This is a genomic window from Wujia sp., from assembly GCF_056872695.1.
Genome location: NZ_DBMFCD010000014.1, coordinates 1 through 57,671, shown reverse-complemented (window position 1 = coordinate 57,671; position 57,671 = coordinate 1). Strand labels below are relative to the sequence as shown.

Here is a 57,671-nt window from a genome sequence, read left to right as displayed (position 1 = left end):
CAATGCACTGATGCCGATCAAGGGAACACCACTCGAAGATCGTGAGTCTCTGACCGAGGATGATATCCTGCGTACGATCGCATTCTTCCGATATATCAATCCGGAGGCAAATATCCGTCTGGCAGCCGGACGTGCACTTCTGACAAACGATGGTGAGACCGCGTTCCAGTCTGGTGCATCTGCAACGATCACAGGTGATATGCTGACAACCGTTGCCTGCGCAACAATCGCGAGCGATAAGGAAATGCTGGCAAAGCTTGGAAGAAATGCAACCCCGGGTTATGTGAAAGAAAAATAGTTTGCATGATTGTTCTATATGCATAGTATATTCACAAACGGTTGATACTTGAAAAATCTTATCAAATAGAGAACTTGACAAATACCCCCTACCGGTATACATTATATACCTGTAGGGGGTATTTGATTTATGGAAGAAAATAAAGAAGAAAAGAATTGTCCTTGCTGTTCGGGGAAACATAAAGAACGACAGGAAAAAGAAAAAAAGGATCTGATGAACCGGTTGAAGCGTATCGAAGGACAGGTGCGCGGCATCGAGAATATGCTGGAGAAGGATGCATATTGTACGGATGTATTGATACAGGTGTCTGCGGTCACATCGGCACTCAACAGCTTCAATAAGGTACTGCTTGCCAACCACGTAAAAACCTGTGTGGCCGACAACATCCGCCAAGGAAATGATGAAGTCATCGACGAGTTAGTAACATTACTACAAAAGTTAATGAAGTAACTGTAAGAACGAATAAAGAAAACTCATAGGAAAGGAGAATTACATGGAACAATATAAAGTGAAGGGTATGAGCTGCGCCGCCTGCAGCGCGCGTGTCGAGAAAGCAGTTTCTGCGATGGATGGCGTGACAAATTGTACCGTGAGCCTGCTTACCAATTCGATGAGCGTGGAAGGAACGGCAGATGCAGCGACAATCATCCGGGCGGTCGAAAAAGCCGGCTATAAAGCATCGAAGATGAAAGCCGGAAAGCAGTCCGGCAGCACGGAGGAAGATGCCGATGCACTCAAAGACACGGAGACACCGTTGATGCGGAAACGTCTGATTGCATCGGTGGTTCTGCTGATCCCGCTCATGTATGTGTCGATGGGACATATGATGTGGAACTGGCCGCTGCCGCCGTTCTTCGAGAGCAATCACATAGCGATGGGACTTGTACAGCTTTTGTTCACGATTGCGATTATGGTCGTAAACCAGAAGTTCTTCGTAAATGGATTCAAGGGACTTATACACCGGGCACCAAACATGGACACGCTCGTAGCACTTGGTTCTGCTGCATCGTTTATCTACAGTGTGTATGCACTGTTTGCAATGACCGATGCGGTTGTCAAAGGGCAGGAGACACAAGTCATGCATTACATGCATGAGTTTTACTTTGAATCTGCGGCGATGATTCTCACACTCATAACCGTGGGTAAGATGCTTGAGGCAAAATCAAAGGGCAGGACGACCGATGCATTAAAGGGCTTGATGAAGCTTGCACCGAAGACTGCAGTTTTAGTAAAAGATGGTGTGGAGCAGACGGTACCGATCGAACAGCTTCATATCGGAGATTTATTTGCTGTCCGTCCGGGCGAGAATATTCCGGTGGATGGATTCGTCAAGGAAGGAAACAGTGCAGTCAATGAATCCGCGCTGACCGGTGAGAGTATTCCGGTAGACAAGAATCCGGGCGATCCGGTATCCGCAGCAACACTCAATCAGTCAGGGTATCTGCTCTGTGAGGCAACCCGTGTCGGTGAGGATACGACGCTGTCGCAGATTATCCATATGGTCAGTGATGCAGCGGCAACGAAAGCGCCGATTGCGAAGGTGGCCGATAAGGTATCCGGCGTATTTGTACCGGTTGTGATCGGTATTGCCATCGTGACATTTGTGATCTGGATGCTTGTAGGAAGACCGGTAGGATATTCGCTTGCAAGAGCGATTTCCGTTCTGGTTATCAGCTGTCCGTGTGCACTTGGACTTGCAACTCCGGTTGCCATCATGGTTGGAAATGGTGTGGGTGCAAAGCATGGAATCCTGTTTAAGACAGCCGTTTCGCTGGAGGAGACAGGCAAGGTACAGATCGTTGCACTCGATAAGACCGGTACGATCACGAAGGGCGAACCGCGTGTAACGGATATCTTTCCGGTAGGCTGTGAGGAAGCGTATCTGATGCATGCCGCATATGCGCTGGAACAAAAAAGTGAGCATCCGCTTGCGAAGGCGATTATCGCATGGGGCGATGCGAACAACCAGACGGAGGCAGGTGTCAGGGAGTTTCAGGCAGTTTCCGGAAATGGTCTGATGGGCGTCCGCGATGGAAAGCATCTGCAGGGTGGAAACTGGAACTATATTTCCGGGCAGATCAGGATAGCAAAAGAGGAAGAAACTGAACTTCGGAAGCAGGCAGAGGTCTATGCATCCGAAGGAAAGACACCATTATTCTTCGCGGAGGATGGCAAGATCCTTGGAATGGTGGCAGTTGCCGATGTGATGAAGGAGGACAGCCCGGAAGCAATCGCGGAGCTTAAAAATATGGGGATCCATGTTGTCATGCTGACCGGTGATAACGAGCAGACGGCTCAGGCAATCGGCAAGCAGGCAGGTGTCGATGAAGTGATCGCAGGTGTGCTTCCGGATGGTAAGGAGGCTGTGATCGCCAATCTGCAGAAGAAAGGAAAGGTTGCGATGGTCGGTGATGGCGTGAACGATGCTCCGGCACTCACACGTGCAGATATGGGTATCGCAATCGGAGCAGGAACCGATATTGCTATTGATGCGGCGGATGTCGTGCTGATGAGGAGCCGGTTGTCCGATGTACCTGCTGCAATCCGGCTTAGCCGGGCGACCTTGCGGAATATCCACGAGAACCTCTTCTGGGCATTTATTTACAATATTATAGGAATCCCGCTTGCGGCAGGTGCGTGGGTTCATTTATTTGGCTGGACATTGAATCCGATGTTCGGTGCAGCAGCGATGAGTCTGTCAAGCTTTTGTGTTGTGACCAATGCACTTCGCCTGAATCTGTTCAAATTCGGAAAGAAGCAGCGGGAGACAGCATAGGAGAGGTTGACATTCTATATAAATTCATGTAGTTTAAGGAGGAAAACAAAATGGAACAGATTATTGCAAAAATCGATGGTATGATGTGTGGTATGTGCGAGTCGCATATGAACGACATGGTAAGAAATAATTTCAAGGTGAAGAAAGTCACTTCTTCCCATGCGAAGAAGGAGACTGTGATCGTAGCGGAAGAAGGCTTTGATGATGCAAAATTTACAGAAGAAGTTGAGAAGCTTGGCTACAAGGTGCTTGGCATCGAACATCAGCCTTATGAGAAGAAAGGGTTATTTCGCAGAAAATAGCAATTAGCAGATGAACGTGGGAAAGAAACTAAGAAAGTTCATATTTTTAAATGTATTTGCGATGATGGGCATGTCGTGCTACATCCTCGCAGATACATTTTTTATCTCCGTGGCAAATGGAACCCTCGGTATTGCGGCATTGAATCTGACACTGCCGGTTTATGGGTTGTTATTTGCCATTGGTTCGTTAATCGGGATTGGTTCCGCAACGCGGTATTCGCTTTGTAAGATGACCGATAATGAGACATCGAAGCTGTATTTCTCGAATGCTTTGATGTTTGCGGTTCTGATCGGAATCGGATTTACACTGCTTGGAAACTTCTTCCCGGCAGAGATTTTGAAGCTGATGGGAGCGGATGCGGATATCCTGTCGATCGGAACGGAATATCTGCAGATTGCGATGCTTTTTTCCCCGTTTTTTATTGCAAACTATACATTTACCGCATTTGTAAGAAATGATAATGCACCGAATATCGCGATGGCGGCAACGCTGCTTAGCAGTTTGTTCAATATTGTATTTGATTATGTATTTATGTTCCCGATGCATATGGGAATGCGTGGCGCGGCACTTGCAACCGGCGTGTCACCAATAATCAGCATCGGTATCTGCATGATCCATTATTTATCAAAGAAAAACACAATCGTGTTCAAGTGGCATCTGCCGAGCTTTCGGCTGCTTGCTTCCGCGGCAAGCCTTGGTGTAGTGGCGTTTGTAGGCGAGATCGCGAACAGTATCACAACGCTTGTGTTTAATTTTATTCTGCTTGCATTATCCGGAAATAACGCAGTTGCCGCATATGGAGTGATCGCGAACATCGCACTCGTCGGAACGGCGATTTTTAACGGGGTATCGCAGGGCTTACAGCCACTTGCGAGTACGTCGTACGGACATGGTGACAAAGAGGATGTCAAGAAGATTCTGCGGCAGTCACTCATGATCGCGGTCATCCTGTCAATCGTGCTTGTGTCTGCGGTATGGGTGTTCGCACAGGGACTGGTTGGCATCTTCAACAGTGCGCAGTCGGCGGAGTTGGCGAAGCTTGCCGTACCGGGACTCCGGATTTATTTCTTAGGGTTCTTAGTGGCGGCGGTCAATATTGTGCTGGCGGGATTTTTCAGCGCGACCGGACAGGCACTTGCATCTTCCTTGATCGCAGTATCGCGCGGTATCATCGTGATCAGTCTGATGGCATTTGTGTTGTCGAAGCTTTTGGGTGTAACCGGTGTCTGGATGGCATTCCCGATCACAGAGGTCGTGACATTTGGAATCGCGATAGTGATTCAGGGATTGAGTAAAAGAAAAGAATAGGAGTGGCGTATGACTTTACAGCAGCTACGATATGCAGTGACAATTGCAGATATGAAGTCGATGAACAAGGCGGCGAGCGAGCTTTTTGTATCGCAGCCGGCATTATCGAATACAATTCATGATTTAGAGGAAGAATTACAGATAGAGATCTTTCTGCGGACGAACCGCGGTATCGTTGTGACAACCGAGGGCGAAGAGTTCTTAAGCTATGCCAGACAGATGGTGGAGCTGCAGCAGATGATGGAAGAAAAATATATGGGTGCTGCAGAACACAAGCGGAAATTCAGTGTATCCATGCAGCATTATTCCTTTGCGGTTGAGGCATTCATCAAGCTGGCGAGAAATTTCTCGCTTGACGAGTATGAACTTGCTGTCCATGAGACGAAGACCGGTGAGGTCATCGAGAATGTCAAGAACTTCCGGAGTGAGCTTGGCATTCTGTATCTGAACAGCTTCAACCAGAAAGCCATGCAGAAGGTATTTGATGCAAATGAACTGGAGTTTAAACCGCTGTTTGACTGTGCAGTTTATGTGTATCTCGCAAGTGGACATCCGCTTGCAGGGAAGGAGTCTATTTCCTTCTCGGATTTAGAACCATATCCGTGTCTGTCGTTTGAGCAGGGCAACAAGAATTCCTTTTATTTTGCGGAGGAGGTATTAAGCAACCTCGAATATAAGCAGACAATCAAGGCGGACGACCGTGCGACGATGTTAAATCTGATGACAGGGTTAAACGGCTACACCTTATGTTCCGGTATTATCTGTGAGGAATTAAACGGCGATGGGTATACGGCAGTACCGTTTGCAGCCGAGGAGACGATGACGATTGGGTATCTGAAACGGAAGGGAATCCCGCTCAGCCATCTTGGAAGCCGCTATATTGAGATCTTGAAGCAGTATGAGAAGCACTGCAGATGAAATTTATTCTCATTATAAATGAGGGTGGTTTCGTTGACTTTTGAAACATGTCTGATTATAATTTTTCATGGACAAAAGTAAAGAATTAAGGAGGCATTCATAGCAATGAGTGAGTTGATTTATTTAGATAATGCGGCGACAACGAAAGTTGCACCGGAAGTATATGAAGCAATGAATCCGTATTTCGAAGAGTACTATGGAAATGCGGCAAGTGTATACCGCTTTGCCGGTGAGAGCAAGAAAGCGGTTGAAGATGCCAGAAAGGAAGTTGCGGATTTCCTTGGCGCAAAGCCGAATGAGATTTATTTCACAGGCGGTGGAAGCGAGTCTGATAACTGGGCTTTGAAGGGACTTGCATTTTCTCTTCGTAACAAAGGAAAGCATATTATTACATCTGCGATCGAGCATCATGCAATCCTGCATACATGCGAGTATCTTGAGAAGCTTGGCTACGAGATCACGTATGTCGGCGTGGATGAGAACGGTATCCTGAAGCTTGACGAGTTAGAGCAGGCAATCCGTGAGGATACAATCCTGATTTCCGTTATGTTTGCAAATAACGAGATCGGAAGCATCCAGCCAATCAAGGAGATTGGCGAGATCGCGAAGAAGCATAAGGTTCTGTTCCATACAGATGCGGTACAGGCATATGGACATGTGCCAATCAATGTGGATGAATGCCATATTGATATGCTTTCTGCCAGCGGTCATAAGATCAACGGACCAAAAGGAATCGGTATCATGTACCTTAGAAATGGTGTGCAGATTGAGTCCTTTGTCCATGGTGGTGCACAGGAGCGTGGAAAGCGGGCCGGTACACACAATACACCTGGTATCGTAGGATTTGGTCGTGCAACGATACTTGCAAAAGAGAAGATGCAGGCACGTATGGAATATGAGACAAATTTGCGTGATTATCTGATCAAGCGTGTCTTAGATGAGGTTCCATATACGAAGTTAAACGGCGACAAGGTAAAACGTCTGCCGAACAACGTGAACTTCAGCTTTCAGTTCATCGAGGGTGAGTCACTTCTGATCATGCTTGACCAGAAGGGTATCTGTGCATCCAGTGGTTCCGCATGTACATCCGGATCACTCGATCCATCGCATGTATTGCTTGCCATCGGTCTGCCACATGAAATCGCACACGGATCACTTCGCCTGACATTATCCGATGAGACAACAAAGGAAGAAATCGACTATACAGTAGAGGCAATCAAGACGGTTGTAGAGCGTCTGCGCAGTATGTCACCGCTTTACGAGGACTTCGTAAAGAAGAACAAGCAGTAAGTTCATACACGGGATACTGATTATATTTAGGAGGTAATGACGATGAGTCAGATTATAGATTACAGTGAAGAGGTTATGGAACACTTCACCAACCCAAGAAACGTAGGAGAAATCGAGAACGCCAGTGGTGTCGGTACAGTCGGAAATGCGAAATGTGGCGATATTATGCGTATTTATCTTGATGTCGATGACAACCAGATCATCCGTGATTGCAAGTTCAAGACATTTGGCTGCGGTGCCGCTGTTGCAACAAGCAGTATGGCAACGGAGATGATCAAGGGCAAGTCCATTCAGGAAGCATTGAAGCTTACAAATAAGGCAGTTATGGAAGCGCTTGGCGGATTGCCACCGGTCAAGGTACACTGTTCCCTGCTTGCAGAGGAAGCCGTTCATGCAGCACTCTGGGATTATGCACAGAAGCACAACATCACGATCGAAGGATTAAAGCCACCGGTGAATGATATTGATGAGACTGAAGCTTTCTACGAGATGCCGGGTGCAAATGATTAGAAATTGAATTCTATGAGAAGGCTTGCCACAGACGATTATGTATTGATTTACCGGGGATAGATATATGGGAGGAAATCTGTGATTTATACAAGTATGACAATCAAAGCAATGAAGCTTGCTTACAAAGCACACGAAGGTCAGGTGGACAGAAGCGGTGTGCCGTATATCTTTCATCCGATTCATCTGGCAGAACAGATGGATGAGGAGATAAGCTGTACGGTGGCACTTCTCCATGATGTCGTGGAAGATACGGAAGTCACACTTGCGGAGTTAGAACAGGAGTTTCCTCCGGCAGTAACGGAAGCTGTGCGTCTCCTGACACATGACAAATCCGTTGATTATTATGATTACGTCCGGAATTTGAAACCGAATGCGATAGCAAAGAAAGTAAAGCTCGCGGATCTCGCACATAATTCCGATGAGATCCGCTCGAAAGCGGCCGGCTGCTCTGAAAAGCAGATTCTGCATTGGAGAGAGAAGTACAGCCGGGCAAAAGAAATTTTATTATCTGAGTAAAACTATTAGCAGTTCTCTTTGACGCGGGCGCAGGATTCCCGGATGACAAGCGGGCATGGAATTTTAGCTTTCAAAGGTGTCTTGATGCTTAAGTTCGATGCAACATAGACAAGATTCGCACCATGCTGTCCCATATCATAGGATGGGGCATGAATGGTCGTAAGCGGAGGGGTTATGAATGTACTGGATTCTTCGTCGTTGAAACCAACGATAGAGATATCCCGTGGAATTTCATATCCCCTTTCTTTGATTGCTTTCATGGCACCTAATGCAATTGCATCGTTTGCTGCAAATACAGCCGTTGGCAGGTCGTCGCTGTTGAGCAGATCTATCATCATATCATAGCCGGACTGCGCAGTGAAGCTACCTTCCCGCACATATGTCCCGGCATCCATTTCCCGGTGCTCCATGTATTTCTTATAAGCAACAGTTCTTGCGTCAACAAGACGTTCCCCATCTCCGACATATTCACATCCGACAAGCAGGGCAATCTTCGTATGACCTAGTCCGGTCAGATAGTCCATGACGTCATAGACGGCACGTTCAAAATCAAGTGTTAAGGATGTAATGTTATATTCATCGACAACCATATCCAGAAATACAATATTGTTGCAGATACCAAGAAATGTATCAATTTCTTTTTTGGAGAACTTGCCAAGACAGATTAATCCATTCACGGAGGCAAGCTGCTTAAGCCCATCCGGTTCGTTTGGAAAAATACGTACGACGCGGATGGCATTTTTCATACAAAAATCTTCCACACCCTGTCTGACACGGAGATAGTAGCTGTCCTTTAATTCCTGCTCCACCGTATACCAGAGTACGATTCCCATTGTAAATGTATTTTTTGCCATCGCTTTTGTGCGGGAGGATTTGGTATAGTTTAATTTCCTGGCAATCGCAAGCACATGTTCCCGCGTTTCCGGAGCGACACTTAAGGTAGCATCATTATTTAAAATTCTGGATACGGCGCCTGCCGATACACCAGCTTCTTTTGCAATATCACGAATGGTAGCCATAGAAAACTCCTTTCAAAATGTTTACTAAACAAAATATACCACATATAACATAAGAAAGTCTATAATTAATTTTAAAAAAATATAGTAAACTTTAGTAAAACAGTTGACACGTTTACTAAACGCGTGATATATTGGGTGTAACAAGGAGGAACCGGTATGATTGTATTCGGAACCGGTCCGGCGGATTACTGCAACGAGATAGTTATACATGTGATTAAAGGAGGAACGATATGATACAGACAACAGAATTAAAGAAGAATCTACAGGCAGGTGCATATGATGATGTATTGCTTGATATCTATGTGGATGCAGATGTGCTTCCATATCAGAAGGATCGTTATGTAGCAGCGATTGAAACATACGAGAAGTTATATGGAGCAGACACAGTGGAAATCTACAGTGCACCGGGCAGAAGTGAGGTTGGCGGAAACCATACTGATCATCAGCATGGTGAGGTACTTGCTGCATCCATCAATTTGGATGCGATTGCTATCGTGAAGAAGCTTCCGGATATGCAGATCCGTCTTGTATCGGATGGCTATGATGAGATCGTAATTGATGGAAATGATCTTTCTCTGAAGGAAGAGGAGAAGGAATCGACAACTGCTCTGATTAAGGGTGTGCTTGCGGGAGCGAAGGAACGAGGCTACGCAGTTGGTGGATTCCAGGCATATATCACAAGTGATGTCTTGATCGGTGCAGGACTTTCCTCATCAGCGGCCTTCGAGACAGTGATTGGAACAATTGTTTCTTATCTGTATAATGATGGTGCGATTGATGCAGTCACAATCGCAATTATCGGACAGTATGCAGAGAATGTGTATTTCGGAAAGCCTTGCGGATTGATGGATCAGACAGCATGTTCGGTAGGAAATCTTGTACACATTGATTTTGCAGATGTGAAGAATCCAAAGGTGGAGAAAGTAGCGTTTGACATGAATGCATACGGATACAGCCTTTGTATCACAGATACGAAGGGCTCCCATGCAGATCTGACCGCCGATTATGCAGCCATTCCGACAGAGATGAAAGCCGTTGCGTCATATTTTGGCAAGGAAGTTCTGCTTGGACTTACGATTGAGGATATCTTAAGCCACGCACAGGAGCTGCGCGAGAAGTTTGGCGATCGTGCCGTACTTCGCGCCCTGCATTTCTTATGTGAGGATGTGCGTGTAGAAGAGGAAGTAGATGCGTTAAAGGCAGGTAATATCGATGCATTCTTGCAGAAGGTAAAGGAATCCGGTGATTCTTCATTCAAGTATCTGCAGAATGTCTACACAAGCCATGATGTGATGCACCAGAATGTGTCACTGGCGCTGGCGGTCAGTGAAATCGCGCTTGCAGGTGGGGCTGGCGTTGCCCGTGTGCATGGCGGTGGATTCGCAGGTACGATTCAGGCTTTTGTGAAAAACGAGGCTGTATCCGGATATCGCGCAGAGATGGACCGGTTGTTTGGTGCAGATTCCTGCAAGGTGCTCAAAATCCGCAAGTATGGCGGTATGAAGGTACTGGCGTAATTTTTGTATATAAAATCGCTGTTTAGATGAAACGGACGTTTTGCTTGAAAAATAAGATGGAAGATAAAGAATGGAGGAATCACTATGATTACAGATTTGATTCGTGAATTAGTGATATATGGTAAGAACAATGGTCTGATCTGCGAGGCAGATGAGGTGTATACGACGAACCGTCTGCTGGAGTTGTTCGATGTTATGGAGTATGAGGAGAACCCGGAGATTACAGAGCCAAGAGCTGTCTGTGAGATTTTAGAGGATATGATGACATATGCGCATGAAAATGGCATCATGAAAGAAGATACCATAACGGCAAAGGATTTATTCGATACGAAGATCATGGGGTGCATTACACCGCCACCAAGTGTGGTACGGGCAGAATTTGCAAAGCGTTATGCGGAAAGCCCGAAGGAAGCAACCGAATATTATTATCAGTTCAGTCAGGCTACGAATTATATCCGGAAAGACCGTATCGCAAAAGATGAGAAATGGGTAACAGACACCGAATATGGTCCGATCGACATCACAATCAATCTGTCCAAGCCGGAGAAAGATCCGCGCGATATCGCGAAGGCCGGACAGGCAAAGAAATCCGGATATCCGGCTTGCCTGCTTTGCAAGGAGAATGAAGGTTACGCAGGACATTTCTCACACCCGGCAAGACAGAATCACCGTGTGATCCCGATCAAGCTGGATGGGCAGAATTATTATTTGCAGTATTCGCCTTACGTATATTACAACGAGCATTGTATCATCTTCAATGAGCAGCATATCCCAATGAAGATTGATTATGCGGTGTTCCGTAAGCTTCTGGATTTTGTAAGACAGTATCCACATTATATGGCTGGTTCGAATGCAGATCTCCCGATCGTTGGAGGTTCCATCTTAAGCCATGATCATTTCCAGGGTGGTGGCTATGTGTTCGCGATGGCAAAGGCAGATTATGAGCGCAAGTTCGTGATTCCGGGATTCGAAAGTATCACAGCAGGTATCGTGAAATGGCCGATGTCAGTCATCCGTCTGCAGGGGGATAATATGGAAGTAATGGCGAAAGCTGCCGACCATATCCTTACAAGCTGGCGGGCATACACGGATGCGGATGCGTTTATCTTCAGTGAGACGGACGGTGTCCCACACAATACGATCACACCGATTGCGCGGATGCACGGCGATAAGCTCGAATTGGATCTTGTGCTCCGGAACAATATCACAACCGAAGAATGTCCGTGGGGCGTCTATCATCCATCGGCAGACCTGCATCATATCAAGAAAGAAAATATCGGTCTGATCGAGGTTATGGGACTTGCGGTACTTCCGGCACGTCTGAAGGGCGAGATGGCAGAGTTATCCAAGGCGATATTAGCCGGAGAGGATATCCGCAAGAATCCACTGATTGAGAAGCATGCAGACTGGGTAGATGCATGGATTGGTAATTATGACATTACCGCGGAGAATATCACAGAGATCCTGCACGATGAGATTAGCAAGGTATTCGTAAAGGTACTTGAATGTGCAGGCGTATATAAGCGGACGGAAGAGGGACAGGCTGCGTTTATGCGGTTTGTGGATTCTTTGTAGAAATTTTGTAGAAATAATAATTGAACATTCTGATAATTATAGTTTTGATTGTGGATATGATTATTAGATATGGTTATATAGAGTTTTTTAGAAATTATGGCGGAGACAGGAATGCGGTTTATGAAAGGCATTCCTGTTTTCACTTTATGAATTCCTGCTGGCAGGCTGAAATTTTCTGTTTGGAGCAAGTATATGAAAAAAGAAGAAAATACTCCAAACGCGGACTCAAACGGACTCATATTGCATAAAATAAAAAATCCGTAAAGCTAGTATTATCAACGCTCTACGGAGAATAAAAAAGAGCGCGAGACGGGGATCGAACCCGCGACCCCCTCCTTGGCAAGGAGGTGCTCCACCGCTGAGCCACTCGCGCATATAAAACAAATTATTTAATTTTCAGAGAGCGCGAGACGGGGATCGAACCCGCGACCCCCTCCTTGGCAAGGAGGTGCTCCACCGCTGAGCCACTCGCGCATTTGGTCGTTTTGTACTTCGTACCGACGACGTGTTATATATTAGCATAGTAGTTATATATGTGTCAACAACTTTTTGCAAAAATTTTTAAAATTGTAGCTTGCTTTATACAGGTATTTCTCCTATAATTGAGTATCATTATAAAGATTATTATTGAAGGGGCGGTAAAATGTCTGAGAAGATAATAAAGGATCAGGAAGAAACAAAAGAAGAAACGAAGATTGAATCCAAAGAGAATGTAAAAAATGGAGAAAAGAAAAACGGGTCTGAAGAGATTGTCAAGAATGAAGGAAAAGAAGTGCCTGTGAAAGTGGATGCAAATCCATCGTTCTGGTCAAAGGTAAAGTATTTTTTGAGGTATTCGATTCAGACATGGATTGTACGGTGTTTTCTGATTGCATTTGGTCTGGAACTTCTCATGGAGATATTGGGAAGGCGGTCGCTTATACTTGGTGTGAAGTTTATGGTGTCTTCGCCAATTGTGTTTTTATATAATACATCTATTATATTCTTTACCTTATTGTTTGCATTGTTCTTAAGAAAGCGGGTATTCGGTATCGTGCTGATCAGTATCGTCTGGCTGATCTGCGGTTTTGCAAACTTTGTGGTACTTGGCTATCGTATCACACCATTTGCGGCGATTGACCTTCTGATGGTGAAGGATGTGATATCCATGTTGGACGTATATTTTTCCAAGGTACAGCAGGTGCTTCTGGTCGTGGCAGCGGTGGCGGTGATCGCCGGAATCGTAATTCTGTTCCGGAAATCTCCGAAGTTTGAGGGGAAAAAGCATGTCATGCGGACGATGGTTGTCTGTATTGTTATGTGGATTGGCATTATGTTCTTTACGAACTTTAACGTGAGCCATAACATTATCTCGGATGATTTTGCAAATCTCGGTATGGCATATCAGGATTATGGGTTTGCGTATTGTTTTACGAACAGTATTATTGACAATGGTATTACGAAGCCGAACGATTATGATGAATCGACGATGCTTCATCTGAAAAATGAATTAAACAGCGAAGAATTCGATGCGGATGGATCAAAGAAAAAAACACCGAATATTGTCTGTGTACAGCTGGAATCCTTCTTTGATCCGAATGTGGTAGAAGGATTGACGCTCTCAGAGAATCCGATTCCGAATTTTACGAAACTGAAAGAGAAATTTCCGTCCGGATATTTCACGATGCCGGCGCTTGGTGCCGGTACTGCAAATTCCGAATTCGAGGTGCTGACGGGAATCCGTTCCGCATATTTTGGAGCAGGCGAGTATCCATATAAGACAACGGTCAATAAAGTGCCGGTAGAGGGGATGTGCAGTCTGCTGGAGAAGGAAGGATATCATACCTTTGCGATGCATAATAACAAGTCATCCTTCTATGACCGGAAGGATGTCTACAATGAGATGGGATTTGAGCGGTTTATCTCGCTGGAATATATGTATAATGTACAGAAAACTTCAACCGGATGGGCGAAGGATGAAGTGCTGGTGGATAACATCAAGAATTGTCTGCGAAGCACAGAAGGCTCGGATTTTGTATTCACGATCAGTGTACAGGGACATGGCAAATATCCGGAGGAGTTAGGTGCCTGCGATGAGAAGATCAAGGTCAGCTATCCTCAGGATCAGGTAAAGGAAAATCAGCTTACTTATTATGTAAACCAGTTACATGAGATGGATCAGATGATCCATGATCTGATCACGGCGTTGGATAATACCGGAGAAGAGTATGTGCTGCTTCTATATGGAGATCATCTGCCAACAATCACATTTGAGGATGATCAGCTTCCACACAGCCAGTTCCAGACAGAATATATTCTGGTCAATAACATGAATCTGGACATCCCGGATGAAGATATCCGTGCAAGTGAGGTATCCACGAAGATATTCAAGGCTCTGAATCTGGATATGGGATATGTGCAGCGCGCACATTGTCTGTACGAGGACGATCCGGATGAACTCGATCATGCGGTTACATTGCTTGCATATGATATGCTGTATGGCAATGATTATATTTATGATGGTCAGTCTCCGGTACCGGAAGTCGGACAAGGGCAGATCATCATGGGATTGGAGGAAATCGGCATCAGCCGTGTATCCAACGAAGGTGATCATGCCGTGGTAAGGGGAAGAAACTTCAACGAATATTCCAAGGTGTATGATGGCGAGGAACAATTGGAAACGGTCTATGTCGACCGCAATACACTGATGGTACAGGGACAGACATTAAGCGATGGTGCCTTGATTACAGTCAAACAGGTGGATGACTCGGGACATGTTTTAAGCTCGTCTTCGGACTATACATTTCATTGAGGCAGAGATACATGGATTTAATGACAAAATTAACAACAATTTGGATTTAGTGTTTGAATACTCGATATAGGTATGCTATAATTATCGTTAACCTATTTCAAAATAATACTAAGGAGAGGGCACATGGTACCTGCAATTGATGTAAAGCACATTAACCCTTTTTTGCAGTCGAGTATTTCTATTGTAGAAAGTGTTACTCAGGTGAAGTTGACAGTTGGCAAGCCTGAGATGACAGATTTTCATTTACATGACAAATATTATGCAATTCAGGTCGGCGTAGTGGGAGAAATGAAAGGTCAGGTAATTCTGGCAATCCGGGAGAACAATGCAAAGGATATTGCATCCCGTATGATGTTCGGAATGCCTGTCAATGAGTTGGATGAGATGGCATCCTCCGCATTAAATGAATTGGGGAATATGATTATGGGGAACACGGCGACGATTTTTTCCACACTTGGAATTATCATCGATATTACGCCGCCGCTTGCTGTATATGGCAATGACTTACAGTTGAAGTCGGATATAGATGGAATTAAAGTACCTTTGATGTATGGCGGGGAAGAATACATCGGACTTTACATCTGCGTTTACGAGGATAAGTAATACTTGAACCTTCATCGGTTCGAATTACCTAATATAATCAGACTAAAGAAAGGAAAGGAAAAAGACAAATGGGTAAGATTATTGGTAAGGGAATCACATTTGATGATGTTTTATTAGTACCACAGTTTTCAAGTGTGATTCCAAACGACGTTGTTCTATCAACACAGCTCACAAAGAAAATCAGGTTGAATATTCCTCTTATGAGTGCCGGTATGGACACTGTCACAGAGCACAGAATGGCGATTGCCATGGCCAGACAGGGTGGAATCGGAGTTATTCATAAGAACATGTCGATTCAGCAGCAGGCAGAGGAAGTTGATAAAGTAAAACGTTCAGAGAACGGAGTTATCTCTGATCCATTTTCTCTTTCACCGGAGCATACACTTGATGATGCAGATAAGCTGATGGCGAAGTTCCGCATTTCCGGTGTGCCGATTACAGAAAACGGCAAATTGGTAGGTATTATCACGAACCGTGACTTGAAGTTCGAGACAGATTACTCAAAGAAGATCAAGGAGTCCATGACATCTGAGAACCTCATTACAGCAAAAGAGGGTATCACGCTCGAGGAGGCAAAGGCGATTCTCGGAAAAGCCAGAAAAGAGAAGCTTCCAATCGTGGATGATAACATGATGTTGAAGGGACTTATCACGATCAAGGATATCGAGAAGCAGATTAAGTATCCAAATGCAGCCAAGGATGCACAGGGCAGACTTCTCTGTGCCGCAGCCGTCGGTGTTACACCGGATATCTGCGACAGAGTAGACGAGCTTGTGAAGTCCAAGGTGGATGCAATCGTTATTGATACAGCACATGGACATTCGGAGAACGTGCTTAAGACATTTGCCATGATCAAGGAGAAGTATCCGGATCTTGATGTTATCGCCGGTAACGTAGCTACAAAGTCTGGTACACAGGCCATGATCGATGCAGGCGTTGATGCCGTAAAGATCGGTATCGGACCTGGTTCTATCTGTACAACACGTATCGTAGCCGGTATCGGTGTTCCACAGATCACAGCGATCATGCAGGCATATGAGGCAGCACACGCAGCAGGAATCCCAGTTATCGCAGATGGCGGTATCAAGTATTCCGGCGATATCACAAAGGCACTTGCAGCCGGCGCGAATGTATGTATGATGGGCAGCCTGTTCGCAGGTACAGATGAGAGCCCTGGAGATTTCGAGCTGTATCAGGGAAGAAAATACAAGGTATACCGTGGTATGGGTAGTATCGCAGCGATGGAGAATGGTAGTAAAGACCGTTACTTCCAGGCAAATGCAAAGAAGCTTGTACCGGAAGGTGTCGAAGGTCGTGTGGCATACAAGGGTACCGTTGAAGATACTGTATTCCAGTTGATCGGTGGACTTCGTGCAGGTATGGGTTACTGTGGCGCGAAGACAATCGAGGAGCTTCATGAGAAGGCAGAGTTTGTTGAGATTTCAGCCGCTTCTCTGAAGGAGAGCCATCCACATGATATCCAGATCACAAAGGAAGCACCAAACTACAGCGTGGAGTAATCGAACAGGCACGCATCAGTGTCAGGAATTTTATATAGTGAATAAGAGTATCCCATAAGAGAAATCTTATGGGATATTTTTGTGGAGTAAAACTGTAGGGGGAGATGATATTGGTGGTATATCAGGCAGTTGGCGGTCCATTTTTCAAGAAAAATATATTGAAAAAAAATAAGAAATATGATAAGTATGTAATAGGAATTTACAAATGAGGGGGATTATATGGGGAGATTTTATATTTTATTTTTTGGAATCATAGGTATTTCTTTTTTCAATCAGCAGCATAGTCAAGATTATACAATCATACATCAATCCGAGAAAGTTTATGAATATGATGAAGATGGAAGAGTGGAGCAGGTAACGTATTCTGATGGTACTGTGGAAATATATGAGTATGATGCCAATGGGAATCTGTTAAGAATAACGGTGAAAAAAAGCAAAAGTACGGAAAAACCATCAACATCAGAAAAAACCACAGCTGAGCAAGTTACAACAGAGAAATATACAACAACACATACAGAGGAAGTTACAACGACACAGACACAGACGAATACAGGAGAAACAACTACGACAGGAGAAATAACTACAATAGCAGGAATAACTACGACAGGGGAGACAACTGCAACAGGAGAAATAACTACAACAGCGGGAATAACCACGACAGGGGAAACAACAAACTTGACTGTAACGATACAGTATACAGATGCATCAACAGAAACAGAATTACCAATGACAACAGGAAAATCTGAACATAAAAGAATGGGAGATGACATAAATCTTTGGATTTATATTTGGATATGCATTATATCTGCAATCGGTATAATTATTTTAAAGAAAATACGGGGGGACAAATAATATGGGAAATCATAGATATGGTAAAAATAAGAGCACAGGCAAACGGGTGAAAATCGTAAAAGGGTTTTTATCCGTAGCACTTGTGCTTATTTTAATATTACAATTAGGAAATACCAATATTAAGATACATGCAGTGGAAATGGAAGATGTTGTAACAGGTGCAGAGAACGTAACAGAGCAAACCACAGAGACAGATATAGAAGATGATCTGGACGCGGCTGGGCAGGAAAAGGAAGATATTACAGAGAATAATTTGGATATACAAGAGGAATCTGTAGAAACAGATACATATTCTGTAGAGCAAATTCCTATATTAGAGGTAAATGGAACAATAGAATTAAATGAAGATACAACGGTGCGTCGAATTTTGTGGGGAAACAATTCACGATTAAACTTAAATGGGCACACATTAATTGTTACAGAATCTCAGGAGATGCGAGAGGGAAAAATTGAATTTAATGGAGGTAAACTTGTATTTGAAAATGATTTTTGTGAGACGGACAAGGCTGAGTTAATATTGCGGAATGTAAATGATCATCTACTTGTTAATGGTACAATGATAATAATGGGAAAAATAGAGTTTACTAAGGGGATTGTCGAAGCAAAAGGGGATGTTAATCTTGGCGAGAAATTTTTGGCAGGAAAAGAAACCTCATTTTTGATATCAGGTGAGAAAAAACAGACAATACAGGCAAGCGATGGTAGTAATCTGGGAAATATTACGATTCAAAACTTCAGTGAGGAAGGAATTTATGTAACAGCGGGATTTCAATATTATGAATTAAATGACAATAATTGCAGAATCGAATATGGTGATATTGATGGAATACGTGGATATCAGTTAGCTGAGGATGAAGAGTATGACGAAATATTGCGTCTGGTAAATGGAACTTTGGATCTAAATGGACATACATTGACGGTACATGGAGATTTTTTACAGGATGGAGGAATTGTATGTTTGAATGGTGGAAAACTGGTTATTGAAGGTAATTACCGATTACAAAAACGTATCATTGAGGAAGATAATCAGGTAAGTTATCAAGAGAGCAATGGAACTATTCAAATGAATAATAATGAAGATAAAATATATGTAGGTAATAATTTTTATGCACAAACAAAGACAAAATTAAATATGTTGAAGGGTGTTATAGAAATAAAAGGAAATATGGAAATATCAGCATCTTCATTTGAATGTAAGCAATTATTGTTAAGTGGAGAGGAACATCAGAATATATCTCTGCCGACAAAAAATTCAATCAGTTTTTTAAATTTGAAAAACACAGGAACGGATAATATTACTTTTATAAATCAGCTAAATGGTATTACCTCTGTATCAACAAATGGAACGAAAGTAGAAGGAACAATTTCAGTTAATTATCCAGTTGAGTTTGCAGAGAAAGAATATTATGGAAATGTTATTTTTGATGGAACGCATACTATTTATAATGATTTGACGATTTATGGAGATGTTACTTTTAATTATATTACATATATTTATTATAATAGCCAGTTACGGATATATGGTAACGTATTGAAATCACAGCAGTTATATGTAGGTGCAGGAAGTATCTGTGTTTCTGGAAATGTAGAGAACTGGAATCTTCATATGAATCATTCAGATGCGGTTGTTGTAGTAGATGGTGATTATACAGTGAAACAAAGTGGGGTCTACGAGAAGGGAATCATTACAATAAAGGGAAATATCAATTATGGTGGCAACATTACAGTGACAGAAAATTGTGAGCTTGTTCTGGCTGGTGAGAAAGCACAACGGATAAATAATGCAAAAGGAATGTATGTTTCTAATTTGACCTTACAGAACTATAGTGAGGAAGGGGTGTATATAGATTCTTTAGTGCAGATTATGACGCTCAATCAAAATGGATGCAAATATGAGATTGAGGGTCTTGTTGGTGTGTTTGGATGGACATTAACAGACAATACCGAATATTATGGGGATTTGATTTTGGCCGGAGGCGAATTAAATTTAAACGGATATACGTTGACAGTACATGGAGATTTAATAGCAAATCAGGGTAATATCAATATTAATGGAGGAAATCTGACTATACAAGGGAATCTTCGGCTTCAGGAAATATCAGAAAAAGGGGAATCCTTAGAATATAATACTACGAATTCAAAATTAATGATGAAAGCAGATAAGGCGTCTTATCTGACTGTAAAAGGGGATACATATATTTCTACAAAACAGGATTTGAGTAAAGAATTAATATATGGATATATAAGTTTTAAAGGCAATGTCAGTGTTGAGAATCTTGAAAATACAGATTATGGTATTTCAACAGGTGAAAGGATAACAGTTTATATTGAAGGGGATCAGCCACAGACAGTTGATGGTGGAATACGTTTCATAGCAGGAAAATTATATTTAAATAATTCAACTGGAATAACATTAAAAGGAAATGTGGGTGCCTATGATCAGGTATATGACTGTGGAAACGTGATAGAAGGAAGTTGTATATTTTATGATAATACTACAGCAATTGGTGGAGTATATCATGGAGATGTACGTCTGAAAAGATCAAAATATGGATATTGCAAGCAGATACAGATTGTTGGTGATGTATATCTGGAAAATCAGATTATTCAACCAGCAGCAGATATATCGGTTGCTGGAAATTGTTATGAAACAGGTGGTCTTACTTTTGCTGGGAAATTAACAGTAGAAGGGGATTTGGGTTCAGCAGACAGATATCAATATTTATTGCACAATAATAAAAATAGTAAAATTCATGTCAAAGGAAATGTATACTTAAAAAATGCTGATTTGTTGCATGGAAATATGCAAGTAGATGGAGATGTATATTTAGATGGAAGTACTGATGCTAACGAAGATTATACGCTTGTTCTGGGCGGGGATGCCAAACAGTATTTAGATGTCGGGAGAGGGGTAAGCCTTGGGATTGTTGAATTAAATAACAAGAGTGAGGAAGGTATTGTTGCCGCCCGGATGTTTGAGAAAAAGCAACTGATCAGAAATGGCTGTAAGATCAGATATGAAGATGTTGATGGAACATTTGGCTGGACAATGCAGGAAGATGAGCGTATTGATGGAGATCTGATCTTATTGGGAGATACGCTTGATTTAAATGGACATACACTAATGATTGATGGAAATCTGTATCAGAGTAGTGGTGTTGTCAAGGTTAATAATGGAACTTTGGTCGTGACAGGGGATTATAATGTGCAGACATATATATATAATGATGGGGAGGTATCTTTTGCTGCCGGAGATGGAACTCTGGTTATGACAGAGGAACAGGATCGTATAGAAATAGGGGGAAATATGATTTTGAACCCTAAGACACAGGATACAGTCATAACAAATGGAGTAATAGTATTAAAGGGAAATCTGACGTGTAGTCGGTATGTAGTAATGCAGGATCAGGCGCTGTTGCAATTATGTGGAAATAATGTACAGAAATTAGATATTGAATCTCTTGCCAATTTAGATAATAAAAATCCTTCTCAGCTTATAAGTATGGAAAAAGAAACGGTCATAAATGGAATTTTGGATATGGGGGAAACCAGATTTGATAAAACAGTTGTTTTAAATAAAACAGCATCTGTTTCCGGCGGAAAATACATGGGTGATATTCAGCTTGATGATTATACGCTTCAAGAAGATTTGTATGTAGAAGGAAATGTCAGGGTAAAAAATACATCAGTGGATTTGAACGGACATAAATTAACGGTAAAGGGAACTGTAAAGGCAGGTAGCTCAAAGGGTAGTATAAAAAATGGAGAAGTATATGTATATGGTGATTTGGAACTTAGTGAAAGGATGGATGCTTCGCAATGTACAATTATACTGAAAGGGGATAAAAAACAAACAATAAGAGCAATTACAGTTAGTTATATTGGGGAACTGCGTATTGAAAATACTTCAGAAGAGGGTGTTTATGCACAACGGTATTTTCAATGTGATAATTTGATTGATGAAAACAAAAAATTATATTTCAGCAATCATGAAAGATATGAAATAGGTTATAAATTAACAGAAGATGAAGTAATTGATGATATCTACAGGCTTGGATATGGTACTTTGGATCTGAATGGTCATACTCTTACAATAAACGGTAGATTTGATCACGTTGGTGGAAATATCGTATTCCATGGTGGAACATTAAAAGTTTGTGAATATCGTTCATATGAATATTATCAGGGAGAACAAGCAGGATATGGTAAATTATTTATGATGGATGACAGCGATTATTTTTACGCTGACTATGCAACGTTCGATCAGGGCTTGGAAAATCAATATGATAACCTGCAAAGGGGAACAATCGAAATTGGAAGTCGCATTAAAACTTTAGATAAAACTGTTTTAACTCTGAAAAATGATTTGCAGCTAAATGGAAAATATGGAGGAACTATATGTGAAGGAAATTATGAATTAGAAACACTTGTTTTTTCAGATATGAAACAAGCACATGTAAATGCTGTTATGAAAGTCAATCAGTGTCTGAAAAATGCAAAGTCAGGTATTATATTTGATAAATCAATAGAGGTAATGAATTTAAATGTAATACAGGACGAGGTGTATGGAGATGTGGTTATTACAGAAGATACCATATTGCAGCACAACATTAAGATTAGAGGAACACTGACAACAACACGAACCATAGATATAAATGGCAATAATCTGGAAGTTATGAATTTGGTTCTGAATGAGAATACGAATCGAAATAACAGAAGTCTTGGGACGATTTATGTAAATGATGGACGGTTGATTGTAAATGGGAATATGACCGTTTCTGGAAAACTGATCGCGCAAAATACTTCGGATTATGTCTGTGTGGGTAACAAATTTTTAATGTTATCCTATGTTGATCATGGTGAACTTTTAACGGCAGGAATATTGGAATTTCATGGAGATGTACAGGAAGGACATAGGAATACATTTCGGACGACAGGAACTTGCAGAGTGATTTTAAGTGAAAACAGTGATGAAAATCGTTCAAAAATACAAACGATTACATTTGCAACAAAATATAATAGTGCACCAATTGAAAAACTGGAACTTACAAAAGGAATTTCGCGTTATCGGTTTTCAGATGAAATAGAAAACATTGCAAAACATGTTACATATGTGTCACAGGAGACGATACCCCAGGTATTATCCATTGAAGTAGCAGATTGTCAGGTTAATCAGATTACATTAAAGATACATCCTTCTGAAGCGCAGGAAGAAATTGTCGGGTATCGTATTGTACGCGATGGTGTTACTGTTGGGGCAACGGCAAATCTGACATTTACAGATGAGGATTTAACACAGAATACAAAGTATCGTTATGAAGTATATCCATTTGATAAATGGAATAGAAGTGCAGAAACATCACCTGTGGTGGAGGCAGAGACACTTCAAGATATGGAAGCACCATCTGTACCGCAAAATCTGGTTGTTGTATCAGTTACTGGAATCAGTGTAACATTTGAATGGGAACCATCTACAGATAATGGAATGGTAGAGGGATATGAGATATATCGTGATGGAACCTTGATTGATACAACAAGTGAAACAAGCTATAAGGATACTGGATTGAAAGAAAAACAGTCATATGAATACGCAGTACGTGCATTTGATAAAAGTGGAAATTGTTCTCTACGAACTGAAAATGTCATGGTGATTCCTCTTTCTCCTCAGATTAAATCTGTTTCACCAGCTGATTATGAAACATTATCCGGAGTCAGTACATCCGTGTCTGTTGTATTTTCACGAATATGCGCAAAGGCAACATATACTGTATCAATCGAATATTTGGATACAGAAGCTATGGTATGGAAACCAATATCAGATCAGGTTCGTGTAGAGAAGAACAAGACGGATGAGTATATAGCGCAGACAGTTTGGAATGTAGAAGGACTCAATAAAGGTGAATATGATGTGAGATATGTTATTACGGATGAGGATGGTTGTATGTCGACAGAACGTGTAACATATTATATGGACCATACACCTCCAAAAGAACCAGAGAACCTTAAGGCGGTAAGTAACCGAGGGACAATCACTCTTCAATGGGATGCGTCAATTTCATCGGACTGTGCAGGATATGTAATTTACCGGAGATCGTATTTGACTCAGACAGATTATGAAAAGATTGCAGATGTGAAAGGACAACAGATAGAAACATATACGGATCGGAAGACGGAGGATGGTGTGCTATATGAGTATGCAGTTTGTGCATATGATGCACATAAAAATGAAAGTTCCAAAATGAAATCCGTAAAAGTAAAAGCAGTTGAGGATGATGTCGCACCAGCCATAACCAATATAGAGCCAAGAGCCGGACGTGTAAATGGCGATATAATGTTGTATGTAACAGCAGAGGATAATAAAGAAGTAGAAAAGATTGAATTCTATATACGTCCGGAGGAGTCGACAACATGGAGTTATTTGGGTGAACAGGTTCTGGAGGGTGAACCGCAGGCATTTAGGATTGATAGTTGTCAATATCCGGATGGGATATATTATGTCAACACAGTTGCTGTAGATACGAGTGGAAATAGGAGCACAGAAGAATTTATCCGAAGATATGAGATAGACAATACTGGAATTGAAAAAATCCAGATGACAGATCCACAGGTAAATGCTACATGCATTCAGTTACGCTGGAATGATGTGACGGAAGATGATTTCGCTTATTTTGTCGTTGAACAGCAGACTTCGAATGGATATCAGCAAATCGGAAAAACAGACAAGATGCTTGGATATATGGTTGAAGGACTATCACCTGATAAAGAATATGCTTTTCGTGTTGTGGGTTATGATACATTAGATAATCGTGGAGAACCATCAGACGTCCAGAGAATCAAGACAGTTGGAGATACGACTGCACCGACGATAAAAAGCATTCTGCCCGTTGCATCCTACTACAAGGATGAGATATTGTTACAGATGCGGGTAACGGATAATGATCAAGTAGATTATGGATTGTTTTCGTATTCTTTGGATGGAGAAAGCTTTTATGAAATTGCAAAAGTATATGCAGAGGAGGGAAACAGAGATGTGACATTTTCTGCATTATTTGACATGCGTGGTTTGCCGGAAGGCGAGGTGATTATCCGTTTTAATGCGTATGATAAAACGGGGTTGGAAAATTATGTACCAGACGGATATAAGGAGATAGAGAACACATATCGGATTGACCGGACTGCACCATCTGCACCATCTGGACTTGTTGGAACATCCGGGGATGGATATGTTTCATTATCATGGCAGGCACCATCGGATACAGATATAGCAGGATATAAGATTTATCGGGCTGATGTTACAGATGGCATATTCCGTCTGGTAAGAGATAATATACAGTCTTCGAATTATTATGATACAACAACGGCTGTAAATCATGCATATCGATATAAGATTGTATGTGTAGATATTGCAGGAAATATAAGTGAGGAATCAAAAGAATGTACTGCCAGCTGTAGCAAAGATAAGACAGAACCAGAAGTGTTAACTGTTGCACCGGAGGATAATGTTCGTATCGGAACAAATACAACACTGACGGCTGCGGTAATGGACAACGCGTGTGTGGATACAGTTACCTTTGCTTATCGACAGGCAGCAGGTGTGTGGATTATTTTGGACGAAGTTCCGGTTCAACAGAAGAACAAAATTGTGAGTGTAAGCTGGGACATGTCAGATGCGGACGAAGGTATATATGAGGTAGGGGTATGGTGTACGGATACTTCAGGGAATAAGAGCATAACGTATCTTCGAACATATCAGTTAGATAAGACAGCACCAGAAGCGTCAGTCTCTTTGAGTAGTGACGATTTCTGTATTCATGTGGATGTAGATGTGGATGATAAAACTGATTTTTCCTATTATGAGTTGTATAGAAAATTGGTTTCTGCCGCACGGCCGGATCAGAATTATTACAAGAAGATAGCATCTACCTCGGATTATGCGTATATAGACAGGGATGTAGAGCCGTTTATGGTATATGAATATAAAATTGTTATATATGACAGATGTGGAAATAGCCGTGAACTTCCGACTGCAACGGCATATGCAACAAATACAGACCACGAGGCACCAGTTGCAGTATTGCCAGAATATATGCGTGTAATTGCGGGTATGGAATTGAAGCTCGACGGAGGAGAGTCAACAGATAATGTTAAAATAACGAGATATGAGTGGACAATAAATGGTAAGGCATTAACCGGTCGTATCATAAAAGAAATATTTGATAAACCTGGAAATTATGAAGCAAAGCTTACTGTGTGGGATGCGGAAGGAAATAGTGATGAAATTACGACCAGAATCAAAGTTTTACCAAAAGAAAGTACAGGCGTGATACATGTAAGAATTGTTGACGACAATGGAACACCGATACCATATGCATATGTTTATATGAGTGATAGCTCGGATAGTCGGCAGTCTTATAAAGCAGATGGAGAGGGAAATATTGTTATGGCGGCCAATGTTGGAGAATACAAAGTGGCAGCATACAAAAATGGGTATATTCCTAAAGACATAGAAGTCAGTGTGAATCGGTTTGAAGAGAAGTCCTATATACTTCAGATCCCGAAAGGAGATTTAGTAACAGGAAAACTTACGATCAATCGAATGACGATGGAGGATATGATTGAAAAAGGGGTTGATATGACTTCTCCGGATAATCTGAACACGGTGCGTTTTACAATCGAGCTATCCTTTACGGAACAGCCAATTCCTGTTGAGAAAGTAATTATCCAGAATGGTAAGGGAAACATGTCTGGTGGAGGAATTTCAGGTGAAAGTGGAGGACACGAAGGTGGAGGAACTGGCCTGGACACGATCCCTCTTGGTGGTTCCGGAGGTCTGGCATTGCAGATTATACAAAGAGAAGAGAAGGAGAACAATGCACAAGATGTAGAAGAGCTGCCAATTGTAGCATATATTCGAACACAGCAGGCAATCAGTTGGTTGAAAGATATGTATACGGTAGATTTGGGAGTTGTGAATCAGGCAGACTACAAATATGTGTTAGAAAATTCGTGTGCATCATTAGAACTTCCGGATGGACTCAGTCTTGCAACAGCTACACCACGACAGACTCCTAGTATTGATTTGGGAGCTATTTATGGACAGGAAAGCAGACACGCAACCTGGGTAGTTCGTGCAGATAAACCAGGACATTTTGAATTAGCAGCGGAATTCAAAGGTATTTTATATCCGTTCCATAGTCCAGTGTCTGCGAGATTTAAGGCAGAACAGCAAATTAATAGGGATACCTATGATAATATAAAAATAAGAATTGGCGTGCCGAAAACAGCATATTATGGAAAAGATTATTATATGTTATTCAGTGTTTCGAATGAAGGAGAAGAACCACTCTATGGTTTTTCAACTACATTTGGAGAAAAGCAGGAGCAATCACAGGAAAATGAAGTAATTTTGATTGATGAAAATGGAGAAAAGCATATATTTAGTTCAGAAGGTCAGGCTCAAATCAGTTATGACTCAAAGGAAAACAAGGATCAGACTGCAGTATTACGTGGTAATCAGACGATGATTTTTCCAGTACTGGAATCAAAAACGACGATACAGGGAACCTATGTTGGCCAACTTAATTTTGTTGAAGGTTATGATGATAGCCGGGATATGGAGATGTATTATTATCAGCTTGCAAAAGCGATGATTGATGTTGTGGAAGGTCAGAATCTTGGTGTTGACATTGAATTATATGAGACAGAAACCCCATATCAGCGAAGAATCTGTCAGCTTGTACAACAAAAATCATTCTTTGGAGATCCGGTCGATGTGACAACTGGTGCATATACAGACCATGTGGAGGCAATTACTGTGACTGGAGATGAGATATTATCATTTGAACTTGAATATAATTCTGCATTTGCCAGTGCGGGAGAATCTGAAGTCGGTAAGGGATATTATCATAACTTTGAGTCCAGACTTGTGAGAGAAAACGGAATGATCCGATATGATGCGAATCCGTACACATCTGTGTATTTTGCAAATGAAGAATCGCTAAACGGCATCTACTATGGACAGATTCAGGATGATAAAATTGTTTTGAATACACAAAACAATGCTCGTGAATTGTTATACCATGCAGTCATGCCTGGGATGGAGGATTATATTATCGTCTGTCATGAGGATCAGACATATACACTTCATATGCAGGACGGAAGTCTATATGACTATGATGAAAAAGGAATTCTCACAGCAATTACGCAGGAGAATGGGGCAAAGATAGAGATAACAAGGAATGATACACAGATGATAATCACAGAGATACGAAGTGGACACAAATTAATTGCGTCATATGTGGATGGACACATCGTATCTGTAGCAGACCATACAGGAAGAATAGTGAAGTTCTCTTATGATGGAGATAATCTTACAACTATTACCAATTCACTTGGTGAGCATATGACATATACTTATGATACAGATGGAAGATTGACACATGGGTTTAATCATGTTGGTGCTATGTATGTAGAGAATGTTTATGATATGACGGGGAGAGTGATAAAACAGACAGATGCGTCTGGTAATAGTATATCGTTTGATTATCAGGAAACAGAAGCGGGCATGATTACAAATTGTACAGATACAAACGGACAGGTGACAATTGTTACATGTGATGGTGCACGGAATATTCGCAGTATTAAGCAACCGTCTGGGGAAGTTATCATGTATGAGTACGACCGCTATGGGAATATGATATGTGCATCTACAACATCTGGAAAGACATACACTTATACATATGATGATAAAAATCATCTAATCAGCAGCTCGCAGGAAGGACAGACGGTAGGACTTTTCTATGATGAAAGTGGAAAAATATCAGTGATTAGTGACAGCGAGACTGGACAGGAAACGGTTATCATCTATGATGAGGCGGGAAGAACAAAGGAAATAACAGGTTCTAACCAACATTTTACATATACCTATACTGAACAGGGAAAGATTGCGTCTATGACAGAGGAAGGGGTTGGAACAACAAGCTATACTTATGATTCCACAGGTTGTAACCTGACCGGGGTGACGGACGTACGGGGAAATATGACAAACTATACTTATGATGATCATGGTAATATATTGTCAGAGACAGATCCATGTGGCAATACGACTAGCTATACATATGATGCTGCAAATCGGAAAATCTCAGAGACAGACGCTTTGGGTGCACAGACGAAAATCACCTATGATTGGTATGGAAATGTCAAAAGTAAAACTGATGCGCTGGGAAACGTGACACAATATCAGTATAATACAGCAGGGCAGTTAACAGAGGTTATCTATGCAGATGGAGGAAAGGAATGTTATACCTATGATGCACTTGGAAATTGTAGAAGTATAACAAACCGTGCCGGACTCACAACGGAGTTTAATTACGATGTCTATGGAAATCAGACAGAGGTTCTATATCCGAATGGAACCAGACAAAGTTATGTATATGATATCTACGGCAGAGTGACTGAAAGTACTGACATCTATGGGAATAAAACAGATTACAGCTATGATTCCTCTGACCGCTTGGTGCAGCTTACAACTGCGGAGGGAAAGAATTATGTAACTGCATATGACAGAGGGACATCCAATCCTGTATCGGTGATCAGTCAAGATAAACAACAGACCTATGTATATGATAATTATGGAAATCTGCTCAACAGTACAGATGTACTTGGAAATGCTGTAAGCTATACATATAACAGCCATAATCAGGTAAAGACATCTGTGGATGCAAATGGGAATCAGACAGGATATACTTATGATGCAATGGGTAACTGTACAGAAATCTTATATCCAGATGGAACAGTGGCAGTTATGAGTTATGATGCATGCAATCGTCTGATAAAGACGTCGATTGGAAGTGCGACAGAGACTTATGCGTATGATAAGGCAGGAAACTTAGATTCTTATACAGATGCTTCTGGAAACGAAACAACCTATATATATGATAAGAATCATCGTCTGATTCAGGTGTATAATGCAGCAGGCATCTGTACAGAATCATACACTTATGATGTTGTGGGACGTAAAAGCACTGAAACGGATGTGGCAGGTATCATAACCAGTTATCAATATAACTTTTTTGATTTACCAGAGACAGTTACACAATCTGCTCCGAATGGACAGACGCGGAGTTATGAATATGCTTATGATACTTATGGAAACTTAACATCTGTAACAGCACCAGATGGTGCAACTGCCAGCCAGAGTTTTGATGCGTTCGGAAATATCACGCAAGTGACAAATCCGATGGGAGGCACGGCTTCCTATACGTATGATAATTATGGCAGACTGACGCAGGAAGCGCTTTCCAACGGTGTGAAAACCAGCTATACTTATGATCAGGATGGACACGCTGCCACATATACGAATGGCAGAGGTGGAAAGACGGAATATACCTATGATGCAGCGGGCAGACTGACGGAACAAAAAGATGAAGACGGAACAATTGGATATGCCTATGATGCAAACGGAAATATTCTTCGTACTACAGAAACAGGCAAAGATGGAACTACGCAGACAATCACGCGAACATATGACAGTCGGAACCGTGTTACATCTGTGACGGATTATCGTGGAGAGACAGTAAAGTATGGCTATGATGAACTTGGAAACAGGATCAGTCTGACTTATGCTGGTGGAGAGATCGTCCGCTATACTTACCAGCCAAATGGTTTGATGGAAAGTATGGTGGATGACGAGGGCTACCAGACATCTTATACTTACGACAGCCTTGGTCAGATACAGACCGTGGCAAAGCCGGATGGCAGTACAGAAAGCTATGCTTATGATAATGCAGGAAAACTTACCCGTCATGAAATCAAAGCGGCAGGGAAAACTATCGCATGCAACGAATATACCTACGATGTCTGGGGGAATATTTCGACCATAATAAGTACAGAAGATACAGAAACACCTGAGCCACAGGTGCTTACGATGACGTATGATACATCAAACCGGATGCTTACAGTAAACGGTGAAGAAGTCCACTATGATGCGGATGGTAATATGACCTATGGTCTGATGGACGGAACTATGACGGAGTTTACTTATGACAGCCGGAACCGTCTCGTCCAGGCTGGAAATATTCATTATGAGTATGATGCGGAAGATGTGCGTACTGCTGTAATCACACCGGATTACCGGGAAGATTACACTGTTGACAGGGAGGCAACGTTTAGTCAGGTGCTTTCTGTATCCCGGACATATGTAGCTGGGACAAAAGAAGAGACAACGTATTATTATGGCAGTGGACTTGTGTATGAGAAGAAAACAGGCACTTTGTCTGATGATTCTCAAAGTAATGAAGACACTACTCTTCAGGTGTATCACTTCAACCATCTTGGAAGTACAATTTGCCTGACAGATAAAACTGGAACTGTGACAAATCGGTTCAACTATGGCACCTATGGTGAGCTTCTGACTGCTGATAAAGCTGTGGTTGTAGATATAACCAGATTCCTGTATAACGGAGAATATGGTGTCCAGACGGATGTAAATGGTCTATATTATATGCGAAGCCGGTATTACAGCCCGGAGATACGGAGGTTTATCAATCAGGATGTTGTAACGGGAAGTATCAATCAATCAGCAAGCCTGAATCGATACAGCTATGTGGAAGGAAATCCGGTCAGTTATACGGACCCATTCGGATTATCGCCATACCAGTTTATTTCAAGAACCATACATATTGGACTGGATGTAGTAGGAATATTCGTGCCTGGTGCAAATGTAGTAAATGCTTTGTATTACTTTGCGGAAGGAAATATCTATGATGGAGTCGAAAGTCTGATATTTAGTCTGGCAGGTGGAGCGCTTGGAAAAGGGTTCAAGTATGCAGCTGCCGGAGGAAAAACTTTTACGATCGGTGCGGAAACGATTGCCGCGATCACGCAGGGAAGCAGAGGACTGGCCGCAGGACTCGCAGCGAACGATGTGGGACAGGGAATCGCCGGAATGATTGAAGATTACGGCATTGATGGTAAAGATATCTCAGGAAGAACTATTCTGGAAGTACTTGGTATATTGGCAAGCGGTGCCCAGATGGGTGCATATGGAAATGCATTTGCAAATGGATTTGCAGGTGCTGTCGGGGTGTCAGGTAGCGAAGGTAAGAGTGAGACCATCTATGGGAAGTCAAGTGGAAAATTAAACTGGGACGCAATTGTTAGTAAAAAAGGTGAAACCAGGGTTGACCATATTAATCGACATGCGGTTCCAAATAATAGTCGAGAAACACATGGTGTATTTAACGGGAATCCGATAGATATGGTAAATGATGCATGGGAACAACGTTATTTGGTTGAACCGATATCGGATGGAATGGGAGGAACAATTTATAACATTCCGTACAAAAATGCAGGCTATGAAAGTGGATATATTAATACTGGTGCTCAAATGGATTATATAACAATAGTAACTCTGGATGAAAGTACTGATTTAATTACCGCATTTCCGTCTTTTGGAGATTATCATAAGTGATAGGAGGGGTCTAAAATGTATAATATTGGTTACTGTAAGATATGTAAGCAAGGCTTACTTGAAATTGCAAAAGATAAATTAACTAAAAAAATATTTATATGTTGTGATGAATGTGAAGCAGAGTGGGATAATCCGGAGGATGCATTAAAAGGTATCAATGGAACGAGAAATAAATATGGAGAAATAGAATATCCAAATATAGAAGATATACTAAGAGAAAAATGGAGTGTTTCAATAAATGAGTATCACAACTAAGCCTCCCCACCGGCAGGCTTAAATCATAGTCTTACTACCAAACACTACCAAAATTTTTTAGGTTCATAAGGCTTACCATCCCGTAATACGGCATAGATTACGGTGGTAAGCTTTCTTGCCACTGCGCCGGTTGCAGTCAGGTGATGATTTCCTTGGTTTCTCTTCTTTTTGTAATAGTCATTCAAAGGACTGTTATGGAAAGAACATGTGGTTGCAGCAAGAAAAATGGCATGCCTTAAGTAAGGGGAACCCCGCTTTGACATATGGTTATGTATGCTGTTAAATTCACCGGACTGTCTTACGGTTGGATCAATACCGGCAAAGGCAACTAAGGCTGATGAACTCTTAAATCTATGTATATCACCAATTTCGGCAAGAATGGTTGCAGCAGCAATCATGCCAATCCCAGGAATGGTATGAAGATAACAATCAAACTGCCCGTAGTATTTCATGATTTCAGTATCAAGAGCTTCAATCTGCTTATCGAGAAAATTTATTCTGTCAATGAGCTGTTTTAACTGGAAAGAGAAAGCATCTTGTGCTATCTTAATACCAAAGGTATCAGCTGCTGCTTCCCTGATGGAAATGGCTTTTTGGATGGTAAGCTTGTTGTGGCTCTTATCTTTTATAATTTCAAAGAGTTCATCTATTGGGGCGTTCTGAATGTTCTCAGGGGTGAGATACTTTTCCAGAATGCCCATAGATGTGCTCGGTCATAGTGAGGAAAAATGTTTTTCATACTCCGGGAAAATCTGTTCCATAATTGTGCTGATGCGAAGCTTAATTTCAGTTCTGGAAGAAATGACAGAATCACGATAAAGACATAACTGGCGCATGGCAAGTATGTTTTCATCAGCCATGGAAGTAGTCCCAAACTGACCGAAACGTATCACTTCTGCAATCAAAAAAGAGTCAATTGAGTCGTTTTTGGTTTGTCGTATATACATTTTTCTCAAAGAATCAGACTGGATAGGATTGATTACATAGATAGTATATCCTTTTGCTTTTAGAAATGAATAAATGGGATACCAGTAATGACCTGTAGCTTCCATGCCAAATACACAAGGGGAATTACCGATGTTTTTAAAGATAAAGCTCATAAGAGAATCTGCACCTTTGTGTGTAGTTGCAAAGCGAAGAGAAGGGCCGATTTGTTTGCCTTCAGGTGAAACAATGGATGCTTCATGATGATTTTTGCCAATATCAATGCCTACGATGTACATAATTGAAATCCTTTCTTTTATGAATTATAAGTAGATAGAATCCTCACTTCAATGCGGGTTACAATCTGGTTAGATATACGAAGTACAGCACATATGCTGCCAACATCCAGCTAATACGCAAAATCCTGCAAAGCAGAGGGAGCAGTCTCAATGAACGAAGTCACAAGTGCTTCAAGAGTGGTGACGCACACCTCTATCTATTACAGGATAATTGTGAAATAGGAATAAAAGAAAAGCAATAGATAGAAAAAGACTGCTTTGATTCCTATGTGTTTAGCATACCAGAGTGGTAGTAAAACAGGAAGTAGATTTCCGGAGAATCCAAATGACCTGTTCCCAAAAAACTATGCAGGACTAGAAAAAGAGGTGAAACCGGATGGCAAAATAAATTATGTTGTTCAAGCAGGTCATAAAACTTATAAAATTGAATATCACCCTCAACATGAAGGAGAGGGACATTATGATGGAAATCATTATCATATTCTAAAATTAGGTGAGTATCCAAAACCAGGAAAAACAAAACCTCCTTATTTTAGAATTCCTAATTTAGATCCAGATACACCTGCAAAAGGTGGTACATTTGCTTCTGGGGATTTATTGCCAACTAAAAATAATAGATGAAAACGATGGAGAACGAAAGTATGGTTAGAGTGTTATGCATTGGACTGTATAATGGAGAAGGAAAATTTACTAAAGAGCAATGGAAGTGTTTTATAAAATGGTGCAGAACCGAATGTAATAAAATAGTCATTTATTCATCAATGACTTATAACAAAGTTCGTTCCAAATTTTTTTCATATTGCAATATTAGTATATTGGGAAAGCCGGATGAATCATTAGATGTTTATTCATATGAAATTAATATAATAAACAACGCATTTTGGAATTATATCGAATATTATAATTTTGATATTGACAATATAGACGATATTTCTTACATATTTTTTTTCAGCAGTGAAAAAAATATTGCATCACTACAAATAGTTGACTTTGAGAACTATTTATTGATTGAAGAACCTATTGCGCATCAGGAAAAATTGTTATTTAACGAGATGTTGATACAGGAGAATATTCGATTATGTATCAAAGGAAAAACGGATGTGGATGAATTATTACAAGACGAGAGTTGGAAGCCGTTAGGGATAGAATAGTGTAGATTCAAAAGTTAAAGAATTAATAATGAATTCTTTCGGGAAATTCTATACTATATGTGTATTCGATATGACTGACCGCAGGACTCGCAGCGAACGATGTGGGACAGGGAATCGCCGGAATGATTGAAGATTACGGCATTGATGGTAAAGATATCTCAGGAAGAACTATTCTGGAAGTACTTGGCATACTGGCAAGCGGTGCCCAGATGGGTGCATATGGAAATGCATTTGCAAATGGATTTGCAGGTGCTGCCGGGGTGTCAGGTAGCGAAGGTAAGAGTGAGACCAGCTATGGGAAGTCAAGTGGAAAAATTGGTGATTTTACAGAATTAGAAGGAAGTACTGTAGACGAGATATTGGATAGAATTCCAGATGAAGCAGTTTTGAGAGAGTTATATCCAGTACAGGGAGGAGCTACAGAAGGATTTGAGTTTAAGTGGGTTCAGAATGGGCAGACATATAGAGTTAGAGTACACAATGTGGACCCAAGTGCCCCAGTTGGTTCTAATGCTTATAATGGTTGGGTTGTTAGAGTTCAACGTGGTAGAAGATATTTTGACCCTACAATAAATGATTTTCGTGAAGCAAAGTATTTTAATCCCAATGGTTCGGATTATGATGAGGTTATTATTAATGATACACATATACCAATCTTGGATCCATATCAAAATTGAATTAGTGGGTGATTAATGGAGGTGTTAAGTATATTGGATGAAAAAAAATTAGAGGAGTTGGTCTCCAATATGGATGATAGAATTAGAATGCACGATTATTCCAAAGAACAACTTTTGTTGTTAATTGAAGACTATGTAACAATTAATTTTCAAGGTATGAAGTATCAGACAAGAGAGGCAATATTGAATATGATATGTGATGCTGTGAATTATTATGATATAGGAAAAGATTTAAATTGGGAATCAATTATTGCTATAAGGGAAGATTTGGAAGATGATTTGAAAGAATATGTTGATGAGATTATTTCTATGCACCACAACTAAGCCTCCTCACCGGCAGGCTTAATTAGTAGTCTCATTACCATATATTAACAGAATTTTACCATCCCGCAATACAGCATAGATTATGGTGGTAAGCTTTCTTACTACTGCGCCAGTGGCAGTCAGATGGTGTTTGCCCTGTTCACGCTTCTTTTTGTAATAGGCATTTAAAGGACTGTTGTGAAAAGAACAGGTGGTTGCAGCAAGGAAGATTGCATGTCTCAGGTAAGGGGAACCTCGTTTCGACATGTGGTTATGTATGCTGTTAAATTCGCCGGATTGCCTTACGGTTGGATCAATGCCGGCAAAGGCAACTAAGGCAGATGAATTTTTAAACCTGTGTATATCTCCAATTTCAGCTAAAATGGTTGCAGTAGCAATCATGCCGATTCCCGGAATTGTAAGGAGGTAACAATCAAACTTCTCATAGTAACTGAGAATTTCATGGTCAAGAGCTTTCAGCTGTTCATTAAGGAAATTCAATCTGTCAATCGGCTGTTTTAACTGGAAAGCGAACGCATCTTGTGCTATTTTAATACCAAAGGTATCAGCCGCAGCATCTTTGATAGAAACAGCTTTTTTATGGTAAGTTTGTTGTGGCTCTTATCTTTTATAATTTCAAAGAGCTCATCTATTGGGGCGTTCTGAATGTTCTCAGGGGTGAGGTACTTTTCAAGAATGCCCATGGATGTGCCGAGCCATAGAGAGGAAAACTGTTTTTCGTATTCCGGGAAAATCTGTTCCATAATCGTACTGATGCGAAGCTTGATTTCTGTTCTGGAGGAAACAACAGAATCCCGGTAACGGCATAACTGCCGCATGGCAAGTATGTTTTCATCTGCCATGGAAGTAGCCTCAAACTGCCCAAAGCGTATTACTTCTGCAATCAGAAAAGAATCAATGGAATCATTTTTTGTTTGTGGGATATACATTTTTCTGAGAGAATCGGACTGGATAGGATTGATCACATAGATGGTATATCCTTTGGATTTGAGAAATGAATAAATTGGATACCGGTAATGACCGGTGGCTTCCATGCCAAAGACACAAGGGGAATCACCGATGTTTTTGAATATAAAGCTTATAAGAGAATCTGCACCTTTGTGTGTAGTTGCAAAGCGAAGAGAAGGGCCGATTTGTTTGCCTTCAGGTGAAACAATGGATGCTTCATGATGATTTTTGCCAATATCAATGCCTACGATGTACATAATTGAAATCCTTTCTTTTATGAATTATAAGTAGATAGAATCCTCACTTCAATGCGGGTTACAATCTGGTTAGATATACGAAGTACAGCACATATGCTGCCAACATCCAGCTAATACGCAAAATCCTGCAAAGCAGAGGGAGCAGTCTCAATGAACGAAGTCACAAGTGCTTCAAGAGTGGTGACGCACACCTCTATCTATTACAGGATAATTGTGAAATAGGAATAAAAGAAAAGCAATAGATAGAAAAAGACTGCTTTGATTCCTATGTGTTTAGCATACCAGAGTGGTAGTAAGACTGTAAAAAATGGAGCAACACGTGCGGCACAATATTCATCAGAATGGGGCAATGCAAGTTTGCAAGAAGCTATAAATAAGTTCGCGCCAAATGGAGAACCTGTAGTTACATCAAAAGGAAAGATTATATATAATAATCCAGAAACAGGGATAAGTGTTGTATATGATAAAAATGGTAATTATTTTAGAATTGAAGATACAACAAGACCACGTGGTAGAAATTATTTAGATATGGATGGAAATGATATGAATAATGAAATTGTAAATGGAAAAACATGTGGTAGGAGAAAATCTGATTATCAAAAAGTTACACATTTTAATAACACTGATAAATAGAGGAGTGATTAGATGACAAGAGAAAGATTTATTAGGGTTCCAAAGGATGAAAAAGCTATGGAGGATTATGCTTATGGAATTCAAAAAAAGAGCAAATGGAAGAAATGATATTATCAGAAGAACAATATAAAATTTTAGATGACATAGGAATTTTTGATAAAATCAATGAAAAATGCGATATTATTATTGATGATTATGAAGAAGAGGTTCTTGAATTAGATAAAATACCAATGGCATTAGAGGTGGTAAATCAGTTTATAAAGAGTAACTCAAATAAAGAACTTGGTAAATTGAAAACAATGTTGGAACTGGCGATTGCATATAAAACAATAGTTGGATTTGATTTTTAATTAGACCTGAATCTGTGAAAATGAATATTTATTAGGGCTATACTTTAGGACTCAAAAGTATAAAATTAATCCTACTGAACTAACGATTGATGAAAGCATTAATATTAATGTGATTCAAATATGATACAATTCCGTATAGGAATTGATTGCATAGCTTTCACGTTTGTTTGGATTGTGATTTTTCCAGATTTATGGTATCTTGAAAATGTCATAAAAATGGTAGAGGAGGTGTGCGATGATAGAAAATGCAATGCTTTTAGGCGAATCTAAGAATATTGAATATAAGAGAATGTTGCCAGATAAAAGTGAAAAATATATGAAAACAATCGTTGCATTTGCTAATACACAAGGGGGGAAATTATTAATCGGTATTGATGATATATCACATCAGATAGTCGGTGTGGATGGAGCAAAATTGTTTGAAATAATGGATCAAATAGCCAATGCGGTATCAGATTCATGTGAGCCACAGATTATTCCGGATATTGAACCATTAACTGTAGAAGGGAAAAACATTATTGTTATATCTGTGGAAGCAGGGAAAAACAGACCATATTATTTGAAATCGCAGGGAAAAGACAATGGCACATATATTCGTGTCGCCGGTACATCCAGACCTGCATTTCCTGAAAAAATTAAAGAATTGGAAATGGAGGGATCAAGAATTTCGTGGGATGAACTGACATGCGTAGGATATCCTGTTACAGATGAATTAATAGAAAAATTATGCGAAGATATAGGAAGATTTCGGCAGAAAGCAGGGATGAAAGAGCATGTCGTAACGAAGGACCAGTTGATCAGTTGGAAAATTTTAAAATTGGTTAGTGGGCGTTTAGTGGCTACAAATGCATTTGCGTTATTGACATCTAGTTATTTTACTTTTGCAAAAACACAGTGCGCGGTATTTAAGGGGGAGGATCGATCCTTTTTTTTAGATAAACGTGAGTTTACAGGACCTATTTATTCTCAGATTGAGAATGGATTAGAGTTTGTTCTGCGAAATATTCGACTTGGTGCATCCATTGATGGGTTGGTAAGAAAAGAAAAATATGAGCTTCCACCTGAGGCAATTCGTGAAATGATAATAAATGCGCATTGTCATCGAAACTATTTAGATGAATCCTGTATTCAGATTGCAATATTTGATGATCGTTTGGAGATAACATCTCCAGGAGGATTGTATAATGGTCTGACATATGAAGAGGTTATGCAAGGACATTCAAAAATACGGAATAAGGCAATTGCTAATGTTTTTGGGCAGATGGGACTTGTGGAAGCATGGGGAAGTGGAATAAAACGGATTTTCAGATCTGCAAAAGAATATGGTTTATCGGATCCGATAATACAGGAATTTGATAATATGTTTCGGATAGAATTATATCGGAACAGGAAAGCAGACCAAGTTACTGACCAAGCAGACCAAGTTACTGACCAAGCAGACCAAGTTACTGACCAAGCAAATCAGGCAATTAAATCAGTGGATTATATAGCAACATTCAAAAATTTAAGTCAGGAAGAAAAAGATATTATTATATTGATAGAATCAAAGCCGGTGATTACGCAGAGGGAAATAGCCAGTGAATTAAACTGGAATTTATCACGTGTTAAATATTATATATCCAAGATGAAAGAAAAAAATATTCTGGAAAGAGAAGGCACAAGCCAAAAAGGCAAATGGGTCGTAAAAAGTGCTTAAAAGTAGCAGGTTATGCAGTAGTATGTTGAGAGAAGTTTCAATGTGATAGCTGCATAGCCTGTTTTTCATTTGTACAAGTCTTAATGTATCAAATTCTATACAATTATCGCGGTAAAATCGGTTTACAAATTGTATACAAAATGTTATATTGCGAAATGGATGGTATTCGAGAGAAACTATACTGGGAAATGAATATGGTGCACACCCCTTTGGTCAGAAAGAAGAGGTGATGGTATGAAGATTGGATTAATTGGAGCTGGAAAAATGGGCTTTACGCTCGGCAGGCATTTATCTGATTTCGCACAGACACATGCAGATATGCTCTGTGTGGAGGGCTTCTGCAGCCGGAATCCGGAGAGTGCGAGGCAGGCAGCGCGATTTACTGGTACGAAATACTATGAAGACATGGAAACATTTGTGCAGGTGTGTGATACTATATTTTTAACGGTTCCGGACGGACAGATCGCGAACGTGGCAGAAAAGATTGCAAAAAGTTCGGTGTGTCTGGATGGAAAAACGATGATTCATACGAGTGGGGCTCTATCCTCACAGGTATTTTCTGGTATGGGTAGCCGTGTGAGCGGGTATTCAATACATCCTATTTATGCAGTGAATTCAAAGACGGATTCCTACATACATTTCCAAGACTGTTACATGACAATTGAAGGCGAAGGAACGAAGACGGAGGAGCTCATATGCCTGTTTGAGAAAATGGGACATACGATCCGTCAGATTTCCGCAGACCAAAAGGCGAAATATCATGCATCGGCAGTATTTGCAAGCAATCTGGTGATCGGACTATATAAGATGGGAACAGCCCTTCTTTCAGAGTGCGGATTTACACCGGAGGAGGCAGAACACGCACTGATGCCGCTCTTTGCTAATAATGCAGAGAATATGGAACGCTTTGGCTGCGAGAAGGCATTGACGGGACCGGTCAGCCGCGGCGATGTGGCAACGGTGGAGAAGCATCTGCAGGCACTTGACGGCGATGCGCGCGAGGTGTACCGGCTGCTTTCGAAGCAATTGTGTAATGCAGACAGTCAGGCAATTCAAACTATATTGGATATGAAGGAGTAAACCATGAAAAAAACAGTAACTACTTTTGCAAAGGCAAAGGCTTCCGGCGAGAAGCTTACAATGTTGACAGCATATGATTATTCAACAGCCAAACTGATGGACGAGGCTGGCGTGGATTCAATTCTGGTCGGCGATTCCCTCGGAAATGTCGTGCTTGGATATGAGGACACAGTTTCCGTAACAATGGAAGATATGATCCATCATGGCGCCGCAGTTGCACGTGGTGCGAAGGAAGCTTTGGTCGTAATCGATATGCCGTTTATGTCTTACCAGACATCGGTTTATGATGCAGTTGTAAATGCAGGACGTCTGATGAAGGAAGGCCGTGCCAATGCAGTGAAATTAGAGGGTGGTGTGGAAGTAGCACCACAGATTAAAGCAATCACACAGGCAGGTATCCCGGTGTGTGCACACATCGGACTTACCCCACAGTCCATCAATGCATTTGGTGGATTCAAGGTACAGGGCAAGACGGAAGCAGCCGCACAGAAGCTGATTGACGATGCGCTGGCAGTACAGGATGCGGGTGCATTTGCAGTGGTACTTGAATGTGTACCGGAGAAGCTGGCTACACTTGTGACAGAGAAGTTAAATATTCCGACCATCGGTATCGGTGCCGGAAATGGCTGTGACGGACAGGTGCTTGTGTATGCGGATATGCTTGGCATGTTCAGTGATTTCACACCGAAGTTCGTAAAGCGGTTCGCAGAGACCGGCGCGATGATGAAGCAGGGATTCGGGCAGTATATCAAGGAAGTAAAGGAAGGCACGTATCCTTCCGCAGAGCATACCTATGCGATCGCAGATGATGTAATCGAGAAATTGTACTAAGGTGCGAAAACGTTTACGTGTTCTAAAAGAGTTGTACACCTATTATGTTTTCGCTGCTTTACAATAAAACTTTGAATATTGAAAGGAAGAAATAACATGGAAATCGTAACAACAGTGAAGGAAGTTCGGGATAGAGTCAAGGCATGGAAGAAGGAAGGCAAGCAGGTAGGTCTGGTGCCGACAATGGGATATCTGCATGAGGGACATAAGAGCCTGATCGACAAGGCGGTTGCAGAAAATGATGCGGTTGTTGTCAGTGTATTTGTCAATCCAATGCAGTTTGGACCGACTGAGGATCTGGCAAGCTACCCAAGAGATTTAGAGGCAGATGCAAAGTTGTGTGAGGCAGCCGGCGCAAGTCTGATATTCCATCCGGAACCGGAGGAGATGTACAAGGACGGTTTCTGTTCTTTCGTTGATATGAACGGACTTACCAATGCACTGTGTGGATTGTCCCGCCCGGTTCATTTCCGTGGTGTATGTACGGTAGTGAATAAGCTGTTCAATATCGTACAGCCGGATAAGGCATATTTCGGCGAGAAGGATGCACAGCAGCTTGCTGTAATCAAGCGTATGGTTACCGATCTGAACATGGATATCGAAATCGTTGGATGCCCGATCATCCGTGAAGCAGACGGACTTGCAAAGAGCTCCAGAAATACATATCTTTCCCCGGAGTCCAGAAAGCAGGCAGTGATCCTGTCTAAGGCAATCTTCCTTGGTAAGAAGATGGTAGAAGATGGCGAGCGTGACGCAGCGAAGATCAAGAAGGCTATGACCGACCTGATCAACACAATGCCGCTTGCAACCATCGATTATGTGGAGATCGTAGATGGTATGACCATGCAGAGCATCGACACATTGAAGGGTGACATCCTGTGTGCAATCGCAGTCAATATCGGCGGCGAAGCAAGACTTATTGATAATTTCCACTATACAGTTTAAGAGTTAGATAAAAAAGGAGATACGTGTATGACAGTCAATATGCTGAAAAGTAAAATACATCGCGCAACGGTAAAGCAGGCGGAACTGCAGTACGTCGGCAGCATCACGATCGATGAGGCTCTGATGGAGGCGGCTGGCATCTTCGAATATGAGAAGGTGCAGATCGTCGATATCGAAAATGGAAACCGTTTCGAGACGTATGTGATCGCCGGTGAGCGTGAGAGCGGCATGATCTGCTTAAACGGTGCTGCCGCAAGACAGGTCTGTGTCGGTGATAAGATTATCATTATGTGTTATGCAGATATGACGCCGGAAGAGGTACAGACACATAAGCCGAAGGTTGTATTTGTGGATGAGGAGAATAAAATTTCCAGACTGACAAATTATGAGAAACATGGTAGACTAGAGGATATGTAGAACAAATGTGAAGCCAACTGTAATTAACAACATATATTTCAACATGATTCACTTCATATACAATGTATTGAGAGTAAGAAGTTCTAAATGTTCTGACGAACATATGATAAATATGCGCCACCGCCACCAATTCGCCATCCATGGGCGGGTATCGTCTGCTCGCTTACAGCGAACAGACAGGTCGATGTTTCTCATCCTAAATGCGAATCACAGATTCGCATGAGAAACATCTCTCAGTGGTGGCTTGTTTGAACATCGTGTTCAAACATGGCTGGTATAATTACAGAACATTAAGAACTTCTAACTCTCAAACATATCGTATATGAATATGAATCAATATTGAAATATATGTATATATACAGTTTGGCTTCATATTTGCTGGAGAAAATATACCTTGGACTAGGAGGAACATTATGCTTACAGGAAAGAAGATTGTGCTCGGTGTGAGTGGTGGTATCGCAGCCTACAAGATGGCGAATGTTGCAAGCATGCTTTCCAAGCTGCATGCAGACATCCATGTTGTGATGACAGAGAATGCGACACATTTTATCACACCGGAGACATTTGAAGTACTGACAGGAAACCACTGTTATACAGATACATTTGACCGTTGCATGGAACTGCATGTACCCCATATCGCGCTCGGTACGCAGGCGGATGCAATTCTGATTGCACCTGCAAGTGCGGATGTAGTTGGCAAGATCGCGAATGGAATTGCGGATGATATGCTCACAACCTGTGTGCTTCCTGCAACCTGTCCGGTTATGCTTGCCCCATCCATGAATGTACATATGTATGAGAATCCGATCGTGCAGGATAACATGAAGAAGCTTGCCTCCTATGGATATGAAATCATCGAGGCGGACGAAGGATATCTGGCATGTCGGGATATCGGCAAAGGAAAGCTTCCACCGGAGCATGTACTTGTGGATTATATTATCCGTGCCTGCGCAATGGACAAAGACCTTGCAGGTAAGAAGGTGCTTGTGACAGCGGGTGCCACACAGGAGTCTATCGATCCGGTCCGTTATATCACGAATCATTCGACCGGCAAGATGGGGTATGCATTGGCACGTATGGCGGCATTCCGTGGCGCCGAAGTTACACTTGTGGCTGGACCGACGAATCTGGAAGATCCGTTGTTTGTCGATATGGTGAAGGTTGTCACAGCGGAAGATATGTATGAGGCAGTGACAAGCCGGAGCGCGGACATGGATATCATCGTCAAGGCAGCGGCGGTTGCCGATTACCGCCCGGAAAATGTCAGCGATGAAAAGATCAAAAAGCAGGATGGCAGCATGGCTATTCCGCTTACAAGAACAAAGGATATTCTGGCATATCTTGGCGAGCATAAGAAGGACGGACAGTTTATCTGCGGATTTTCTATGGAGACAGAGCATATGGTAGAAAATTCAAAGAAGAAGTTAGAGAAGAAGCATATTGACATGGTTGCTGCAAACAACCTGAAGGTAGCAGGCGCCGGATTCGGCGTAGATACGAATATTATGACACTCATAACAAAAGAGGGAGAAAAAGAACTCCCTCTGATGAGTAAAGAAGATGTCGCAAATGCGATATTGGATGAAATCGTTGCAAAGATAAACTAATCATTTGGTATATCATGAAATCTGCCAGCGAGTTCTTCGGTTTTGACGATATTGATAAACGCATGTGGATCAATCGAACGAATCAGAGGAATGAGCTGGCGTTTTGCTTCTGTGTTGATGACAGAGTAGATCAAAGTTTTCTCTTTTTCTTCATAACAGCCGATGCCCTGAAACAGCGTGGCATCATGGTTGGTTGTTTCCCGTATTGCTTTATAGATCTGTTCGGAGTAATCCGAGATGATAAATAATGTTTCTTTTTTATATCGTTTATAAAGAATCTGAATCGCCTGTGTGCTGCAGAACTGGAAGATGATCGAATAAAGCGCAATCGACCAGCCGAAGAGATAACCGGCCAGAATCAGCAGCATGACATTTCCGAATAATATATAGTTCCAGGCGTCGATTCCTTTGCGCTGGGACAGATAGATGCTGATAAAGTCTGTACCACCGGTTGTCGTGCCGACATTCAAGCACAGCTGATGGCAAATCCGTTGATCAGACCACCGAACACGCTGTTCAGCATGGCATCCTGCGTAAATACATAGGTAGGCAGCATATCAACGAAAATACTCGACAGAATGATCGTGAGAATCGAGTAGAGCGTGAATTTCCGTCCGATGAATTTGAACCCGATGTAGACAGGGATGATATTTAACAGGACATTTAGCAGTGTATATGGAACATGAATATGCAGGAATTTCTGGAAGATCTCCTGCAAAAGCAGAGATAATCCGGAGAAACCGCCCGGAAATAATCCCGCAGGACGTGCGAAACAGCACAGATTCCATGCGAAGATGATGGACGCGAGGATAACGATGAAGATCCGGAATACCTGATAGAATTTCGGGTGTTTGTATTCAATGGACTGGAACATGGTGAACCCTCCTTTGCGGTGTGTGGAATTTGTGGATATGTTGGTATTTCATTGCAGGAATATAGGATGTATTGAAACTAAGAAGTACTAGATGTTCTGATATATATAGTTGTAATCGTACGCAACCGCCGCCAATTTGCCATCCGTGGCTCAGTGGCGGCTTGTTTGAACATCGTGTTCAAACATTGCTGATTATACTCAGAACATCAAGAACTTCTAAGTTCCAAACATATCCATATTACTGCAATGAAATACAACCATATATCCGCAAATTAAAGAACATCTTAGTGTTTGGTTATTTGTTGCTTTCTTTCAAATTATAAATATAGTATACTATGATTAGTTGAATTTATAAATATGAATTAGGTAAAAAGAGGAACGAAAGTGAAGAAAAACGATAGCATAGAATTAGTGATAGAGGATATGGGAACAGACGGTGAAGGAATCGGACATGTCGCAACCGAGGACGGCAGAAGCATCGCAGTATTCGTGAAAGATGCCGTGATGGGCGATACAATTCGCGCTGCAATCACGAAGGTCAAAAAGCAGTATGTGTATGCGAGATTGGTGGAAGTAATTAAACCGTCACCATATCGTGTAGAACCGAAATGTCCGGTGGCAAGACCATGCGGAGGCTGTACATTGCAGCATGTCAGCTACGAAAAACAGCTTGATTACAAATGGAACAAAGTCAAGAACTGTCTTTCGCGAATCGGCGGAATCGAGCATCCGGAAGATCTGATGGAGCCGATTATCGGTATGGAGAATCCGTGGAATTACCGGAACAAAGCGCAGTTCCCGGTGGGACGGGACAAGGACGGAAATGTTGTAACAGGATTTTATGCAGGCAGAACCCATACGATCATTGACACGCCGCATTGTGATATTCAGGCGGAGGGCAATGATGCGATTATCCGGTGTGTGCGGGATTTCCTGCAGGAATATAATATTTCCACCTATGATGAGGAGACACATACTGGTTTGATGCGCCATATCTTAACAAGGGTAGGATTTACAACCGGCGAGATCATGGTGTGCCTGATCATCAATGGCACGAAGCTTCCGCATGCGGATGTGCTGGTGGAGCGGTTGCGCCGGATCGATGGAATGACGAGCATCAGCATCAATATCAATCAGGAAAAGACGAACCGGATTCTGGGAGATACATGCAAGACCTTATGGGGGCAGGATTATATTACGGATTATATCGGTGATGTGAAATATCAGATATCACCATTGTCGTTCTATCAGGTAAACCCTGTGCAGACAAAGAAACTGTATGACAAAGCCTTGGCATATGCAGATCTTCAGGGCGGGGAGACAGTCTGGGATCTGTACTGCGGTATCGGAACTATTTCGCTGTTCTTGAGCAAAAAGGCAGCGAAGGTGTATGGTGTGGAAATCGTCCCACAGGCAATCGCTGATGCGAAGGTAAATGCGCAGATCAATGGCATCGAAAATGTACAGTTCTTCGTTGGCAAGGCAGAAGAAGTGCTTCCAGCCGAATACAAGGAACACGGCGTATATGCGGATGTGATCGTCGTTGATCCGCCACGTAAGGGCTGCGATGAGACGTTATTACAGACAATCGCAGATATGCAGCCAAAGCGAATGGTCTACGTGAGCTGTGATCCGGCGACGCTTGCCAGAGATGTGAAGCGCATGGGCGAGCTTGGGTATCAGGTCGAGAAGGTTGCGGTTGTGGATCAATTTTGCCAAGGGGGACATGTGGAAACAGTCTGCCTTCTGTCGAGAAAAGCTCAATAAATCAAAGGATTTTGCCATTTTGGGAATAAAATAGATGTGTGTTTCTGTTTCCGTAGAGTGATGATATAAGTGGAGATTTACCCCAGGGGATAGGCTTTTGAGAATGGAAGATATACATTTTGGCGAAAGGATACTTTTTCGCAAAAGTTGTTTCACGTCATGAGGATGAGAAGATGAGTAATGATTTTGAGAATTCACAGGAGTATAGGAAAGCACTTGAGATAGCTAAGAAGCAGGAAGAATTATATAAAAATGTTACGAAAGCGATATCTCCAGAAGCGTTAGCAAAATTTCAAGAACTCAGTAACAAATTAAGCGAATGGAAGAACTCACTTAATAATATGCCGGGGCTTCTAAAGTTTGCAGAAATGCTCAAAAATTATCAGCAAGAGGTCAGAGTAACTGAAGGTTTAACTGAAGCTGAGTTTGAAGAAAAATATAGATCTGAAATTGAGTGGAGTGAAAAGTTCGGAAAAAATGGTTGGGTTATTTCTGAGCATTCAAATCCTGCAGATATTAAAAATTGGGAACAATTATTACGTGAAGGGGAAGCAAAGGTAGCAGAGTTTTTTGACGGAGAAGATATTGTAATTCTTGATGTGATTATAGAGGGATTACAAGAAAAGTATGTTTCGGACGAGATACTGTTATATTTTAAGAATGGTATGCAAGCTTTTGAAAATGAAGATTATATGACTGCAGCTATGTACTTGCTTGCATTACTTGATAATAGAGTGAATAAATTAGTTGATTTTCCGAACCAACATATGAGTTACAAAGTTAAATATTCTAATAGTGGCTTTGCAAATCAAATGGCCGAGGATTTTAGACAGCTTACCGAAAAACGAGGATTTATGTCAAAGAAAATATACTTTTTGGAAATGTATCCTTCGTTAATTGCATATTTTAATAGGATATTTATAGATGGCTCATACAAGTTCGAAAAAGGTATAGAACCTTCGTATTTGAATAGGAATTGGTTAATGCATGGTCGAATGAATAGAAGCATTGAAAGATATGAATGTATACAGATTTTGAATGCACTAAGTGTTATCGAGTTCATGTTTGGAGATAGGTAAGGAGCATTACGAATGAATAAAAGAGATGATTTTTCGCAAAAAACTATAGATACGTTGTGTGAAAGAGTGGGAGGAAAGTGTTCTAATCCAAATTGTAGAAGAGAAACAAAAGGTCCCCGCAGCAATCCACAAAAAAGAGTATCAATTGGTGAGGCGGCACATATAACTGCGGCAGCTGAAGGCGGACCAAGATACAATCCGGACTTGACGCCAGAGGAGAGAAGTAGTATAGAAAATGGAATTTGGTTATGTAGGTCTTGTGACAGATTGATAGATAGTGATGAAAGGGTATATTCGATATGGTGATTGTAGGAACGATAAATAGGGTGGCTTTTTACTGCAGAGTCAACCATCGTGATAGAGACTATGAAAAATATCTGGACGATGTAATGAGGCGGTTGGAAGAATATGGAAAACAGAAATGAAATTTGCAGATATTCTATGAGGAAGCTTCAGGAGCCGACTCGAACAGAAAAGAATTTAATCGTCTGAAAGCGGAAATCATAGCAAAGAAGATAGATGTGGTGATTACCATGAGGGCTACTACGATTGCCCGTAACTGGGCACAGTTTATGGAGTTCATGCTGATTTGCAGTAAGAAAAATGTGGATGTGGTGTGCATTGACAAGGTAGAGGATGCACAGGCCATTTTCCGAAGAATTCAGGAGTTTAAGAAAAGTTTTTTTGAAGGAAGTGATGTAACGTGCTAGTAAAAGTGATTAACAAACGACCAGCATCAGTCTTACAAAAGAAAAGGGTTTGTGCTTATGCCAGAGTTTCCACAGACAGCAGAAGACAGGAAGATTCTCTTGAAAACCAGATGGAAACATATGAGAGACTGATTACCGGAAATCCGGAATATGAATTTATCGGAGTATTTGCTGATCAGGGCATATCCGGCTATTGTGAGAACCGCCCACAGTTCCAGAGAATGACGGAGAGGCAAGGGCAGGAGAGATTGATTTAATTATTACAAAATCCATATCGAGGTTTGCAAGAAATACCGTCACCGTTCTAAAGTTCGCAAGAGAACTGAAAGAACTGGGTGTCGGTATTTTTTTTGAAGAACAGAATATAAACACTCTTTCAGGGGACGGCGAGATGATGCTTGCCGTCCTCGCTTCTTTTGCACAGGAGGAAAGCAGGAGCATGAGTGAGAACAATAAATGGTCCATTCGGAAGAAGTTTGAGAGGGGAGAAGTGATGATTACCACATCCCGCTTCCTCGGTTATGACAAAAACGAATATGGAGATTTGATTGTGAACAGAAAGGAAGCGGAAATTGTCAGTCTGACTTTTGACCTTTATCTGCTGAATGTCGGCTCGTCAAAGATTGGGGAGCTGCTTGATTACCTGGGTGTGAAAACGGTGACGGGAACAACATGGGAAAGTGGGACTATCAATGGGATGCTTTGTAATGAAAAGTACAAAGGGGATTTTCATCTGCAGAAGTATTACACCCCTGAAAACAAAAGAAACCATACAAGGAAAAACAACGGGGAAGTGCAGAGTTATTACATTTCGGAAAATCACGAACCAATTGTATCGCCAGAGGTGTGGGAACAGGTACAGAAGGTCAGAGAGCAGAGAAAGCATGACAGGAATATTGGACAGGACAACACAATGAAGTTCCAAAACCGCTATCCCTTAAGCGGAATGCTGATTTGCCCTTACTGCGGAAAAACACTCCGGCGCAGACAGGTTTACAAGAAGAAAATCCAATGGCTTTGCAGCACCTACATTGAAAAGGGAGTCAAGGCATGCAAAGGGATAAGGATTGATGATGCCGAATTGCAAGGCTTGAACATTACGGAACAGACAGTGATTGAGGAGGTGGTTAAAAATGGCAAGAAGCATTACGGTTATACCAGCAAAGCAGATTTCGACTGCGGAATCAGGAACAGCACAGTCAGTGCAGAAATTGAAGATGGCAGCGTACTGCCGAGTGTCAACCGACCAAGAAGAACAGTTATTAAGCTATGAGAATCAGGTCAATTATTACACAAATTATATCAGCGAGAATTCTCTCTATGAATATGCAGGGACTTATGCGGATGAAGGAATTTCGGGAACCAATACCAAAAAGAGAGATGAATTCAACCGTATGATTGCTGATTGCAGGGCGGGGAAAATAGACATGATTATTACTAAGTCCATTTCCCGATTTGCAAGAAATACGCTAGATTGCTTGAATTATGTGCGAGAGTTGAAAGATTTTGGGATAGGGATTATTTTTGAAAAGGAAAATATCAATACCCTCGATGCAAAGGGAGAAGTGCTGCTTACCATTCTTTCCTCACTGGCACAGGATGGGAGCCGGTCCATTTCAGAGAACTGTACATGGGGAATTCGCAGAAGGTTTGAAACAGGAAAACACAAAATGAGTACAAAGCGTTTTCTTGGCTACGATACGGATGAAACGGGGAAGCTGGTAATCAACAGGACGCAGGAGCCGATTGTGGTTCGGCTGTATCAGGAATTCATGGACGGAAAAACAACCGATTACATCAAGCGGATTTTTGAACGGGAAGGTGTAAAAAACTGGGATGGCGGTACGAAGTGGCAGTCCACAACCTTAATGAGTATGTTGGAAAATGAAAAATACAAGGGTGATGCCTTGCTGCAGAAAAGTTATACGGTGGATTTCCTCACTAAGAAACGTACACAGAACAAAGGGGAAATTCAGATGTTTTATGTGGAGGATGATCATGATGCCATCATTTCAAAGCGGATTTGGGAATGTGTACAGCTTGAAATAAAACGCAGGAAAAAGTACCTGGAGGAGCATGAAACAAACTCCTATTCCCATCGGCCGGAAAGCAATCCATTTGCATCCAAGATAATTTGCAGAGACTGTAATAAGGTATTTGCACGGAAGGGCTGGCGGAGCAGCACGGGCGTTGACCGTAAGGTATGGCAGTGCAGTGAACGCTACAAGGTCAAAGGAGTCATGGGATGCGCCAACCGTCACGTAGAGGAAGAAACGCTGGTAAAGGCTTATCTGATGGCTTGGAACGCACTGGTGGAGAACAGAGAGGATTTCATGGAGCAGTGGACGGAGCAGCTTCAGAGCGAGAACCTATTGGAAGGTTATCGGGCAGAAAAGTTCATAGAATACACCGATGGGGCAGAACCTTTGACGAAGATGGATACTGACTTCATGTTGAAAACGCTGGACCACATCAAGTTTTTTGAAGATGGAACATTGCTAGTGCTATTCCTGGACGGAACGGAGATTGAATGCAAAAATGAAGAGGAGTAAGAAAAGATGCCGATTGGGAGTTGCGATTCCTGATCGGCTTTTTTTCTTGCTCTTTTTCGGATAGTAAAATGTAGGTGGATGTGGTAAAATAATGGACAGAATAAGACTTATTTTTTGTTAAGAAGGGATGAGTATTTTGATTCAAATAGATATAGTGGATTATGATAATTTGTCAAGTCTTGGGATGCGGGTAACAAAGTATGTTAATAGTAATTTGCGGGAGATACTACGGGTATTAATAGATATTCTTGAAACAGACCCGGAGTTTGATTTAGATGGATTTTTTCCAAGAGATTATCTTATGAGAAAACCGCAAGAGTGTAGAAATGCAGTCAACGAATTATATGAAATTATCTGTTCAAAAAATATAAGGGATTTTATTAAGCCTAAATATGAATATTTGCTATATGCAATATTATGCTGGTGGGAAGATTGCACAGATAATGAAGATGATTTAATAATAAATCCCATAGACGATGAACTTAAAAGAGATTTAGATAATGATGATGGAAAGAATATTTTAAAATGGATACAGGATTTTGAAGAATACTACTATATTTGTTTTCAAGATCATGATTTTTTGCCAGAACAATTGAGTAGTATGGTTATGTTATATCTTAGAAATCCGAAGTTGTTAGAAATGTTTTTTCAACATGATAATCTTGATGATTACATTGATTTAATGGAATGTGATTTGCGGGATAGATATTTGGAGACACAGAGTGAGAAAAATAGAGATTTGTGCACTTCATTGTCCGAAAATATTGTAATTGAATTGATATGTGTGATTAAACGTTTCCAGAAACGCATTGTCCATTTTGAAAATCGAGATGAAGTGGAAATTACTGCAGATATCCAAGATGCTATTGCAGGAAGTCTGAATAATAAGTATGGTTTGCACATTTCACGTGAATTTACAATGGGGCGAGCTATTAAAAAATTGGGCGAGACAGATTTATATATATACGCAGAGAAAGACGGACATGTTATAGATTATGCAGTGCTTGAGAATAAATATATTGAAAACTTTACAAATCAATATAATCAGTTGATGGGATATTTAAACCCTAATTTTGAATTTGGTATTACGTTATCTATGAATAGAGAAATGTCCCTAAAAAAAGGATTTGATGAAATAGAGAATAAGTTGAATAACATCAAAGGGGCTTTTCATCCAATCAGAATTCAAAGAATCGGGGAGAGGGATACTTTAATGATTATTAGTGAACATATTGTTCCTGAAACCGGTAATAGGATGAAAGTATTTCATTTGATTTTTCAACTGAACGATAGAGAACGGAAAGAGGTAGCGGTATTAGCAAGAAAAAGATAATATAGTGGAGCGTTTTGATGAAAATAAAGAAAAAATAGCTACTATCTATAAAAAGTGACCTGAAAAATTGTGATAGCAAAGAAAGATTTCATAATGACAACAAGTTAAAGAAGTTTTATAAAAACAATGATGAAAATTGGAGAAGAAGGATGAATAATAGTAAGTTAAAAGAATTATTAAAAATATATGAAGAAGCATCAAAATGTACGTTGTGTGAGAAATTCAGTAGAACAAGTTCCAAAGAAGGAACCTATGATGGTCTTATTAATTTTTTTAATGAAAAAAGTCTGTATTTGAATATTCCGTCAATTTGGACAGATTGGGTTAATAGAAGTAATTCAAAAATAATGATAGTTGGTCAAGATTGGGGACCTTATGTTGATATGCAAAAATATAATACTCGATATAAAGAACTAGTGGAAATGGGGGAAGACAAAGAGAGTGCATGGAAAACGATTGTAAATGAAAAAGAGAGTATGACTAAATGTTTAATGACAGAGTTTGTAATTCGCTCAGCGAAGCAATGTGGGATTGATATAGATGAAAAAATAATGGAATCTTGTTTTGTTACAAATGCAGTATTATGTGCAAGAAAAGGGGAGAATTATAGGGGGACAAATAATTTCTCAGCAAAGTTTTGTACTGAAAATTGTACTAAAATGTTAAATAAACAAATTGATGCAATACACCCATTAGTTGTTATTACGCTAGGATATTGGCCATTCTATTCAGTTTGCAAATATCATAACATACCAGTATATAAAACATTGAAAGAGAATATATCACATTATAGTTTGAACAAAGAGAATATAATAAATATTTCTTACGAAAATAATCCGATTTATGTGTTACCGGTTTATCATCCAGTTGCACAGGTGAAAAAAGACGAGCAGATTTCCCTTTATAAGATTATGTGGGAAATATTACTACAATACTATTCGAAAGATACTCTAATAAATGAATTGTGTACATATAAATATTGCCGAGAGGAGTTGAATCTATGAGAGGACATTATATTGTTTTTGAAGGGATTGATGGTAGTGGAAAAACTACTATTTGCTCAAATACAGCAGCTAGACTTAGAGAAAGTGGATATAAGGTTTTGCTTATTTCAGAACCAAGTAAATCGGAGATTGGTCAGTTGCTGAGAAAGCAAATGAAAACTATGACACTCAATCAGAAAACGATAGCATTATTATATGCAGCCGATTCCTATGATATCCAAGCCCAAATATTAGAAGACTATGATTTTATATTAAGTGATAGAAATTTTTTTTCAACAGTGGCGTATCAAATGGTGGATGTTGATGAAAATTGGCTTTTTTCAATGCATAAGTTTTTAGAAATTCCAGATGCAGTTTTTTATTTAAATGTTTCAGTTGATGAAGCATTATCTAGAATTGAGCGGCGAGATGGAAATAGAGAGGTCTTTGAGAATAAAGAGAGTTTAGACCAGATTAAACGAAATTATGATAAAATAATGAACAGAAGAACAGATTTTAGAATTTATAAAATAGACACCTCTGAATGCAATGTAATTAAAGTAGGAGAAATAGTATTAGAAACATTGAAAACCCAGTTTAATATGTAAGAGAATGGAGAAATATTATGAACGTATTGTGTGTAGGACAGATGGGATGGGATATAACAACTATTGGTGAAAATAAATATAAGAATTTTGGCGGATCAGTTCTACATTTTTCACTAGCAGCAGCACTTATGGGATTAAAAGTTGATATGTTATGCTATGTCAATAAGAGTGAGTGGAATGAATTACTTATTAAGCTTGATATGATAGGAATTGGAACAGAAACCATTGTTGATTTTTATGATACGATAAAATTTTATATGTATTATGACGAAAATATGGTTTTTTGTGAAGATAAATTTTCAATGGATATAAATAGCAAAGAACCTCTAATCTTTGATACAATACCAAAAAATATATCCTACGACATGTATAATATTTGCGAGACTACACCTGAACAAGATTGGAAGACTTTGAGAAAGATTCTTGACCATAATCCTGAAGCTAAGATTTCTATGCAATTTCATATAGATAATCTGCTTAGGAATAAAGAACTTTATACGTCAATGTTGGGAGAAATAGACTATATATTTATGAATTTTGATGAAGCATTATTTATATCAGGTAAAGAAGCAATTGATGATGCGATTGGATATTTGCAACAAAAAATAAAAAATGTTTTATTTATTACTTCACATCATATAAATTATGCTGTTAATAGCAAAGGGGTAATTACAATGAATACAATGCCGATTAATGATGTGGTAGACCCAACAGGAGCAGGGGATTGTTTTGCTGGAGGTGCAGTAGCAGGCTTGTGTATCAATAATAGATTAGAGGATGCACTTAGATTTGGAGCAATTTGTTCCTATTTTAAACTTAAAGGTTATTCTAGTAATTTTTTGTTAGACATGTTAAAAGTAAGTAGGTGATACAGTGGGATTAAGATTAGGTACCTTAGAGTGTATTAATATTATTAGGCATGATTACTACAATCGGGTAATCTCAGAAATTATCAAAGGAAAAGTAAATATCCTGATAGTAGGAGGAGGATATGGTGATTCTTTAGAAGATTATTGTAGTAGTGATTTGAAGATAACATTTACAGATATTGAACTTGATGCAGTTGAATATGTTAGAAAGAAATTTGCGGATTATAATGTTGATTTTCAATGTTGTTCAGCATATAACTTACCATTTAAAGATAATGCTTTTGATTTAGTTGTGAGTACATTAAATGGCAGTTATCTAAATAGCAAAGCATTGAAAGAGTTTAATAGAGTAATGAATCAAGATGCAATACTAATTCTTTCAGAAACTACTATAGAATATATGGATTATTTGCGAAAAATTGAAAGGTATAATGGAAAAAATATTTTAGGGAGCGATATGAAAACAAAGATATCTCATCCATATGTTTATGAGAAAGAAGAATTAGAGTCTATATGCTGTAATTGTGGATTCAGCCCAATATATTATAAAATCTTGAGACCGAACAATTTGATATCTCAAGATGAAATTTCAAGTGTGATTATTAATTTTTCAAAATATCTAGGAAGTGAAATAGCAGATGTTCCGCTTCTATATTATTCAATTTCAAGAAAGGAATATAAATGTAGAGATGATTAATGAACTATTAAATGGTAAAAAGATTATCTATATAGCAACTAGGTTGTTTAATATTCAGGATAAGATGGCTGGAAATAAACTTGAGCAAAAGGTGTATAGTGCTCTTAAAAATTGTGTAAATCGCAGTGGAGAGAGTATGAACATATATCCGTTATATTTACCTTTTAGAGATACAAATGAAGATCAACTCTTGGGATGTGATGATGCGTTTAAAATAATTTATGAAGCAGATATACAGAGATTGGAACGATTGTATGCATTGATAACATATTTAGACGATCCGACAAAAGATGATGGAATATGTATGGAAATAGGGTATGCATATGCTAATAAAGTTCCTATAGTTTTACTATCTTCTGATGTTCAGTATTATAGAATAAACAGGAGCATTTCGTATCATTCAGATCCAATAATCCATAAAATGGCAGCAGAATATATTTATATGCCTGAAATTCCTCCATCAATATATGAAGTCACTTCTCAATGTGACAGAATGGAAATGATAGCTAAGGAGTATGATGGGCGTTTATTAGATGCAGAAGAGAAAATTTTGAAACGAATGGAACAAGTTGTTGAGGGGCTATATTTCAGCTATGAAAAATATATACCAACCCCAATAAAAGTAGATATACCAAATAAAAAAGTTTTTATAGATATGGTTGGAGGAAAATATGAATGGTCACGAATGATACAAGAGAAAATAGTGAATGAACTTGAAAATAATAATGTTACTTACTATTGTGGTAACAGATTTTTTTGCTGTGAAGATGATATGTTGGTTCGTGGTGAGAATGATATAAAGAAACTATTAGCAAGTGATATAGTTGCTGTTTGTGTTGATGGAACTGAATCAGATGCAGGTGCATCGGCTCTTATAGGAATGGCAAAAAAGATGGATAAAACTATAATTTTATATTATAGTTCTACATGTGATATTTTAGAAGGAGAAAGTTCGTGTCTTAGAAATTTGATGATAGAATTATCGGCAGATTGTATATGTTCCTCTTATGGAGAATTAGTAAAGATGATTTTGCAATATATAAAATAAAAAGTGATATACAATGTAAAGACTGGGGTAAAAACTACCCCAGTTAGAACAGTCAATCCTTTTAGCAAAAGGTGACGGTTTCGCTATTTAGTATAAGAAGTAACTTTCACCGCATGTGGAAACAGTCTGCCTTCTGTCGAGAAAATCCCAATAAGTCAAAGGTTTCTGCGATTTTGAAAGAACAATAGAGGTATGTTTTTGTTTCCGCAGAGTGATGGTATAAGCGGGGGGGCATCCCAGGGGATAGGCTTTTGGGAAACGTAAGATATACATTTTGGCGAAAGGATACTTTTTCGAAAAAGTGGTTTTGTTATAGGAGCATATGATGAAGGATATAGAACAATTAGCAACCCAATTTCGGAAAGCGGTTGATGCGGCATTGGAAGATGGTGAAGTGGTAAACTAATTTTGGACACAGAGGGGGGTATTTTGGGACACAGATATATTATAATCAATACATGAACTAATTATCTGTGGGCATCCATAACTCC

At 40.5% G+C, this 57,671-nt stretch carries 43 protein-coding genes, 2 tRNA genes and 4 pseudogenes (1 of these 49 running past the window's edge); 42 read left to right on the top strand and 7 right to left on the bottom strand.

The genetic code is table 11. The features are described 5' to 3' along the window. The 9 genes from bioB to ACZQK9_RS11865 all read left to right on the top strand — a co-directional run. Positions 1-298, top strand: partial view of a biotin synthase BioB gene (bioB, locus tag ACZQK9_RS11905; RefSeq protein WP_178017487.1) — the 3' end only. It extends 689 nt beyond the left edge of the window; only the last 298 of its 987 coding nucleotides appear in the window; its start codon lies beyond the left edge, outside the window; the stop codon is at positions 296-298. Positions 299-427: 129 nt separating this feature from the next. Next, positions 428-748 carry a metal-sensing transcriptional repressor gene (locus ACZQK9_RS11900; RefSeq protein WP_021985160.1) on the top strand — a complete coding sequence of 107 codons (321 nt, stop codon included), beginning with the start codon at positions 428-430 and terminating at the stop codon, positions 746-748. A 43-nt stretch (positions 749-791) separates the two neighbouring features. Further along, positions 792-3,074, top strand: a complete 2,283-nt coding sequence (locus ACZQK9_RS11895) for a heavy metal translocating P-type ATPase (protein ID WP_483270704.1) — start codon at positions 792-794, stop codon at positions 3,072-3,074. A 50-nt stretch (positions 3,075-3,124) separates the two neighbouring features. Next, positions 3,125-3,376: a heavy-metal-associated domain-containing protein gene (locus ACZQK9_RS11890; RefSeq protein ID WP_216506517.1), complete on the top strand. Its 252-nt coding sequence runs from the start codon at positions 3,125-3,127 to the stop codon at positions 3,374-3,376. A gap of 10 nt (positions 3,377-3,386) precedes the next feature. Further along, complete coding sequence (locus ACZQK9_RS11885; protein WP_216506519.1) at positions 3,387-4,685, top strand: MATE family efflux transporter; 1,299 nt, start codon at positions 3,387-3,389, stop codon at positions 4,683-4,685. A gap of 9 nt (positions 4,686-4,694) precedes the next feature. Then, a complete protein-coding gene (locus tag ACZQK9_RS11880) occupies positions 4,695-5,603 on the top strand; it encodes a LysR family transcriptional regulator (protein WP_483270703.1) in 909 nt (302 codons plus the stop codon). A 105-nt stretch (positions 5,604-5,708) separates the two neighbouring features. Continuing rightward, positions 5,709-6,893 carry a cysteine desulfurase NifS gene (gene nifS / locus ACZQK9_RS11875; RefSeq protein WP_483270702.1) on the top strand — a complete coding sequence of 395 codons (1,185 nt, stop codon included), beginning with the start codon at positions 5,709-5,711 and terminating at the stop codon, positions 6,891-6,893. Positions 6,894-6,935: 42 nt separating this feature from the next. Beyond that, positions 6,936-7,403 (top strand): Fe-S cluster assembly scaffold protein NifU, encoded by a 468-nt coding sequence (gene nifU, locus ACZQK9_RS11870; RefSeq protein ID WP_021985154.1) that lies wholly within the window; start codon positions 6,936-6,938, stop codon positions 7,401-7,403. A 78-nt stretch (positions 7,404-7,481) separates the two neighbouring features. After that, positions 7,482-7,919 (top strand): HD domain-containing protein, encoded by a 438-nt coding sequence (locus ACZQK9_RS11865; RefSeq protein WP_483270701.1) that lies wholly within the window; start codon positions 7,482-7,484, stop codon positions 7,917-7,919. Positions 7,920-7,924: 5 nt separating this feature from the next. On the opposite strand, the gene ACZQK9_RS11860 is transcribed toward ACZQK9_RS11865, so the two are convergent. Next, positions 7,925-8,938, bottom strand: a complete 1,014-nt coding sequence (locus tag ACZQK9_RS11860) for a LacI family DNA-binding transcriptional regulator (RefSeq protein ID WP_483270700.1) — start codon at positions 8,936-8,938, stop codon at positions 7,925-7,927. 230 nt (positions 8,939-9,168) lie between these two features. On the opposite strand from ACZQK9_RS11860, the gene ACZQK9_RS11855 reads away from it, so the two are divergent. Together ACZQK9_RS11855 and galT are read left to right on the top strand one after the other, a co-directional pair. Beyond that, on the top strand, positions 9,169-10,455 hold the full coding sequence (locus ACZQK9_RS11855) for a galactokinase (RefSeq protein WP_483270699.1): 1,287 nt from the start codon (positions 9,169-9,171) through the stop codon (positions 10,453-10,455). 84 nt (positions 10,456-10,539) lie between these two features. Continuing rightward, positions 10,540-12,030, top strand: a complete 1,491-nt coding sequence (galT, locus tag ACZQK9_RS11850; RefSeq protein WP_483270698.1) for a UDP-glucose--hexose-1-phosphate uridylyltransferase — start codon at positions 10,540-10,542, stop codon at positions 12,028-12,030. A gap of 301 nt (positions 12,031-12,331) precedes the next feature. On the opposite strand, the gene ACZQK9_RS11845 is transcribed toward galT, so the two are convergent. After that, positions 12,332-12,403, bottom strand: a tRNA-Gly gene (locus ACZQK9_RS11845). A 29-nt stretch (positions 12,404-12,432) separates the two neighbouring features. After that, a tRNA-Gly gene (locus tag ACZQK9_RS11840) sits at positions 12,433-12,504 on the bottom strand. Between the two features lie 169 nt (positions 12,505-12,673). Here ACZQK9_RS11840 and ACZQK9_RS11835 point away from each other — a divergent pair. From ACZQK9_RS11835 to ACZQK9_RS11810, 6 genes are all read left to right on the top strand, one after another. Then, on the top strand, positions 12,674-14,821 hold the full coding sequence (locus ACZQK9_RS11835) for an LTA synthase family protein (protein WP_483270697.1): 2,148 nt from the start codon (positions 12,674-12,676) through the stop codon (positions 14,819-14,821). Positions 14,822-14,944: 123 nt separating this feature from the next. Continuing rightward, complete coding sequence (locus ACZQK9_RS11830; protein ID WP_021985147.1) at positions 14,945-15,424, top strand: chemotaxis protein CheX; 480 nt, start codon at positions 14,945-14,947, stop codon at positions 15,422-15,424. 68 nt (positions 15,425-15,492) lie between these two features. Next, complete coding sequence (guaB, locus tag ACZQK9_RS11825) at positions 15,493-16,944, top strand: IMP dehydrogenase (RefSeq protein ID WP_117781685.1); 1,452 nt, start codon at positions 15,493-15,495, stop codon at positions 16,942-16,944. Between the two features lie 219 nt (positions 16,945-17,163). Next, on the top strand, positions 17,164-17,796 hold the full coding sequence (locus ACZQK9_RS11820; protein ID WP_483270696.1) for an RHS repeat domain-containing protein: 633 nt from the start codon (positions 17,164-17,166) through the stop codon (positions 17,794-17,796). 1 nt (position 17,797) lies between these two features. Then, positions 17,798-32,266 carry a fibronectin type III domain-containing protein gene (locus ACZQK9_RS11815; protein WP_483270695.1) on the top strand — a complete coding sequence of 4,823 codons (14,469 nt, stop codon included), beginning with the start codon at positions 17,798-17,800 and terminating at the stop codon, positions 32,264-32,266. Positions 32,267-32,281: 15 nt separating this feature from the next. After that, complete coding sequence (locus tag ACZQK9_RS11810; protein ID WP_483270694.1) at positions 32,282-32,521, top strand: hypothetical protein; 240 nt, start codon at positions 32,282-32,284, stop codon at positions 32,519-32,521. Between the two features lie 44 nt (positions 32,522-32,565). On the opposite strand, the pseudogene ACZQK9_RS11805 reads toward ACZQK9_RS11810, so the two are convergent. Then, positions 32,566-33,744 (bottom strand): annotated as a pseudogene (locus ACZQK9_RS11805) (IS110 family RNA-guided transposase). A gap of 267 nt (positions 33,745-34,011) precedes the next feature. Here ACZQK9_RS11805 and ACZQK9_RS11800 point away from each other — a divergent pair. The 4 genes from ACZQK9_RS11800 to ACZQK9_RS11785 all read left to right on the top strand — a co-directional run bounded on the left by ACZQK9_RS11800 (position 34,012) and on the right by ACZQK9_RS11785 (position 35,896). Continuing rightward, a complete protein-coding gene (locus tag ACZQK9_RS11800; RefSeq protein WP_483270693.1) occupies positions 34,012-34,365 on the top strand; it encodes a hypothetical protein in 354 nt (117 codons plus the stop codon). Between the two features lie 20 nt (positions 34,366-34,385). Beyond that, the gene (locus tag ACZQK9_RS11795; RefSeq protein WP_483270692.1) at positions 34,386-34,895 is read left to right on the top strand and encodes a hypothetical protein; all 510 of its coding nucleotides are present in this window, start codon (positions 34,386-34,388) and stop codon (positions 34,893-34,895) included. 122 nt (positions 34,896-35,017) lie between these two features. After that, positions 35,018-35,572: a polymorphic toxin type 30 domain-containing protein gene (locus ACZQK9_RS11790; RefSeq protein WP_483270691.1), complete on the top strand. Its 555-nt coding sequence runs from the start codon at positions 35,018-35,020 to the stop codon at positions 35,570-35,572. 33 nt (positions 35,573-35,605) lie between these two features. Further along, positions 35,606-35,896, top strand: coding sequence for a hypothetical protein (locus tag ACZQK9_RS11785; protein WP_044927351.1), 291 nt, complete (start codon positions 35,606-35,608; stop codon positions 35,894-35,896). 18 nt (positions 35,897-35,914) lie between these two features. Here the strand turns inward: ACZQK9_RS11785 and ACZQK9_RS11780 are convergent. Further along, positions 35,915-37,101: pseudogene (locus tag ACZQK9_RS11780) on the bottom strand (IS110 family RNA-guided transposase). A gap of 267 nt (positions 37,102-37,368) precedes the next feature. Here ACZQK9_RS11780 and ACZQK9_RS11775 point away from each other — a divergent pair. The 8 genes from ACZQK9_RS11775 to coaBC all read left to right on the top strand — a co-directional run bounded on the left by ACZQK9_RS11775 (position 37,369) and on the right by coaBC (position 44,660). Beyond that, positions 37,369-37,734, top strand: coding sequence for a hypothetical protein (locus tag ACZQK9_RS11775; protein ID WP_178017245.1), 366 nt, complete (start codon positions 37,369-37,371; stop codon positions 37,732-37,734). 95 nt (positions 37,735-37,829) lie between these two features. Further along, positions 37,830-38,084, top strand: a complete 255-nt coding sequence (locus ACZQK9_RS11770) for a hypothetical protein (RefSeq protein ID WP_483270690.1) — start codon at positions 37,830-37,832, stop codon at positions 38,082-38,084. Between the two features lie 235 nt (positions 38,085-38,319). Further along, complete coding sequence (locus ACZQK9_RS11765; protein ID WP_178017243.1) at positions 38,320-39,780, top strand: RNA-binding domain-containing protein; 1,461 nt, start codon at positions 38,320-38,322, stop codon at positions 39,778-39,780. A 234-nt stretch (positions 39,781-40,014) separates the two neighbouring features. Beyond that, entirely contained in the window at positions 40,015-40,860 is an 846-nt protein-coding gene (locus ACZQK9_RS11760) for a Rossmann-like and DUF2520 domain-containing protein (RefSeq protein WP_483270689.1), read from the top strand. A 3-nt stretch (positions 40,861-40,863) separates the two neighbouring features. Further along, positions 40,864-41,691 (top strand): 3-methyl-2-oxobutanoate hydroxymethyltransferase, encoded by an 828-nt coding sequence (panB, locus tag ACZQK9_RS11755; protein WP_483270688.1) that lies wholly within the window; start codon positions 40,864-40,866, stop codon positions 41,689-41,691. Positions 41,692-41,787: 96 nt separating this feature from the next. Further along, positions 41,788-42,636, top strand: coding sequence for a pantoate--beta-alanine ligase (gene panC, locus ACZQK9_RS11750; RefSeq protein WP_117781682.1), 849 nt, complete (start codon positions 41,788-41,790; stop codon positions 42,634-42,636). 27 nt (positions 42,637-42,663) lie between these two features. Continuing rightward, positions 42,664-43,053, top strand: coding sequence for an aspartate 1-decarboxylase (gene panD, locus ACZQK9_RS11745; protein ID WP_117781681.1), 390 nt, complete (start codon positions 42,664-42,666; stop codon positions 43,051-43,053). A gap of 413 nt (positions 43,054-43,466) precedes the next feature. Next, positions 43,467-44,660, top strand: coding sequence for a bifunctional phosphopantothenoylcysteine decarboxylase/phosphopantothenate--cysteine ligase CoaBC (coaBC, locus tag ACZQK9_RS11740; protein WP_483270687.1), 1,194 nt, complete (start codon positions 43,467-43,469; stop codon positions 44,658-44,660). Here the strand turns inward: coaBC and ACZQK9_RS11735 are convergent. After that, entirely contained in the window at positions 44,657-44,794 is a 138-nt protein-coding gene (locus tag ACZQK9_RS11735) for a DUF2179 domain-containing protein (RefSeq protein ID WP_483270717.1), read from the bottom strand. The genes coaBC and ACZQK9_RS11735 overlap by 4 nt on opposite strands. A 129-nt stretch (positions 44,795-44,923) precedes the next feature. Then, positions 44,924-45,534, bottom strand: a pseudogene (locus tag ACZQK9_RS11730) (YitT family protein); the annotation flags it as partial. Between the two features lie 384 nt (positions 45,535-45,918). Between ACZQK9_RS11730 and rlmD the strand changes: the two are divergent. The 13 genes and pseudogenes from rlmD (at position 45,919) to ACZQK9_RS11665 (ending at position 57,180) form a co-directional block, all read left to right on the top strand. Continuing rightward, positions 45,919-47,301: a 23S rRNA (uracil(1939)-C(5))-methyltransferase RlmD gene (gene rlmD / locus ACZQK9_RS11725; protein ID WP_483270686.1), complete on the top strand. Its 1,383-nt coding sequence runs from the start codon at positions 45,919-45,921 to the stop codon at positions 47,299-47,301. Positions 47,302-47,420: 119 nt separating this feature from the next. Next, a complete protein-coding gene (locus tag ACZQK9_RS11720; RefSeq protein ID WP_483270685.1) occupies positions 47,421-48,380 on the top strand; it encodes a hypothetical protein in 960 nt (319 codons plus the stop codon). Positions 48,381-48,392: 12 nt separating this feature from the next. Continuing rightward, positions 48,393-48,686 carry an HNH endonuclease gene (locus ACZQK9_RS11715; RefSeq protein WP_483270684.1) on the top strand — a complete coding sequence of 98 codons (294 nt, stop codon included), beginning with the start codon at positions 48,393-48,395 and terminating at the stop codon, positions 48,684-48,686. Between the two features lie 122 nt (positions 48,687-48,808). Beyond that, positions 48,809-49,090: a recombinase family protein gene (locus ACZQK9_RS11710; RefSeq protein ID WP_483270683.1), complete on the top strand. Its 282-nt coding sequence runs from the start codon at positions 48,809-48,811 to the stop codon at positions 49,088-49,090. Between the two features lie 110 nt (positions 49,091-49,200). Beyond that, positions 49,201-49,520: pseudogene (locus ACZQK9_RS11705) on the top strand (recombinase family protein); the annotation flags it as partial. A gap of 9 nt (positions 49,521-49,529) precedes the next feature. Continuing rightward, positions 49,530-50,363, top strand: a complete 834-nt coding sequence (locus tag ACZQK9_RS11700; protein WP_483270716.1) for a recombinase family protein — start codon at positions 49,530-49,532, stop codon at positions 50,361-50,363. Beyond that, positions 50,308-51,642 carry a recombinase family protein gene (locus tag ACZQK9_RS11695; RefSeq protein ID WP_483270715.1) on the top strand — a complete coding sequence of 445 codons (1,335 nt, stop codon included), beginning with the start codon at positions 50,308-50,310 and terminating at the stop codon, positions 51,640-51,642. Before ACZQK9_RS11700 ends, ACZQK9_RS11695 begins: the two co-directional genes overlap by 56 nt. Before the next feature lie 127 nt (positions 51,643-51,769). Then, on the top strand, positions 51,770-52,975 hold the full coding sequence (locus tag ACZQK9_RS11690; protein ID WP_483270682.1) for a hypothetical protein: 1,206 nt from the start codon (positions 51,770-51,772) through the stop codon (positions 52,973-52,975). A 149-nt stretch (positions 52,976-53,124) separates the two neighbouring features. Next, positions 53,125-53,979: a uracil-DNA glycosylase family protein gene (locus ACZQK9_RS11685; protein ID WP_483270681.1), complete on the top strand. Its 855-nt coding sequence runs from the start codon at positions 53,125-53,127 to the stop codon at positions 53,977-53,979. Then, positions 53,976-54,566, top strand: coding sequence for a dTMP kinase (tmk, locus tag ACZQK9_RS11680; RefSeq protein WP_483270680.1), 591 nt, complete (start codon positions 53,976-53,978; stop codon positions 54,564-54,566). Before ACZQK9_RS11685 ends, tmk begins: the two co-directional genes overlap by 4 nt. Positions 54,567-54,583: 17 nt before the next feature. Next, positions 54,584-55,435 (top strand): carbohydrate kinase family protein, encoded by an 852-nt coding sequence (locus tag ACZQK9_RS11675; protein ID WP_483270679.1) that lies wholly within the window; start codon positions 54,584-54,586, stop codon positions 55,433-55,435. Positions 55,436-55,439: 4 nt separating this feature from the next. Continuing rightward, the gene (locus ACZQK9_RS11670; RefSeq protein ID WP_483270678.1) at positions 55,440-56,132 is read left to right on the top strand and encodes a class I SAM-dependent methyltransferase; all 693 of its coding nucleotides are present in this window, start codon (positions 55,440-55,442) and stop codon (positions 56,130-56,132) included. Further along, on the top strand, positions 56,125-57,180 hold the full coding sequence (locus ACZQK9_RS11665; protein ID WP_483270677.1) for a nucleoside 2-deoxyribosyltransferase: 1,056 nt from the start codon (positions 56,125-56,127) through the stop codon (positions 57,178-57,180). Before ACZQK9_RS11670 ends, ACZQK9_RS11665 begins: the two co-directional genes overlap by 8 nt. Positions 57,181-57,671: the final 491 nt, after the last annotated feature.

Coding starts and splice junctions, on each gene's coding strand:
- ACZQK9_RS11900 (WP_021985160.1), top strand. CDS start 428: ATGGAAGAAAATAAAGAAGAAAAGAATTGTCCTTGCTGTTCGGGGAAA.
- ACZQK9_RS11895 (WP_483270704.1), top strand. CDS start 792: ATGGAACAATATAAAGTGAAGGGTATGAGCTGCGCCGCCTGCAGCGCG.
- ACZQK9_RS11890 (WP_216506517.1), top strand. CDS start 3,125: ATGGAACAGATTATTGCAAAAATCGATGGTATGATGTGTGGTATGTGC.
- ACZQK9_RS11885 (WP_216506519.1), top strand. CDS start 3,387: ATGAACGTGGGAAAGAAACTAAGAAAGTTCATATTTTTAAATGTATTT.
- ACZQK9_RS11880 (WP_483270703.1), top strand. CDS start 4,695: ATGACTTTACAGCAGCTACGATATGCAGTGACAATTGCAGATATGAAG.
- nifS (WP_483270702.1), top strand. CDS start 5,709: ATGAGTGAGTTGATTTATTTAGATAATGCGGCGACAACGAAAGTTGCA.
- nifU (WP_021985154.1), top strand. CDS start 6,936: ATGAGTCAGATTATAGATTACAGTGAAGAGGTTATGGAACACTTCACC.
- ACZQK9_RS11860 (WP_483270700.1), bottom strand. CDS start 8,938: ATGGCTACCATTCGTGATATTGCAAAAGAAGCTGGTGTATCGGCAGGC.
- ACZQK9_RS11855 (WP_483270699.1), top strand. CDS start 9,169: ATGATACAGACAACAGAATTAAAGAAGAATCTACAGGCAGGTGCATAT.
- galT (WP_483270698.1), top strand. CDS start 10,540: ATGATTACAGATTTGATTCGTGAATTAGTGATATATGGTAAGAACAAT.
- ACZQK9_RS11835 (WP_483270697.1), top strand. CDS start 12,674: ATGTCTGAGAAGATAATAAAGGATCAGGAAGAAACAAAAGAAGAAACG.
- ACZQK9_RS11830 (WP_021985147.1), top strand. CDS start 14,945: ATGGTACCTGCAATTGATGTAAAGCACATTAACCCTTTTTTGCAGTCG.
- guaB (WP_117781685.1), top strand. CDS start 15,493: ATGGGTAAGATTATTGGTAAGGGAATCACATTTGATGATGTTTTATTA.
- ACZQK9_RS11820 (WP_483270696.1), top strand. CDS start 17,164: ATGGGGAGATTTTATATTTTATTTTTTGGAATCATAGGTATTTCTTTT.
- ACZQK9_RS11815 (WP_483270695.1), top strand. CDS start 17,798: ATGGGAAATCATAGATATGGTAAAAATAAGAGCACAGGCAAACGGGTG.
- ACZQK9_RS11810 (WP_483270694.1), top strand. CDS start 32,282: ATGTATAATATTGGTTACTGTAAGATATGTAAGCAAGGCTTACTTGAA.
- ACZQK9_RS11800 (WP_483270693.1), top strand. CDS start 34,012: ATGTGTTTAGCATACCAGAGTGGTAGTAAAACAGGAAGTAGATTTCCG.
- ACZQK9_RS11795 (WP_483270692.1), top strand. CDS start 34,386: ATGGTTAGAGTGTTATGCATTGGACTGTATAATGGAGAAGGAAAATTT.
- ACZQK9_RS11790 (WP_483270691.1), top strand. CDS start 35,018: ATGATTGAAGATTACGGCATTGATGGTAAAGATATCTCAGGAAGAACT.
- ACZQK9_RS11775 (WP_178017245.1), top strand. CDS start 37,369: ATGTGTTTAGCATACCAGAGTGGTAGTAAGACTGTAAAAAATGGAGCA.
- ACZQK9_RS11770 (WP_483270690.1), top strand. CDS start 37,830: ATGGAAGAAATGATATTATCAGAAGAACAATATAAAATTTTAGATGAC.
- ACZQK9_RS11765 (WP_178017243.1), top strand. CDS start 38,320: ATGATAGAAAATGCAATGCTTTTAGGCGAATCTAAGAATATTGAATAT.
- ACZQK9_RS11760 (WP_483270689.1), top strand. CDS start 40,015: ATGAAGATTGGATTAATTGGAGCTGGAAAAATGGGCTTTACGCTCGGC.
- panB (WP_483270688.1), top strand. CDS start 40,864: ATGAAAAAAACAGTAACTACTTTTGCAAAGGCAAAGGCTTCCGGCGAG.
- panC (WP_117781682.1), top strand. CDS start 41,788: ATGGAAATCGTAACAACAGTGAAGGAAGTTCGGGATAGAGTCAAGGCA.
- panD (WP_117781681.1), top strand. CDS start 42,664: ATGACAGTCAATATGCTGAAAAGTAAAATACATCGCGCAACGGTAAAG.
- coaBC (WP_483270687.1), top strand. CDS start 43,467: ATGCTTACAGGAAAGAAGATTGTGCTCGGTGTGAGTGGTGGTATCGCA.
- ACZQK9_RS11715 (WP_483270684.1), top strand. CDS start 48,393: ATGAATAAAAGAGATGATTTTTCGCAAAAAACTATAGATACGTTGTGT.
- ACZQK9_RS11700 (WP_483270716.1), top strand. CDS start 49,530: ATGAGTGAGAACAATAAATGGTCCATTCGGAAGAAGTTTGAGAGGGGA.
- ACZQK9_RS11695 (WP_483270715.1), top strand. CDS start 50,308: ATGGCAGCGTACTGCCGAGTGTCAACCGACCAAGAAGAACAGTTATTA.
- ACZQK9_RS11690 (WP_483270682.1), top strand. CDS start 51,770: ATGAGTATTTTGATTCAAATAGATATAGTGGATTATGATAATTTGTCA.
- ACZQK9_RS11685 (WP_483270681.1), top strand. CDS start 53,125: ATGAATAATAGTAAGTTAAAAGAATTATTAAAAATATATGAAGAAGCA.
- tmk (WP_483270680.1), top strand. CDS start 53,976: ATGAGAGGACATTATATTGTTTTTGAAGGGATTGATGGTAGTGGAAAA.
- ACZQK9_RS11675 (WP_483270679.1), top strand. CDS start 54,584: ATGAACGTATTGTGTGTAGGACAGATGGGATGGGATATAACAACTATT.
- ACZQK9_RS11665 (WP_483270677.1), top strand. CDS start 56,125: ATGATTAATGAACTATTAAATGGTAAAAAGATTATCTATATAGCAACT.